This is a genomic window from Desulfobacterales bacterium (genome assembly GCA_028704555.1).
Classification (GTDB): domain Bacteria; phylum Desulfobacterota; class Desulfobacteria; order Desulfobacterales; family JAQWFD01; genus JAQWFD01.
Genome location: JAQWFD010000024.1, coordinates 1 through 57,671 on the forward strand (window position 1 = coordinate 1; position 57,671 = coordinate 57,671).

Consider the following 57,671-nt stretch of genomic DNA (forward strand, 5'->3'; position numbering starts at 1 on the left):
GCTGTTTGTTGTTAAATCCGGTGGCCAGACAGAGCAGATACCGTTTGAGCTGTCTGAATTTGACCGCTGTCTTGTCGAAGCCGGCGGCTGGGTGGAATTTGCGGACTCAAAATACTGAAGAAAAAAAGGATCGTTTCGCTTGAGGGGCGGCCTGACGGCCTCGAGGCTCGCCTCTTCGTCTGACCGAAATGCTCACAGCCGGTTGCGTAAGCCCCAACTGAACCGCCCCCGGAGCATCGATTCTTGATTTGCGTGGCATGATGGCCGTATACCAAAGTTGCTGATCGAAAGAAATTTATAATTGTTGCCTGCGTCCCTCATGCCAAAGGTGCCTAAAATTCGGCGTGATTCACGCGTTATAAGACCATGCTCCGAAGAAGTCGTCCGATAAATTTTATTTGTACCCCGAACTCCCTATCTTCTGCCCCTGGGGTTGCCTTGTATAGAAGATTGAGAAGCGCGTGATCCTGATCCGGAGGGTTTTTTCCCCGCCTTGTCGTTTCTGTTGCAGGATCGGGATTTTGCTGCCGGACCCGGGCTTTTGCCGGAACCTGACGGTTTCGCATTACGGGCCTGGGATTGCTGCTTTGAAGTATTTCTTTTGACGACCAGCTCTTTTATGGCCCTGTCCGCCTTTTTTTCGCTGGACGGGCTGTTGGGGCGAAAGAGGACAAAATCCGGAACGTCGCTATCCACTGTATAGCAGTCAACTTTTTCCACCGGTATTTTCTGCTTCAGCAGTGTTTCAATGGCCTTTAGATAAGGCTTTTCGTCGTCACTGACCAGGGAGACGGCAATACCGCTGACACCCGCGCGGCCGGTGCGGCCGATGCGGTGAACATAATCCTCTGGGATGGTCGGCATATCGTAATTGACCACATAGGGCAGGTTGCTGATGTCCAGGCCCCTTGCGGCCAGATCCGTTGCCACGAGGATGCGTATCTCACCGTTTTTGAACGCTTCAAGGGTACGTGTCCGGAAAGACTGGCTCTTGTTGCCATGCAGGGCAGTGGCATTGATACCTTGTTCGGCAAGTTTTTCCGTGAGCTTGTTTGCACCGTGTTTTGTTCGGGTAAAGACCAGTACCCGGGTCCAGCGGCCCTTGGTGATCAGGTGGATGAAAAGTGCTCGTTTATCTGATTTGTCCACCAGGTGGACCTTCTGGACAACCGACGCTGCCGCCGTATTGCTGGGTGTTACCTCGATATTTTCCGGATCTTGCAGCATTTTTCGGGCAAGCTCCCGGATCTGTTGGGTGTAGGTGGCCGAAAACAGCATGGTCCTGCGTTCAGCTGGAACGAGATCAAGAATTTTGGAAATCTCCTCATTAAATCCCAGATCCAGCATTCTGTCAGCCTCGTCGAAAACCAGAAACTCTATGCGGGAAAGATTCAGATGCCTCTGGCCGGCAAGATCCAGAAGGCGGCCCGGTGTGGCCACCAGAATATCGATGCCGCGCCTCAGCCGATCGATCTGTGGATCGATGCGGCCCCCCCCGTAAACCGCCGTGCATCGCATGGAGACTCTTCTTGCATAAGTCTTGATGCTTTCTCCCACCTGAAGCGCCAGCTCCCGCGTGGGGGTGAGGACAAGTGCGCGGGGGTGCCTTCCCTTGCCGTTTTGCCGACTCAAAATTTCAACCAGGGGGAGTGCAAATGCGTCTGTTTTCCCCGTCCCGGTCTGGGCGCGGGCAAGAATGTCCCGTCCATTGAGAATAACGGGAATGGCCCTGGTCTGTATGAGGGTGGGGGCGGTGTAGCCCTTGTCTTGAATGGCTTTAAGCAGTTCGACCCGAAGGCCAAGTTGATCAAATGACATATAATAATCCTGAGAGTTTTTTTAAATTTTACGGTTAACAAATCGGTTGCGAAACAGCCTATCCCGGCCCACGGATGCGGTCTGTTCAGATAAATTGTTGTCTGCCGGGCACAGATTGGTATATGTGCGAGGCAAGTTTGATGGCTTTGTAAAAAGTCAAACTCAGCCCTCATTTGCCATCTATGTAGAATAAAAATCCGGTCATTTCAGTATGTTCTGGGCTCACGCCTGCGCAAAAATGGCGGTGTGGGGGTGCCTTTTTACGAGTTCATCAAGTTTACCTGTTTTTTAAATGTGCATCAAGTTTCAAAAATAACTGGGGCATTCAGGGGGCGGGAATTCCGGCTCATCTATCTCGGCCGATTCGGGCGCTACATCCATAAATAAGTTTTTCGATTATCACCTCGGCGCGTATTTTTTCTCGAGCCGGGCGGCCACCAGGCTCATGCTGTAGCAGCAGATAAAATACAGCACCGCCACGGTGATGTAGATTTCAAACGGGTAGATCATCAGCCGGTTATTCAGGGTCTGGGCCACAGTCATCAGTTCGAACACGCCGATGATATAGGCCAGGGACGTGTCTTTGAAAATGGAGATAAATTGACCGACGATGGCAGGGATCATGATTTTAAGCGCCTGGGGCAGGATAACGTGGTGCATGGTCTGAAAATAGGACAGGCCTGCGGCCTGTGCCGCCTCGCTCTGCCCGAAGGGGATGGCACTTACGCCGGCGCGGACGATTTCTCCCAGGTAGGCCCCGCTGAAGAGGGTAAAAGCGATGGTCGCGCTCCAGAATACGTTGATTTGCATTCCGGTCACGATGGGTGAGAAAAAATAGACCCAGAAAATGACCATGATCAGGGGATTTCCCCGGATCAGTTCGATATACAGAATACAGGGCGTATTGAGCAGCGGGTTTTTGCTCATCCGTCCGAGGCCCACCACCAGACCGATAAAAAAACTGACGCTGATGGCGATCAGTGCCAGCGAAATACTGAGGCTCAGCCCGCCCATACCGTAGAGGATCTCGCCGGAAGCAGAACTCGGGAAGGTCCATGTTAAAAACAGCCGGATATGCCGGACGGCAATATCCCAGTTAAAGTGCAGAAGTCCTCTGGCAATCAGGGCGACAAGTCCGATCAATACCACCATAAAGGCGATTTTTCCAAGGACTGCCGACACTTTCAAGGCCTTGCCCAGGTATCGCTTTTTTCCGGAAAGGTAGATCCCTTCGGTTTCGTCGTGTCCGGTACTTTTTGAAAATCGGGCGGTAATCCGCTCGATCAGGCGCTCTGTGAAGGCGATCAGGCCGATCAGGGGTGCTGTCAGGGCTGCCAGGAACCGGTCAAACCGGTTCAGGCATCTGTCCGGGCCGATCTGCAGGTGGTGATTGATGCTGTTCATGATGCTACTGATGATCAGCGACAGGCTCAGGTAAATGACGGTGGCGGCGGTGGTGGCTTCAAAGCCGCGGAATGTGAAGGATTCGATCTGCTGGGACTGCCAGCACAGCTCAGCCACCCCGATGGTCATGGCCAGAGAGGAGTTTTTCATGTTGTTGAGAAATTCGCTGCCCAGCGGCGGTATGATGATGCGGAAGGCCTGGGGCAGGATGACATGGCGCAGGGTCTGGATCGCATTGAGCCCCGAGGATGCGGCCGCTTCGACATGTCCCCTGGGGATGGCCTGGATGCCGGCGCGGACGATCTCGGCAATAAAGGCGCTGGTATAAATCGACAGCCCGGTGGTGGCCGCAATCAGTTCAAAATTGTGATCATACAGAAATGTCCGCAGGGCTTCGGGCAGCACCATGGGAATGGCAAAATACCAGAAGAACAGCTGGACCAGGAGCGGGGTGTTCCGGAAAAACTCCACGTATACAGTCGCCGTATAATACAGGGGCTTGAAGCCGGACAGCCGGGCAATGCCGAACAGTGTCCCCAGGACCAGGGAGACCGCCGAGCTGATCAGGGAAATATAGATGGTCAGCCAGAGCCCCCGCAGAAGCCATAGCCCGAACACCTCATGGTAGGTGGGGTTTTCTTCGTAAATGATGGACCATTTGAAATCGTAGCCGAAATCGGCATGCGTGAAGATCAGGTAGACAACGATAAAAAGGCCGAAAACAACGGCGCACTGCTTCAGCAGATACCGCCATTTCTGGCCGGAGGTCATAAGCGTCGATGAAGGTGTCATAGGGCGTTACACAATAGTGAAAAATTAAAATGGTTCCGGTAGCCTGCAAAAAACCGGAGTTCAACGGGTTAACTTGATAGTATAAAAATTTCCATTTTTTGATAAATTTTATCAGCCGGTTACAGGCTTATGGACGCTACGCTTGAGGAGTGGGAGCTTTGCGACCTTGTTTGAGGGTGTTATAAGATAAAAGCGTTTTGCTTCTTATCTTTTGCCTCAAACGAAGTGCTCCTCAAGCGATAGCGCTCCTAAATCCGACCGCAAGGGCGCTATGCTCCGCGTGTTTTGCGTCTCTGCGGTGAATATTTTATGGCCACATCTCGATTTTTTCGGTCATCGGGAAATAATAGGCGGTATCCGGTCCGTACCATTTGTTGTATATTTTCATGTACGCGCCGTCTTTCCACATATCCTGAAGCGCAAAGTTGATGGCATCGCGCCAGGCACTGTCGTTTTCCGGCGTGCCGATGCCGTAAGGCTCGTCGCTGAAGAAGTCGCCGATCAGCTCATACTGTCCGGGTTCCTTGGCGGCATAGCCCAGCAGGATGGTGCTGTCGGTCGCCCAGCCAGCCACCTTGCCCTGCTTGAGGGCCAGAAAACAGGACGGCTCATCCTGGAAACTGATCACGTGTTTTTCCGCATCGGGGTCGCCGAGTTCCTTCAGCAGGTTGACGGCATTTTTTTCACTGGTGGTACCCTGCATTGAGGCGATGCGTTTTCCCACAAAATCCTCGTGCCTGGTGTAAAGGCCTTTTTTTGCCAGGATCTTTTCACCGTCAAAGAAATAGGTGATGGAAAAATCGATGGTCTTGTCGCGTTCCCGCTTGTGGGTCATGTTGGCGGTGCTCAGATCGATACGGCCGGAGGTCAGAAAAGAGATCCGGGTTTTGTTGTTGAGCTTGACGCGTTCGAGCTGCAGCTCTTTTCCCATATACTGGCTCAGACGTTTGACCACCTCTTCGGTAATGTCCACGTCAAAGCCGACCCACTCATTGTTTTCGTTGAAATAGGCCGCCGGGATGCTGTTGTACATCAGACCGGCCCGAACCAGGCCGGTTTTCATGACGTTGTCATACACGGGCCCGGCCTGGCAGGGAGCGGCAGATAGAACAAACAAAGCCGCAACGGCCAGAAAAGCAGAAAGCTTCATGTTGATTTTCATACTCAAATTCTCCTTTCGATGTTTGCGTTTATTTCACAGACGTTCTTGTTGATCAGATCCGTCCCGATATAGTGCATTAGAACAGAGCTTGCTAATGTGAAAGAATTTTACTGAGAAACATCCGGGTCCGTTCATTTTCAGGGTGTTTGAAAAATGATTCCGGATTCTGCTTTTCGATAATCTGGCCATCATCCATGAAGACAACGGTGTGGGCTACTTCGCGGGCAAACCCCATTTCATGGGTGACCACCACCATGGTCATGCCTTCTATGGCAAGTTTTCGCATGACATCGAGGACTTCGTTGATCATTTCCGGGTCAAGGGCTGAGGTGGGTTCATCAAAAAGCATGATTTTCGGCTTCATGGCAAGGCCTCTGGCAATGGCGACTCTCTGCTGCTGCCCTCCGGAAAGCTGCGAGGGGTAGTGATCGGCTTTGTCATGGATGCCGACTTTTTCAAGAAGTTCCATGGCCAGCGCTTTCGCGTCAGGTTTTGACATCTTTCGGACTTTGACCGGGGCGATGGTGATATTTTCAAGGGCTGTCATGTGGGGATAAAGGTTAAACTGCTGAAATACGAATCCGATTTCAGCGCGGAGTCGGGTGATGTTGGTCCGGGTGTCGTGAACCGGCATGTTGTCGACGACGATTTTTCCGGAGTTGATCGGCTCCAGTTTGTTGATGCACCGGATCAGGGTGCTTTTGCCCGATCCGCTGGGGCCGCAGATGACCGCCACTTCCCCTTGGTTTACATGGAAGTTGATATCGTTGAGAACGTGAAGTTTGCCGAACCATTTGTTGACGTTGATAAACTGAATCATGGGCCGCTGCTCCTGTTTGTTCGTTTCGTCTTCTGCTAAGACTTAATAGACGGTATGGCGAGCAATGTCAATTAGCTGAAAAGTAATGCCGAGATTATTTGTTCTGAAGATGACCCATCGGGGGCGAGCGGTCAGTCTTCCCGGTAAAACGGTTTGCCGAGTGAAGCCGGCGTGGCGCCTGCAGTTTTTTTCCCCATTGCCGTCGCTGTAAACAGAATAAAGAGGGTCATCAGGTAGGGCAGAAGCCGGAGGATATAGGCCGGAATCAGCTCGAGGCCGGTAGCCTGAAAATAAAACTGAAGGGCGTTGAGCCCGCCGAAGATTAACGCCCCGAGCAGTGCGCGAACAGGTTTCCAGCTGGAGAAAATGACCATGGCGATGGCAATCCAGCCCTGTCCCCCGGCCATGTTTTCCTTCCAGCCCGGCGTGTAAACCAGAGACAGGTAGGCACCGGCCAGGCCGGCCATCATTCCGCCGAAAACCGTACACCCGTACCGGTACGCTGTCACCGATACGCCGGCGGCATCCGTGGCCTTCGGGTCTTCGCCTGACGCCCGGATATTTAGACCGAACGATGTGTGCATCAGGACATATCCGGCCAGCGGCGCCAGAACAAGGGCCATGATGGCTATCGCGGTCTGATGGGATAGTATGGGGCCCAGTAAGGGAACAGCCGATATCCAGTCCGATGACAGGGTCTCGATTCGAATGCCCACCCGGCCGATAAAGGGCCTTCCGATAAAACTGCTCAGACCGGTTCCGAGAATCGTGACGGCCAGGCCGCTGATGACCTGATTGGCCTGCAGGTGAACGCAAAGGACGGCGTGGATCAGCGCCAGCAGTGCTCCGGCAGCCATGGCACCGGAAAAGGCCAGCAGGGGTGAGCCGGTTGTATAGCCGATGATGAATCCGGTCATGGCGCCGATCAGCATCATCCCTTCCACCCCGAGGTTCAGAACGCCGCTTCGTTCGGTAAAAATTTCTCCGATAGCGGCCAGCAGGACGGCGATGCTCGATTTCAATGCGATGGCGGCAATAAAGATCACATCACTCACGGGTTGCTCCTCAGCCATTTAATCCGGTATGCAGCAAAAAAATTTCCGGCCGCGATGGCCATCAGCATGGTCCCTTCCAGTATCTGGCTGATGGATGACGGCAGGTGAAGGGCCGACTGAAGCTGGTCCCCTCCGACGATCAGCCCCCCCAGGAATACGGCAATCACGGGAACGGCCAGGGGATTGAGGCGTGCCAGAAAGGCGATAATGATGCCGTCATAACCGTAACCGACGGCGACTCCCTGCTGCAGGCGCAGATGGATGCCGCAGACTTCGCTCATGCCGGCCAGCCCGGCCAAGCCCCCGCTGATCAGCAGGACCACAATCGTCTGCCGGGTGAATTTTATGTGGGCGTATCCGGCCGCCTTCGGGCTTTTGCCGATCACGTTGATCCGGTAGCCCCACGTGAGCCGGCTCAATGAGACATAAACGGCGGCAGCGGCGGCCAGCGCGATCAACAGTCCCAGGTGGATGCGGGTCTGGAAAAACCGCGGCAGCCAGGCGGTCGGGTCCAGCATGGCGGTACCCGGAAACCCCCGGCCCATGGGGTCCCGCCAGGGGCCGAAATACAGGTGCTCCATGATAATAACGGCAATGTAATTAAACATCAGCGTGGAGATGATCTCGTTGACGTTCCAGCAGGCTTTCATCAGGGCGGGAATCAGGGCCCAGAGCGCTCCGCCGGCAAAACCCGCACTGCACAGGATCGGTATCATGAGCGAATCGGGTATGCAGTCATGGAAGAACAGTGCAACGCCTGCCGCAAAAATTCCCCCGAAGACCAGCTGCCCCTCGCATCCGATATTCCACAGCGCCATCCGGGCGGCCAGGGCAACGGCAATCCCGGTAAACATCAGCGGAATGGCTTTGACCAGCACTTCCGAGAAGGCATACCAGTTTCCGAACGCCCCTTCCAGCATCACGGCGTATGCCCGGAAGGAACTAACCCCTGCGGCCTGAAAAATGACAGCACCAATCACCAGCGCCGGCAATGTGGATACCGCCAGTGTGCTTCCCCAAGTCTGCCGGGTATGAGATTTTTTTTCAATGCAAACCGATTTCACTTCCGACCGTCCCCCCTGCTTCCGGCCATGAGAAGACCGATTTGTGAAACCTCATCCGCGTTCCGGCTTGAAATAGTGTCCAGAATATTTCCCCGGTACATGATGGCAATCCGGTCCGCCAGGGTCAGAACTTCGCTCAGGTCCCCGGATACCAGAAGAATGCCGGCATGACGCCGCTGGCCCAGCAGGGCCTTCCAGACATCTTCCGTGGCGCCGATATCCAGACCCTGGGTCGGGTGCTCGGCGATAATCAGTTCAGGGTGCCGGTCGAGTTCGCGGGCTAGGATGAGCTTTTGCAGGTTGCCACCGGACAGCTGGCGGGCAAGGGTTGACGGTCCGGCAGGCGCATATATGGAAAACTGATCCATTGCCGTAATCGTGGAGTTTCGGGCTTTTTTGAAGGCCAGAAACGGACCCCGGCTGAATTCTTTGAGCCGGGTCAGCATGAAATTTTCGACCAGGCTGGCCTCGGATACGCTTCCGGCATGGTGACGGTCTTCAGGAATATAGGTCAGGCGCTGTTTGTCGGCCCTGAGCCATTCAGGTCCCGTATGGGATTTGCCGCCGAACGTGATTGATCCCCGGGTGAAAGGGATCCGACCGGTTAAGGCCGCCACCAGGGTTTCCTGCCCGTTTCCCGCCACCCCGGTGATTGCCATGATCTCTCCCTGCTTGATATCGAAAGTGATATCGTCAAAAGGCGTCGCATGATTCGTGCCGGTTGCGGAAAGATTCGTCACCTGGAAAACGCTTCGGCCGTATTCCAGGGGCCTCCGGTCAATGTTCAGAAAGACGTCCCGGCCGACCATCAACCGGGCCAGTTCGGCTTTGGATTCAATCTGTCCCACCGGCAGGTCGGCGATCATCTGTCCCCGTCGCATAATGGTGACTCGGTCGGCAATGCGAAGAACCTCCTCCAGTTTGTGGGATATGAAAATGATGGTATGATTGCTGGCCGACAGCTTTTTCAGGGTTTCGAAAAACCGGTCAATTTCCGGGGGGGAAAGGATGGCTGTGGGTTCGTCAAAAATCAGTATGGTCGCTTTCCGGTAAAGCAGCTTGAGGATTTCCACCCGCTGTCTCTCGCCCATGGACAGCTGCCAGATTTTTTTCCAGGGATCCACGTGAAGGCCAAACTGACGGGATAAGCGTTCAATGGTGTTGCAGGCCTGCTTGAGATTGAGGCGGTACTTGAGTCCGGTGGTTCCCAGAATGATATTTTCAACAACGGAAAGTGATTCTATCAGCATATAGCGCTGATAGACCATGCCGATGCCCTGCTCAAGAGACCGGGCCGGGGAGGAAAATTCAACGGGCCGGCCATAAAGCTCAATGGTGCCGGAGTCGGGCCGGTACCGGCCTGACAGAATGGACATGAGGGTGCTTTTGCCGGCACCGTTTTCTCCGAGCAGTGCGTGAATTTGGCCCGGGAAAACGTCAAGGTGAATATCCTGATTTGCCGTTACGGGGCCGAATCGTTTGGTGATGCCGGCAAGGGACAATACGGGGGAGGGGGTTGATCGGGGCATATCATCCATTGGTATCGGCTGCCCCCTGGAGCTGCTGTGGCTCGGGCAGTGTAGCCAGACTGATCACCGGTGCGGGCAGATCGGGCAGGGCCCCGCCTTCCTGTGCGACACAGAATATACCCAGCAGCTCAGGCGGCGTTCTGTCCGGATGGCTTTTGAGGGTTTCACGGATCAGCCGGGTCAGGCCATAGACAGTTCCGCCGGTGCTCACCACATCGTCAATCAGGATAATGCCCCGGCGCGCATTCAGTATCAGGTTGATATCCCGTTCATACAGCACAAGACATTTATCGCCGCTGGTAATGGAATCCATCTGCACCCGGATTACCTGCCTGCGGGCGGCTTCCATGTGGGGCTTGATGCGGTTGTAGGCTACGGCCACGGCATCAAGCCCCAGCAGATGGGCCACCACCTGGGTGAGCTGCAGGGCTTTTTCCACGGCGGTCAGGATAATAACGCCTTCAGGGGTGCCGATGGCGGACTTTATTTTTTGAGCCAGCAGGGCGCCAAAATCCTGATTCAGTCGGATCTGGCCCACCAGGTTCAATGAAGCAATCCGGATGGCGGGATCTGTTCCGTCAAGGATGACATAGGGAAGATCCACGCCATAGCTCAGTCCGGGAATCGTCAGCCGGTACTTGTCACCGGATTCGTATGATTCGGCAATATCGTTCACGGTGTTTCCTTCAGGTCTGTTCGGATCAGTCGGGTATTTTCCCGCTCACGCCTTTTACCAGCCATCGGAGGGTCAGAAGGTCCTGGTCCGTAGCTTTCTGGCCTTTTTCGATTCGCAGCTTTCCATCCTGATCGTAGAGCGGACCGGCAAAGATTGTATCGATGCCCTGTTCGAGACGTTTTTTCTCGGTCAGCACCTTTTCCCTGACTGCCTGCGGAACGGAAGCATGAAAATCCGTCAGCCGGATATTGTTTTTCTCGAATCCGCCCCAGTATTCCTGAGGCGCCCATGTTCCGTCAGCCACGCGCTGCACCGCATCGACAAAATAGGGACCCCAGTTCCATATGCTGGATACCAGGACGCAGTCCGCGCCGTATTTTGTCGCATCGGACCCATAGCCGATAGCCGGAACGCCTTTGGCGCACGCAGCGATGCTGCTGTCCGGAGTATCGGCCATCTGCCGGATCAGATCATGCTTTCGGCTGATCAGGGTTTCGGTCAGGGTGGTTTCGTTGATGGCATCGCGCCATGCTTTGAGCCATACCACCGTGTTGACCCTGTCAGGATCGAAGCGGTGTCCGGCTTCGGTCAGCCCTTTGATCAGGCCGATGGTAAAGGCGTTTATCCCGCGAATCGGTTCCGGGATCGGGTTGGTTGCAACCGTTCCCACATTTTTAAATCCCATCAGGCCGGCCATGTAGCCGGCGAGATATTCTCCCTGATACATCCGGGCAAAATAATTGCCCGTGTTGGGGCCGGTCTTGTAGCCGGAACAATGTTCAAATGCGATATCCGGAAAATCCCTGGCCACCATGAGGGTCGGATCCATATGCTCGAAGGTGGTGGCAAAAATGATGTCATATCCCTGCCGGGCATAGTTTCGGATGACGCGTTCGGCATCTGCCGCCAGAACTTTTTCCGTGTAGTTGATTTCCACCTGATCGCCCAGTTGCTGCTTCAGGTATTGGATGCCTTCGTAGCCGGCCGTGGTCCAGCCCATATCATCGGTTGTCCACAGCAGTGCAAATGCGGCTTTGACCTTCTTTTTTCCGTCTGCCAGGGCGCACGGACAAAGCGCTATGGCAGATGCGATAAAAAAAATCAGTGCAAGCAACAGTCGTTTTTTCATAAATACACCTATTGGCTATTGGATGGTTATAAAAAAGGTTGGGTTCACGGTGAACCGGGTTTATGGCTTTGTTGCAACGTCAGGGGGATATGCAGAAATTAACAGGGCTGAGCGGCATATCTCCCGTCGGGTAGATACGGCGTGAACAGGAGCCGTGTCAAGTCAAAATTTCTGGGTCATCATCCGGGGGGATCCGGAGCGCGATGTTGCATGCCAAATCGTTCAGAAATGAAAACCCGGTCCACGCGGAGGGCATTGAGCGATGACGATGAGCTCACATCACTCAGGTAGCTGGTGACCGTTTCCTTCCAGAATAGATCATATTCCGCTGGAATCCCCCATGTACAGTTGTCCGAATGCCAGTTCCGCGTTAACTGAAGCATTGCCCGGTTATAAACTGTTGCGTATCCCGCCCGCAGATGCCGTACATGAACCCCTCGATGGCCATGCCCGGTTCATTGTAATCCATAGGAACGGCCGTGAGCCAGAGCGCTGCGCAATGGCCTGGGGCGATGGGCGGCGGGGCGGCCGGAAAAACGGTCGCTGGCCGGGTAAACAGTAAAAAACGGATCAACAGCCAGGTGCTCCATGTGATGTTCATTACGGCGCTCCTTTCTTCTGATATCCGACGATGAGTGGGCGTACCCGGGTGGTGTGTGCTTTTTTGCGGGATTACCAACAGAATAGTTGCATCAAAACAGGGGTGTCAAGCGTGAAAGACGTTTGGGCCGTGGAAAGCTGTCCGGTACGGGATACGGCGCTGCGGGTTTGAAATGAAAACAGATGATCGAGAAAAAATCTTGACTTCTGTCTGAAAAGGGGTAATGGTGCCACCATTTTTTGTTGATCCAAAAATAGGTAACCAGAACCTTCGTCAGGAGGATTTCTAAGCTTAAGGCAGGGCATGAGTCCCTGCCTGTTATTTTTCAGGAGGTATAAGGTGTTTTTTGAAGCTATTTTTCAACCCCAGGAACAAGCGGAATACAATGATGAGGCTAAAGAACTGATAGGTAAACGCATTGCGCTTCAGGATGGCTGGATTTTGAAGGACGGACCCTATAAAGGTCAGCAGTGTTTTTATGTGCCGGGTACGCATGTCGGGGTAATCCCCCTGAGTCATCTGGAAGGAATAAAAGATATTCCATTTGTCAAATGGGAAGACCTGAGAGTCAAAGTGTGTGGCCTTATATCCTAATATCCCAAGGAAGATTTCAGAATTGAACTGCCTTGTCGCGTAACGCGACATCAGGATAATCTGATACCCAAAGACCCCTGAGGCAGAAGCATCAGGGGTCTTTGGGTATTCCTGCCCCCGGTCGCCATGGTTCAGAAAGTGCAAAAAATGTGTCCATCCGGAAACAGGGTATGCGTCTGTTAATTGTGTTTGAAAATAACAACCCGGAATCCGGTTTCATCGTTAATGATTCTATACGCATCACAGCCAAGTTCCCTGGCCATGTTTGGCAATGACGGGGTAAATAGGAGCGAACACCGTTATTGTGATTTTATTCATCATCAGGGCATTGCCTCGATCGAAGGGTGCATTTTTTATTTGAGTCCAATTTTTTTTGCATGGCTTACCCTGCTTTTTTACGTAATCCGCTGGTCTGTACTGCCAGGGTGCTTTTTCAGGCGCAGTCCTGGAAAGGCGTGGCAATGTCCATCACCGAACGGCATGTTATAAAATTGCCGGTAGAAGTCATCCGCCTCTTTTTGAAGATCAAAGTGGAAAATGTCCGGATGGATGATATTGGCCAGGCGCAAGAGTCCCAATATCCAATCCGGGTTGGTGGAGGAGCGGTAGGGATGCAGATGAAAGATTTTTTGAGTCCTTACCGCCGGCACGTCCAAGCCATTCCCCGTGCAATAGGTGATAAAGTCTTCCACGGGCCAAGCCGCGGCCCCTGAAATGACGATGATTTCCGGGGCCATCCGGCAGAACTGTTTTTTTGAAATGCTGATGCCGGGTCGGCTTTCCCTTTTGATCCGCCGGTTCGTTAATCGGCCGCCGGCAGTATCGATTAGCCGGGATTCCATTTTTTCCTCGAATACGGCGATGAGCGGGTGGCCTATGGAAGCGTACACCGGCGGTTTTTCAAGGCCTTCGACCTTGTACTCGATTTGGGCCACCCGGGATTCCACATATTGACGAAATGCGACGGCCTGGGATTCACGGCCGGTCAAGGCCGCAAGATAATCGACGATGTCAAAATAAGAATCGATCCTGTTCAGGCGGTCGTACAGCTCCTTGATGAAATCTTCCTTGAGTATCTGCACCATGACAGCATCAATGCGGTTCTTGTCCGTCATCCCGATTACCGCCAATATCGAACGAATCATGTTCAGTGCGTTGATTGTCCGGTAGCCGCCGAAATATCCGGTTTCCCTGACCCGGGCATCATGGATTTTTCCCTGAATGGGCAATTGAAATCCGCAGCTGCAGTGTCCTTCCGGCATATACCGGAAGAGGTTGGAGGACATGGGACCAAAAAATCCCCGTTCCATAATTTTTTTTCCGCAATCCGGACAACGACTGTTGAGGTAATCGGTCCCCGGAGAGTTGAAAAGATAGACATATTTAAGCTGTTTCCGCAATTGCCTGCAAACCGACTCGGCCTCCCGGATGCTCGGCTCCATGTCGATGGTAGCGTCCCCGAAGGGAATGAAGCGCATCACCTGAAAGGGGATATCCTTTGAAAGGGAGGCGATAAATTCAGCTGCCCTGCTGATTTCCCCTTCGCCGTGCTTCCGGTAGATCGCCGATACTTCGATGTAGACGCCTTGCTTGTAGAGCAACGCGAGATTTCGCCATATCGGTGCAACGTTTTTAATCCCGCAGATACGATAAGCTTCTTCTGAAGCCCCTTTCAGCCCCACATTTACGAAATCGAGAAGCGGGATAAGCCCGCCTAAAGCCGATTCCGTCAGATATCCGTTTGTTGAACAGCCTACAAGCAAGCCGTTTTCCCTGGCCATCCGGGCCAGCCGCTGAAAAGTAAAATACGCAACCGTCGGCTCGTTGAAGCAGAACATTACACCGATGCATGCTTCAGCCAGGGCTTTTTGGATGACCTGCTCGGACGTCATTTCCTGAAAGGCGCCTGCAATGGCGGAAAGATGATCCGTCAATATTTCAGAAACGCATCCGTTACATTTGAAATTACAGCCCACGGTGCATATCTGAAGGAATTTACCCTTTGGATGATAATGCACCATGGGCATGCATTCAATGGCGGTGTCGACCGCCGCAAGATACCTGTCGGGATACCGCTCCCGGATATCGGATCCGATTCGGGTATACATGCCGCATTCGCCGATCTCACCATCTTTGATATCGCATTTCATCTCACAGATAGTACATTTCATTTATTCGGTCCCCTTATTTTTTCCGGCTCATCTCGGATTAGCGTGAAAACCAAATTTATAAATTTAATTTTTGCAGTAAAATCAGTAACAAAAAAAATCTGTTCCCTTGAGTATGGGTAAATTCACACTAATCCGCGATGAGCCTTTTTCCCGTCCCGAAACCCTGACAGCAGCGGTTGCATTTGCCGTTGTTCTCTCCTGTATTAAAGGCAGGCTTCCCGTCCCCGGCTTTTTCCTACATCCGCAGGGAAATTCCTGCCAGCAAGTTAAATCCCGGCTCCGGTCCGTTTGTTTCATAATAGTCCTCATCCAGGATATTGGTGCCCTGAAGAAAGACTTCGGCGTCGATCCCCCCGATTTTTTTTAATTTCTGGGTCAATTTAGCATTGATCAGGAAATAGTCGGGCAATTTTGTCCATTCGTAATTATCGTTCTCCCAATACTGCCGTTTCGTATAGGATGCCTGCATGTTAAGCGTAAGTCCGAAGGCGCAACGGTAGGTCAGCGCCAGGTTAACCCGGTGCCGGGGCCGACCTTCCAGCTCACGGTCATTGTTCGATTTGTCCGCTGTGGTCAGATAGGTGTAGTTTAAATCCGTATGGAAGGCCCTGGAAAGTTGCATGCCGACAGTTGCCTCCGCGCCGTAAATGGTCGCTTCGTTGATGTTGATGTAGACGGATTCACCGTCGAGTTTCGTGGAGTCGATCAAATCGTCGACATTGTGATAAAAAAAGGCCGCCTTACCGGTAACATTCTCGGAAAAAATGTGGGAAGCACCCGCTTCATAGGCGAGCGCCTTTTCCGGATCCAGGTCTGGATTCCCCCCGCCGTAGGTGCTGTACAACTCCTTTAAGCTGGGGAATCTGCTTTTTTGACCGACGGATACGTGAAAACGGGTGGCATCCGTCATGTCAAAGGTCATCCCGACCTGGGGGTTCACGATGTCCATCTGGCCGGGCGCCGGCTGGTCGGATGTCTGGGTCGGCTCAAACGCATCGTAACTCAGGCCGAGCACCACGGAAAAACGGTTAAAAGGCCTGAATTCATCCTCAACGGCGAACGTATAGGTATGGGCAGCGTATTCTTCTTCAGGTGTCCATCCCACCGAGGCCGATCCCTTAAGGACATCCCAGCAGTCGTCACTGAGGTAATTTCCTTCCTTGTGGTTGTCCTTCATGTAGTTCAGGCCGAAGCGAAGGCTGTTCCGTTGCCCCATATTCATAAGGGCTTGAATCTCTCCGCCGATGGAGCTATCATCATAATAGCTTTCCTCAAACCACTTTTTTCCCCCTGTGGTATGTTCCGCATCCCAGCTTACATCCATAATCCCGTCGGAATGGTTTACGTAAAACAACCGGGTTTTCACCTTGAGCGCGTCGGTGAATTTGTGTTCCCCGACCAGATTGAGCTGCCATTGCCGCCAGTCGCTGTATGCCCAGTAGCGGTTATAAAAGGTGGGCATTCCCCGCTCATTGTCGACATAATCAAGCGACAGGTAGGCACTCGAATCGCCGCCCGGATCATAGCCGACTTTCAGGTCCAGGCTTTTTTTCGTATAATCGCTTAAATCCCTTTTGCCGCCATCTTCGTTATAGGACGTGCCAAGCCCCACATCGGGATCGGTTTCATCAAAATCCCCGGACAGCCTGTAACCATCGGATGCCTGGTATCCCCCCGACAGCCAATAGTTCAGATTTCCGGCACTTCCGCCGTGACTCAGAAAATAATTGGCAGTGCCGTAGTCCCCGAAGGAAGCGGTCAAGGATGTTTGGGGGGTGGTGCCTCCCTTTTTCGTAATAATATTGATGACGCCACCCATTGTATTGGAACCGTAAAGAACGGAACTTGCCCCTTTGGTGATTATAATTTTGGATATAATACCGGCCGGCAGCATGGAGAGATCTACCGTTCCAAAATAATTCTCCCGGGCCGGAACGCCGTCGATGAGAACCTTGACCTGCCTTTGGTCAAAGCCCCTGATGCTTACATGGGATTCTCCCTTACCCGCCATCTGCACCAAAACGCCCGGAAGAAATTCCAGCGCCTCCGCAACGGTTTGTGCGCCCTTGGCTGTAATCTCTTCCATGGTTACCTCCGTCACGGTTGTTGCTGAATCGACAGATCCCTTTTCTCCCGTCACGAAGACTTCTCCCAGATTAAACATGCTGTCACCGGATTGGTCTTCCGCCATGGCGCCGCTGACCACCATCATGCTGGACACCAATAAATAAAACATTTGCCGAAGTTGTACTTTCAATTTCATTCATCTCTCCTGTTCACATGCTGACTGATTGAAACGTGACCCCGATGTCACGTCGTTTTTCAATGGCACCAGACAGCCCTCGGACTCGTTCTATCGGGTTCCGGCCCCACCAAATTTTCCAAACCTCCGGATAACAAGTCATATCGACGGAGGATCGTCCTTCCTGCCGAATGCCGGTTGGCATGCATGATCCGAAAGCATAAGAAATGTCATTTCCTGTCATTCCGAAGATCAGTTTCAAATTGTGAAGCACTCGCGGGCGGCAGGTGGTGTAAGATCCGTTCGGCTTCGTTATCCGTAAGCTCATAGTGGTAAAACTTCGTGTAATAATCCGTTAATTCCTGCTTAACATCCAGATGCGAAAAAATTTCCGGGTGAAAAAGTTTTGCAAGGAACAGAATGCATAAGAAAGATTCGGTACTGAAGTGGCTCCAATAAAACAAGCCCTCGGGATTCATGAAAACTTTATTTTCCCTGACGGCCGTTATTCCCTGCCACCGGGGATCGTTTACGATCGAATCGATGGAGGGCAGTGTGCTTACCACAATGATATCCGGATTCCACAGAATCATCTGTTCCGTTGTCACTGTAACGAAATATGACGGATCGGCGTGAGTCTGCATGGTGCCGCCGGCGGCGTTCACAAGCCAGTACGCGGTGGAAAAGCGCGTCTGAGTTTTAGAAGGACCCTGGATCTGCCCGCACACAAAAAATACCTTGGGGCGATTGGCCGTCGGAATTCTCGACGTGACAGCAATCACCTTTTGTATTCTTTCATTCACGTATGCGCAGTATTCTTCCGCGATATTTTTTGCTTCTCCGCCCAGCAACTCCCCGTAAAACCGGATCTGTTCGTAATTGTCACCGATAAAGCCCTCCAGCGTGGATTGCCTCCGGCCGCCATCGTAAGGAACCACCACGGGAAGTCCGGCCGCGCTTAATTGTTCAATCTGTTTTGCAAACGGGTGGTATATAACAAGGTCCGTTTTCAGTTGAAGAAGTTGTTCCACATCGGGAGACACAAAGTTGTCCATGACCTGAATACGCTCTAACTCGGGGTTCAGTTTGTAATCCCACGGCAGAAGCACATTGGCGACGATGGCCACCCGATGGGCCGCACCGAAAGCGAACAGCTTTTCATAGCTGGGGCCGTGAATACAGGCGATCCTTTTCGGCGTTTCGGGAATACGGACTTGCCTGCCGGCCCTGTCGATGATTACGCGGGTGGCGGGCTTGATTTCGGAGGCTTCCGGATTATGCGGGCTTGTGGGCATGAGCAGGAAAATTTGCAGGGCCAGAAAAAAGATCCCGCGGTTCCGCCAATATCCGAAGCTGTGTTTTTCTCCGTTCGGAACAGCACTCTTATGCATGGCAGTTTGTCCTTTTTGAGTTGTATTCCCCAACGCGTTTAAGTGCTCCAACCACTGCGTTTGGTTCGAATCAGAAGATATCCGAAACAGGGCGCACCGATGATGGCCGTCAGGATACCCACGGGAATCTCCCCCCCCGGCAGCGTTCTTGCAAGGGTATCCATACACAGCATGAAAACGCCCCCTAACAGGGCCGAAAAAGGAATCAGCACGTCATGGTCCGCTCCCACGATCATTCTGGACATATGCGGGATGATCAGCCCCACCCATCCGATGTTGCCGCATGAGGCGGTGGCAGCGGCCACCATCAGGGTGGCCGTCAGGATATGCCAGGCCCGCCGGCCGGATACGTCGACCCCCAGGGACATGGCTTCTTCATCGCCCAGCGCCATGGGGTTGAGTCCCCAGCGGAACAGATAGCTCAACAGCAGCCCGACAAGGATCAGCGCTCCCCCCCTGGATGCATCCCCCCAGGAAACGCTGTTGAAACTTCCCATGGTCCAGAAAACGATAGCCGGGAGTTGACCATAGGGATCCGCCTTGCACTTGATATATGAAAGTCCCGCCACAAAAAGTGCGGAGACGATGACACCGGCCAGTACCAGGGTGGTAACCGAATTATCTCCCCGTTTTCCGATTTGACAGGCAATGCTTACTGCAATCAGGCCGCAAACAAAGGCCGAAGCTTCGAGCATCATAGCGGAAGCACCGAACAAAAGCGCCAGCGCGGCTCCGAAGTTGGCACCTGAAGTAACGCCCAATATGGCCGGCGAGACCAGCGGATTTTTGAAGAGGCTCTGGAATGCAACACCTGCGACCGATAGTGCGGCCCCCGTCATAATGGACATCAGAATTCGGGGCAGACGAACGGACCAGAGCACCAGTGCCGATTGCGCGGGGAGGCTTTCTGCGCCTTCCAGCCCGATGAGGGAGAAAAATAATCTGCCGTCGGTGGGAAAATCTATCGGATATTTTCCCGTTGAAACGGCAAGCAGAATCGTGCCGCACAGAGCAATGGATGTCAGCAAAAAAATAATCTTGTTTTTTTTCACGGTTTTTTCTTTATCCGCCATTCCAATTAATTTTCAATGATAGAGATTTTTATTGCGGAGCTTGGGTTTAATACCCCGCCCTTTGGGGCGTTTCGATATATTTTGCTGTGCGTAGCCTCGGAGTCCCGCCCGTTGCCGGCGTACGACATGGCGCGATCCGGGGAAAAGATGTCGGGGCCATGAAGCGTTAAGAAGCGCAAACTGTTTGAGGCTTGCCGAGTTTTTGCGCTTTAGCTTCATGGGCCCGGCATCCCCCGGATCGTGCTGGAGAAGCCGGCAACGGGTGGGACGGACCCCGTGACATTGTGGCCGCAGTTATGATCAAGCCCTATTTTGATACCCCGCTGCTTGCGGCGGGGCAGTTCGTTTTTTAATACTGATTTTATCAGTATGTTGCAGGCTGAGCGCTCTGCGCTTGAGGGCCCAAAGCTTTGCTTTCTTGAGGATGTTATAAGATAAAAGCCTCTTGCCTAAAACGAAGTGCTCCTCCAGTGATAGCGCTCTTCAGTCCGTCCGCAGGGCGCTAATTTAAAGTCGATTTGCCTCCGTCCGCCAGCGGCACGACGAAGCATTTTCCATGGCAACCGTTTTCGATGGACACCTTCATCCCATACATGGACTCGAGCGTGCGTTCTTCAAACACATCCTCTGTCCTTCCCTTTCGATGCACCCGGCCCTGTTTCAACATCACCATCCGGCTGCAGTATCTTGCCGCCAGATTCGGATCATGTAGGGTAATAACTGTCGTCAGATTTTTAGCCCCGGTAATCGCCTGAACCATACCCAGAATGATATGCTGATTCTTGAAATCCAGGTGAGAGGTCGGTTCGTCCAGTAAAAGAAGGCAAGGGTTTTGAAAAAGCGCCCTGGCGAGCAGCACCATCTGTTTTTCTCCGCCACTCAGTTCAGTGAACGAACGGTTTTTCAGATGTTCCAGCCCCAGTTCCGCCAATGCCGCTTCCGCATCCTGGTAATCCTTTCGGGACGGCCTCCCGAAAAACCCAAATCGAGCTACCCGAGCCATAACGACCATCTGAAGAGAGGTAAAAGAAAATGCCACGGTTGCACATTGGGGAACCACGGCTATCTGGCCTGCAATGGCTTTTCTTGAAAACTCTCCCACCGCTTTTCCGCCAATGGAAACCTGTCCTTTTTTCGTTTTTAAAATACCGCTGATGCATTTGAGCAAAGTCGTCTTGCCAGACGCATTCGGTCCTAAAAGTCCGCAAATCGTACCCGCATCCACGGAAAAATCGATATCCTTCAAGACCTGATTGGTCGTGTAATCAAAACTGAGATCACGAACCGAAAGCATTTCCATACGCAAAATTTCCTTTTCAAATTTATCGCCAATATATGACCCTTATAAACGTCAAATATTTTTAGCGGGACAATCGTAAGCAGTCATTGGCCACCAAAACATATCTTTTTTAAATATAAAGAAAATAGACGGTTAATAAAAAAAATTACTGCTAAAACAGCTGCTAACTTTTGCTTGTCCTTATATTATATGTATGCTATAAACGTCAAACATTTTTTTAACAGGACAATTGCAAGTAGTCATTTGATGTCATTAACTTAAGTAAAAATGGATCACCCATACTGTTATCCAGACGAAGGTCGGAGTTCACAGCTGCCTGAAAAGATGTGTTTTCCGACTTCGAGGGATGGCGCAAAGTGCTTCGAAGCATGAGCAAAGGGGTTTGTCCGTTATGATGAAATTATATGAAAGGCTGGGATTTTGTGACGGGGGTGTCATTACACTGGTCGGGGCCGGGGGAAAGACCTCGCTGATGTTCCGGCTTGCCCGTGAATTGGCTGAGGCCGGCGAGACGGTGCTCAGCACGACTACAACCAAAATTGGTAAACCGGAAACCGACACGTCGGAAGCGGTGATCATCTCGTCTTCGGTGCAAACAGTTCTGGATGAGGCCCGCAAGCGGCTGCCGGACCATCTCCATCTGACGGCGGCATGGGGTTGTCTCGGCGATCAGAACAAACTGACCGGATTTTCCGGGCCTGAAATTGATCAGATACATAAGAGCGGACTGTTTCGGTGGATACTTGTGGAAGGGGACGGGGCCGCGCGTCGGTCCCTGAAAGCGCCGGCACCGTATGAGCCCGTGATACCGGATTGTACGCGATGGCTGGTCACCCTGGTCGGGCTGGATGCCGTCGGAAAGGCACTGTCGGACCGGACGGTGTTTCGTTCCCGGCTGTATGCACAGATTACGGGGCTTTCGCAGGGAGATGCCGTTACCGAAGCATCGATTGCCCGGGCGATCGTGCACGATCAGGGATTGATGAAGGGCTGCCCGTCAACTGCCGTACGGTATGTGTTTTTTAATAAGGCCGAGGATGCAGCGCTGCATCAAAGCGGTCAAAAAATTTCTGATATTCTGCTGGAGCAGGGTGCCCAAAAAATTGATGCGGTTTTTATCGGAGCCGTTCAGGGAGATCCTCATCAGGTTGAATGCCGGCAAATTTGCAGAAATTGCGTATGAATCGATTCGGATCAATGTTCGCTGCTTGATGGGGGATGATGCTCTGTCCGGTGCAGGCCGGGCAGCCGGAATCCCCGGAGAAGGCTTCGGATCCTGCCCTCGTGCTGTCCATGAAAATTAACTTTTCGGCCGCCTTCACCTGTGGCGCGGTATAAGGGGTGCATGAAGAATATGAAATCAGGGACGGAAAAGCTGAGCAGCTTCATATTCATGATGCGCATTTAATAGAGGTGAAAGTATGATCGGAAAAGCACTGGAATGGATTGAAAACGGCAGAAACGTGGCTCTGGCTACAGTCATTGCCGCCCGGGGGTCATCGCCGCGTCCGGTGGGCAGCCAGCTGGTGATCGATGAAAAGGCCGTGTTTGAAGGATCGGTGTCCGGTGGCTGTATCGAAGGCGCTGTGGTTGCCGAGGCGCTGGAGGTCATCAGCGATGGGAAATCACGGCGGGTGTTTTTTTGCGTCACCCAAAACCAGGCGTGGGAAGTGGGGCTGGCCTGCGGCGGTGAAATCGAGCTTTTTGTGGAAAAAGTGACGTGGCAATCGGATTTGAAGCGGCTGGTCGACTTGCGGGCGGCCAATCGCCCGGTGTGTCTGATTACGGATCTTGCCGGCGGGGAAAAAACGTTAATCCCGCTGGATGTATCCGAAGCCGTAAATGCGTTGGATCCAGAGATTCGGCGTGTTATTGAAAAAATGCAGTATGCTGAGCGGAATATGATCGTCGAGGCGGGCAGCCGCAAGGTTTTTCTGCATGGATTTTATCCGTCTTCAAAGCTGATTATCATCGGAGCGGTTCATATCGCAAAGCACCTGTATCAATTCGCGCGAACCGTCGGGTATCAGGTGTTCATTATTGATCCCCGTGAAGCCTTTGCCAATACCGTACGTTTTCCGGATGTACCGATTCATGTCGAGTGGCCGGATGAGGCCATGGAACAAATGAAACTCCATCAACGGACGGCGGTTGTTACCCTTTCGCATGATCCCAAGATCGATGATCCGGCCTTGGTGACGGCCTTGCGTTCAACCGCGTTTTATATCGGGGCGCTCGGCAGCCGGAAAACCCATGCGGAGCGCTTGCAGCGGCTCCGTCTGGCCGGTTTCTCCGACGAGGTTCTGGAACGGATTCACGGTCCTGTCGGCCTGGATATCGGTGCTGTCACTCCGGAAGAAATAGCGATTGCCGTCATGGGCCAAATTACGGCCATCCGGCGAAACGGATGTAGAGGATAGCGGCTATGCTGTTGTATATACACCGCCGGCTTCTCACGCGACGTAATGTCGTAATTAAATTTATCATACGTAAAGCACGGCAATCCGCCATCGCAAGAGGGCTATATAAGCAGCGGTTTGTCAATGAAACGGGGAAAGCATATGCATTTTGACGAGGATCAGTTGGTCGCCCAATTCAGCATATGTATCAACAGGAATTACGGTAAAATGAATAAAAACTTGTATGACGATTCGATGTTGCAGTGGGCCGGGCGCAACGACCATTCGGGTTCCATCGATCATCCGGACCGGCAGGCGACAAAATCCAATCCTTTGTGCGGTGACCGGGTGACCGTTCAACTGATAATGGAAAATGATGTGATCAAGCAGATATATTATCAGTTGATGCCCGGTTGAAAACGCTCAGCGATGCGTTTGAACGTTTTCTGAAATCATCTCCCGATCAAATCATGGCAAATGCTGTTTATCAGGCATTCTCACCGGTACGTCACCACAGAAGTCGGCATAGTTGCATTTTGCTGCCTTACGAGACAGTGCTCAGAGCGTTTTCCGACAGGAATGCTTGATGGGTAGTTGTTTGGACCCGTATCTCCCCGGACAATTTTACCTCACGTAACGTCCGCAAAATGTATTTTCTGTGAGACCACTTTTTCGTTTTGTTCGGGCTGGATGAAAGCCGAGGGGCGCTTGCTGGTAAGCCTTCGGCTTTTCTGCTTTCGATGGCACGGGCGGGGGAAAATGTATTGACAGAAATTCAAACAGCGTTTAAAAGTGGATTAAAAAAACGTATGTTTGAAACGGTGTTTGATTCAGTGGGTAAAACCTGTCACGGAGGTAAAATGACCGATACGAAAACCAGGATCCTGGATGCAGCCGAAACGCTCATGCTTCAACACGGCGCTGACAGAACCTCTTTGCGGATGATAACGACCCGTGCCGATGTCAATCTGGCAGCGATTAATTATCATTTCGGATCAAAAGAAAATCTTGTGGATGCGGTGCTTGCCCGGTATATCGGTCCAATCATCGATTCGCAGCTGGCGCTGCTGGAGAAGGCGGAAGCTGCTGCAGGGAAAAACGGCCCCCCGTTGAATGATATTATCCGAGGGTATCTGATCCCGCTTATCGCGTTTGTCGAGCGCAATCCCCATCATTGTGAGGTGTTTACCAAAATCCTAAGGCCGCTTAAAGATGTGGATCGGTTTCAAAACTGGGTGGCAGAGCTGCAAAAACCTCTCACAGCGCGATTTGGCGAGGCCTTGCTCCGGGTGCTGCCGGATGTTCCACGTGAAACCGTTCTGGTTCGGATGGCGTTGATGATGAGTACGGCCAGCGTATTTTTTCACGCTTGGCAGTTGGAAGACGTTGAACGGGTATACAGCATTTCAGTCAGTAAAGAAAAACTGCTTCAACACACGGTGGCGTTTATTTCTGCCGGTTTTCAGGGTAATGCGGTATGTCCGGGATGAAATTGATTATGGATAAGGAGATAAATACAGCAATGGGACGCAGAAAAAAATGGAACAAAATGAAAATAATAACAGTATGGGTAAGCTGTGTGGCGATGCTCATGTTTGTTGCAGTAGCGGTTGCCGAAGAAAAACCGGCAGGCCAGCCTCCGGCAAAAGTCGTCATGGCGCAGGTTCATGAACAGATGGTGGCGGAAAATACGCCGATTGTCGGCGCCCTGAGTTTTGACAAGGTGAGCAATCTGTCATCGGAGGTCTCCGGCCAGGTACGGACCGTTCGATTCCGGGAAGGGGATCGGGTGAAAAAAGAGGATATTCTGATTCTGCTGGATACCGATTTTATTGACCGGGACATCAGGCTTGCCGAGATCCGGATCGAACAGATCAATGTCCAGTTTGAAAAGGTTGAAAAAGACTTGAATCGTTACAAGACCCTTTTTCAGCAGGAGGCCGCCAGTGAGAAGGATTATGATGACCTTGAATTTACCCGGAGGGATCTGATCCAGCAGCGGCATATGCTTAAACGGCAGCTGGACATCCAGCAGCTGAAAAAAGAAAAAAGTGTGATTCGGGCGCCGTTTGACGGCATCGTGCTTCAAAAGCACGCAGAGGTCGGAGACTGGGTGTCCCCGGGGGTGCAGATCTGCAGTATCGGCTCGTTACATGATCTGCTCGTCAAGGTTCCGATTGGCGAAGATTTGCTGGGCTATTCAAAGAAAGGCACCTTAGTGGATGTGACGCTGCATGCATTGAATAAAACCGTTTCCGGTATCGTGGTCGGTATTGTGCCCATTGCCGATCCCAAAACCAAAAACATCATGCTGAAAATTCAGCTTCCTCAACTCGATATCGCGGTTGAAAATATGTCGGCCACCGTTCAAGTCCCTGTCAGTGCGGAAAAACAGCTTAAAATGATTCCCAGAGACGCCCTGGTGAAATTTCAGGGCAAGGATTTCGTGTATACGGTCAAAGACGGTAAAGCTGTGATTGTCCCGGTTCATATCGTATCGTTTGTCGGTCAGTTCGTCGGGGTGGACAGCCCCGACGTGGCAGACGGGATGAGTGTGGTGGTGGATGGAAATCAGCGGCTGCGGCCGGATCAACCGGTCGAGGCGGTTTCGGGCAATGCATCCGAAAAGAGTCGATAAAACCGCGAAACTGTGAATTGAACATAGTGATCAGGAAGAATGTCCCATGAATTTTATAAAATTTGCGATTAAAAAACCGGTCACCATCGCCGTCGGAATCATTCTCATCGTTCTGTTCGGTCTGATCGGTCTGAACAAACTTCCGGTGCAGCTGGCGCCGGATACCCAGATGCCTCAGATCGAGATCTACACCATCTGGAGCGGCGCCTCGCCCAGTGAGATCGAGAGCGAGGTGGTCAATGAACAGGAAGAGAAGCTCAAAAGCCTTCAGAATCTCCAGAAAATGGAAAGTTCGTCTTATAACGATTATGCAAAGATAACCCTCACCTTTGGCCTGGAGACGGACATCAACACGGCCATGCTCCGCGTATCCAATAAACTGGATGAAGTCTGGAGTTATCCGGACAATGTCCAGAAGCCTATTCTGAGCAGCTCCGGAGCATCCAGCAAACCTATCATCTGGCTGCAGTTGAAAATGAAATCCGGAGACCCGAAGGAGATCGTCAAGTACCAGACCTATTTTGAAAACGAGATCCAGCAGTATATCGAGCGGGTGGACGGCGTGGCATCCCTGATGGTGTTCGGCGGGACAGCCCAGCAGCTGGAGATCGTTCTGGACCCGGATAAGATGGCCCGGCACAACATTACCATCAATGAGGTGATGGCCAAGGTGACGGCTGCCAATCAGGATACATCTGCCGGAACCCTGGGTATTGACCAGAAAAATTACCGGATTCGAACGTCCACCAAATTTCAGAATGAAAAAGATCCGCTGGATGTGGTAATGTTTGATGACGGCTATAAGCGGATTTACCTGCGGGATATTGCTTCCAGCCGCATCGGGTATGAACCCCAGTTCGTTTCCGTGATGGACGATGGCACCGAAGGCCTCGTCATTGCCGTTAAACGACAGCAGGGCGCCAATGTGCTGGAAATCATCGACAATGTCCGGGTGGTGGTGGACCGGCTCAATACCGAGGTGCTGCCGGAAAAGAACCTGGAGATCAAGTGGAATTATGATGAAGCGCCCTATATCCTGAAATCCATTCAGATCGTCAAACAAAATGTGCTGATCGGCGGGATTCTAGCCGTGGTTGTGCTGCTGATGTTTCTTCGGAGCTTTCGGTCCACGCTGACTACGGCGTTGGCCATTCCGGTATCGGCCGTTGGCACATTTATTTTTTTGTGGCTGTTTCATCGCAATCTGAACGTGGTCAGCCTGGCCGGTATCTCTTTTGCCGTGGGGATGCTGGTGGACAATTCCATTGTGGTGCTGGAAAATATCGACCGACACCGAAAAAAGGGCAAACCCATATTTAATGCCGTCAGTGATGGCGCCACAGAGGTATTCGGCGCCGTAGTGGCCTCAACGCTGACCACCGTGGCCGTGTTTCTGCCCGTGGTATTCATACAGCAGGAGGCCGGGCAACTGTTCCGGGATATTGCCATTGCGATCACCGCCTCTATTCTCATCAGCCTTGTGGTATCGGTAACTCTGATTCCGACGGCCATGAATCTGCTGTATAAGAATGCCCGTGTAAAATCGGAAGCGCAGGGGGGGGGGATCATCAACGCAATCGGGGGCTTTTTTGTCCGCCTGATTATGGCGGTCTCAGGTGGTTTTCAGAAGAACGCCTTTACCCGGCTGGCATGCGTGATCGGTTTTACCGCGTTTTCCCTGGCAGCTTCCTGGTACCTCATGCCCAAGGCCGAATACCTGCCGCAGGGCAACCAGAATATTGTCATGAACATTCTGGTGCCGCCGCCCGGCTACAGTTCGGAAAAGCGCCATGAAGTCGGAGAATATGTCTACAGCCAGGTCAAGCCATATATCGAGCAGGACGGTCTGGACGGAATTCCCCAGCTCAAGAATATATTTTACGTATCCGCGGATATGATATCCATGTTCGGCGTCATATGCACGGATGAACATGAAACCGAGGCCAAAAAAATCATACCGCTGATGAACCGGATCATTCAATCCATACCCGGCATGTTCGGCATCAGCGTTCAGCCCGGTATTTTTGAATCCGATATAGGCAAAGGCCGGTCCGTGGATGTCAATATTTCCGGAGAAGATCTGAACCAGATCGTGGGCGGCGCACGGGAATTGTTCGGCGCACTCGGTCAGGCCGTTCCCGGGAGCCAGATTCGTCCGGTGCCGTCGCTGGAAATTTCTTATCCCGAATGCAACATCGTTCCGGACCGGCGGAAATTGTCCACCAGCGGCCTGAACGAATCGGAGCTGGGTGAGTACGTGGACGTGTTGATGAATGGAAGAAAGATCGATGAATACCGGCCCGATGGGGGGTATCAGATCGATCTGGTGGTCCGGGGAGAAGAAACCGATTTTAAAACGCCTGAAGACATTCTCAACTGCAGTATCGTCAACCATTACGGCCAGCTCATCCGGATCGGCGATGTGGCCCGGATCGACTATATCCAGGGAATGACCCAGATCGACCGGCTGGAGAAAAAACGAAACGTCCGCCTGGAGGTTACCCCGCCTGCAGATATGCCGCTTCAGAGGGCCATGGAAACCATCGACGGTATCGTCAACCAGATGGAAAAAGACGGAAAACTTGGCGGGCTCGATGTACAACTGGGCGGAAATGCCGACAAACTGGTGGAAACCCGTCTGGCCCTGCAGTGGAATCTGCTGCTGGCCCTGGCTATCACGTATTTGTTGATGTCGGCGCTGTTTGAAAATTTTTTCTACCCTCTGATCATCATGTTTTCCGTCCCTCTGGCCGCTGCCGGCGGATTTATCGGCCTGATGCTGGTCAATCGGTTCGTTGGGCCTCAATCCCTGGATGTGCTGACGATGCTCGGCTTTATTATCCTGATCGGAACGGTGGTCAACAACGCCATTTTGATTGTTTACCAGTCGCTGAACAATGTCCGGTATGAAGGCATGGAGGGTATGGCTGCCATCACCGAGTCGGTGCGGACCCGAATCCGTCCGATTTTCATGAGCGCCAGTACGAGTATCTTGGGGATGCTGCCTCTGGCGTTGTCCACCGGCCCGGGCAGTGAGATGTACCGGGGGATCGGAAGCGTTCTTCTGGGTGGACTGGCGCTGTCCACCGTGTTCACGCTCTTTGTCATACCGGCGCTGCTGGCGTTTGTTATCGGATTTGAAACGAGACAGCGGACGCCGGCCGCATGAAGATCCGAATACCGAATCCATAAAAGCTGGAGAGGAAATAATGATAATGAAAAAGTGGTGTGTCCTGATGATTGCGTTTGTGTTGAGTGTGCCTTCCGCTTACGGAATCACGCTGGAAGAGCTCCAGCGCTCGGCAGTAAGTAATCGGGATATCGTCAAAAGATATCAGGCCGATGTTGAACAGCGGGGCCAGCAGATCCGGGAGGTGAAAGGTGAATTTCTTCCATCGTTCGATGCCGGTTATACGTTCAACCGGCTTGATGATGACGGCCTGTATGAATACAAGGAAAATGATGCGGCCTTCGGCACGGTCTCCTGGAACGTGTTTGCCGGTTTCAAGGATAAATATAACCTGAAGGCAACTGAAACGCTGCAGGAAATTGACCGCCTTTCGCTCAGTGCCCTGAAACAGGATATCCAACGGGTCGTTGCCCTGAACTATCTGACGGTTTACCGCGCTCGGGCGAATCTGAAAGTTACCGAGGACGCGGTAAATCTGTACCGGGACCGTTACCGGGATGTTCAGCTGAAATACGAGGTGGGCATCCTGAAAAAAAACGATCTGCTCAAGCTCAAGGTGGAACTGGACAATGCGGTTCAGGATGCCAGGCGCGCCGGGGCAGAGGTCAGCAAGAGTTTAAATGACCTGAGCCGGCAAACCGGGGTTGTCGTTTCTCTGGAAAAACTGGATTTTGGCTGCTTTGATGCGCTGCCGGCAAAGGCGGGTTATCCGGAGTATGAAGCGCAGCTGATGGCCCGGAGGAGCGAGATCAAGGCGCTGGTGAAGGCCAAAGAAGCGGCCGGCTATCAGGTGATGGCGACGAAATCGTCACTGTATCCGCGGGCAGATCTGTCGGTCAGCTACGGGAACAACCATTATGATGACTATTTTTACGGCAGTTCAGATCTTAACGAAGCTGAGGTCCGGTTTCAGGGCACGGTATCCATTAACCTGTTTGACGGGATGAAGAAATACGCCCGGATCAGCCAGGCCCGGATCGAAGAGAAAAAAGCCGGATATGATCTGACCGAGCTGGAAGATGACCTGAAAACCCGCCTGAAAAATGCACTGCTGGATTTGGATGTGGCCGTTGACAATCTGGAAGTGGCGCAAAGCAGCCAGCTCGAGGCTGAAGAAAACCTCCGTGTGACGGATCTGTCTTTCAAACAGGGGCTCAGCACCTCTACGGATATTCTGGATGCCATATTTTTTCTGTCCAGAGCCCGGTTTAATATCATCGATGCCTACACGCAGGTGTTCGGCAGCTATTTTGAACTCCAGCGGCTCGTTGAAGGGTTCGAGCAGTATGAATCATAGTGTTTGAAGGCGAAGGGGCGTTAGCGCTTCCTGCCACAATGAACACCCCGGGAGTGTCGCACTCCCGGGGTGTTCTTGCTTCTTGCCTATTTCCTTAAACGAAGAGCTCCTCAAGCGACAGCGCTCCTCAGTCCGCCCGCAGGGCGTTACCCTTAATCGATGACCTTTCCTCTCAGGGCCTTGAGCCGCCCCCGGCCGGTTTTCTGATCGAGACGTCTTTGCCGGGAGCCACGGGACGGGCGGGTTGGCCTGCGGGGTACGCGCGTTTCGGTAACGCCGATAATTAACTCCCGGAGCCTTTTTATGGCATCTTCCCGGTTTTTTTCCAGACTGCGGTACTGCTGCGCTTTGATGACGATTTCTCCCTCCCGGGTGATGCGATGATCCCGGAGCTTCAGCAGCCGTTCTCTGTATACATCGGGCAGCGATGACGCATGGATGTTAAAGCGCAGGTGGACGGCGGAGGAAACCTTGTTTACATTCTGTCCCCCCGCGCCCTGAGCCCGAATTGCATTGATTTCAATTTCGCTGACGGGTATGGATATCGTGGCAGTAATTTTCAGCATGTTCTGTATGTCGCTTCGGTAGCTTCAGTTGACGTTTGGTTGTCTGTTTCAGTCTTTTCATCCGTTCAAGTCGTGCCGATGCGTCTCTTCATCCTGCAGACAGTATTCGACAATGCGTTTGCAGTGAACCGCCGTTGTCTTTAAGAAGGGTATCCCGGATCTGTTTTTTGTGAGTATCTCTTTTCGACCAGTTCCAGGAGTGTGTTTAAATTCGCGCTGTAAACAATAATTTCCGGATCATTCAGTCCGGAGCCAGTGGATTTGAATTCGGAAATGATCTGCCTGTAATAATCACCCGTGGCTTCTGGACCCATGCCTCCGATAATTCCGATCGTTTTCATAATGTCTGATCCGTGAAATATGTTAATGCCGTGTGGCCCGTATCCATTTACACGAACTTGGAGTCGTTATTTTTTGAGTTCGGCGATAAATTTATTGGAAGATTCAATGGCCGCGTTCATCTGTTTGAGCAGGGCGTCAATTTTTCCCTGCAGTGATGAAAATTCGGTCTTCAGTGAGCCGATTGCCTGGGCATTGAGGTTGTGTTTCAAAAACAGGACATTGTCTCGGAAAATGTTCAGCACCGGTTCCATGCTTTTTTCAGCCCGATGCATACTGGCGAGCATTTTCCTGTATTGGGATCGGGTCGCATCCAGCTGCTGTTTGCTGGATCGGCGCAGCTCCGCGTTCTGGTAAAGACCCAGCTCGTCCTCCCATTCCTCAAACAGGTCATCGGCAACCGATTCGACCTTGTCAATCCTCGAGGATACTTCCTGAGCGGCCGCTTCACTGTCTTCATACCCGGCGTTCAGTTTTTCATAGGCCTTTTTCAGATCGGTATCTTTCAGTTGAACCACCGAACCAAACTGTTCCAGCGCTGACTTGAACTGTTCCTGTGCATCGGTCTGGGAATCTCTGGCGTCTTCCACCCGGTCGACCAGGATATCCCGTTTATGAATCCCCACCTTTTCCATGGCGCCATAATAGGCTTTGGAGCAAGCGCCAAGCAGAGAACCCGTCAGGACCGAAAGGATGATTACCTGAAAAACAATAACATGTTGTTTTTTAAGCATAAAGTCACCCGTTATCTCTCAGACAAGGGTTAGTGGTGAAGTGAACCTGATTTTTCCGGAACGCTTCTTTAAATTATATCGCACCCGTCCAAATATCAAGAAAAACGCTGATGATCAGGGCGCGATCAGCCTCGATAAAGAGCGGTGAGACCTTTCAGAAAGTGTCTGAGGAATTGATCCCCGCAGAGTTTATAGTGTTTATGCCCCGGCCTTCTGAATAAAGCGGTCAGTTCCGATTTGGATATATCAATATTGGCCAGATTCAAAATGCCGAGCATATCCTCCTCTTTCAATTCCAGGGCAATCCTGATTTTCTTCAGTATGACATTGTTGGTCAGCGGCAGGACGGGATTTTCCGTCTGGTCGGGCCTGGTTTCTTTTCGGCCCCGTTTATGAACAATGAATCCATCCAGAAAAAGGTTCATAAGCGTATCGCTGCATTCCACGAAGCCGGTTTCGTCCTCAGTTTTTAGCAGAGCGGCAAGGTCCGAGCGGTCAATTTCGTGCCCGGAGAGTTTAAAAATTTCAATCATTGTTGAGTCGCTGATATCCAGAGCGTAACGGAACCGTCGTAATATATCGTTGTTTATCATGATTTACTCCTGATGATGGTCAATGGGCTGATTCAGCCCTGTTCGGAGATTCTGTCACATATTGGTTTTGGGGAAAGTGATACAATGGATTGTTTCCAGGGTGAGCAGGCCCTTCGGAATCATTGTGTTAAGCGTTGGCAGCAGGCTGGCGATTCGTTCCGAAGTGTCCACGATTTCGATCACAATCGGCAGGTCCTCCGACAGGCGAAGGAGCTTGGCCGTGCGCAGCTGCTTGTCGGCCCCGAATCCCATGATGCCGCGCAGGACAGTGGCACCACTTATTCCGTGCTGCTGGGCCTCTTCGACAATAGCCTCGTATAAGAGACGACGCCCGAATTTGTCACTCTCGCCAATAAATATTCGAAGCAGCTGTGTTTCCGTTGGGTGATGCATGGTTGACCCCCTTATAATCCTGACTTAAATGGTTCTGCCGATCGCCTGGCCGAGTACAAAAAATCCGACCCCGGCCACAATCTGAAATACGATATTGCCCAAACCTGCCAGAAGCTCCGCACCGGCCAGTAGCTGACCGGTCTCGGATGCAAATGTGGAAAATGTGGTAAAGGCGCCCATGAATCCGGTCAGGATGATGGTGCGCATTTCGGAACTGATGGCCCATCGTTCGCCCGCGATGGAAAGTACGATGCCGAAAAGAAAGCAGCCGAAGATGTTGACAACAGCCGTTCCCCAGGGAAACCCCCGGCCCAGCCACCGATAGACAGATCCGGATAACCAGTACCGGGCCAGAGTACCGCAGGCGCCGGCAATGCCAATCCCAATCAATTTTTCTAACATGATTTACCTCGTTGTCGTAAATACTGAATCCCATTGTTGCAAAAGGCGAGAATGCTCTGTCTTCAAGCTAACATTCTTCAGTATCAGGAAAGCCGTTTTATGACAAGTCCAAGGGATTGTTTTGCAGCCCTCGGCCGGTCCGCCGCAAGCGTCCGGGTCGAAAATTCTGCAGTGAATCTTCCCGTTTCGAAAGATTACCTGCCGGGCAGTTGCCCTCGTGTCGAGAGCTCTCCGGGAAGCAGTGACGCATAGATGAAATTATTCAGCGGGACGTCGACGCGGGCTGAGCGTGCCAGACGGACCACCGCTCCATTTTGGGCCTCCAGTTCGGAGGGGCGCTGTTTCATGATATCCCGCTGCATGGATGCGGTGCCCTGGACGGGCAGGGCATCAAAGAATCCCATGGAGCGTTCGATAAGGTTTTTATGGATCGGAATGTCGAGCGCACGAGCGAGTTGGTAAATTTCTGTCAGGGATGTTTCCAGCAACCCCCGGGTTTCCGGGAGCGATCGGATGACACCGATCGGTGCACGGGTGATGGCGCCCACGCCGCTGAAGGTACAGATGAACAAAAATTTTTTCCACATGGCCGCCCGTATGCTGTCCGGGATGGCTGCCTTGATGCCCGCCTGCTCGAGTATTCGAAGTATGTCCCGGGTTCTTTGGGTCGGGGTATTGTCCAGCTCTCCTATGGCGATATATGGTTCAATCCCTAAGTGGCGGATATGGCCCGGCCCGGCAATCATGCTCATAATGTTACACAATCCTCCCAGCACATGGCTTTCCCCCAGGATTTGCGCCAGTTGATCCGGAGCTTCCACGCCGTTGAGAAGGGGCAGCACGATTGTGTCCGGTCCGATCATCGGGCGCATGGCATTGCCGACCTCCGTGAGCTGCCAGGATTTGACCGCCACGATGACCAGATCCACGATGCCCGTTTCGCTGGGGTTATCGGTACACTGAACCGAACTCAGTTGAAAATCTCCCTGGATACTGTTGATTTTCAGTCCCCCGGATTTCATGGCCTGAAGATGTTGCCCCCGTGCCATGAATATCACGTCGTGACCGGCCCGGGCCAGGCGTGCCCCGAAATAGCCGCCGACTCCGCCGGCTGCAAATACGACTGTCTTCATTTAAACCTCCTGGATGAATTAAAGTTAATTTGATGGTTGTTTTTCTGCTTTCGGGAAGACGGGTTTATTTGTCGTCGTTCCGGCCAGGTCTATCCGGCTCTGATTCTGTAATATCGGGTAAAATGTCCTTGAAGGCCACGCCATAAATATCCCAGATTGTAACGAATAATGCCGCAATTATGGGGCCGGTGATGATCCCCACCATGCCGAACATGAAAATACCCCCCAATGTTCCCAGAAAAATCATCAGTTCATGCATTTGAGTGTCTTTGCCGACAAGCACCGGGCGAAGTAAATTATCCATGCTGCCCACGATGATTGCGCAAAACAGGGCCAGCCCGATGGCCTTGGCAACGTGCCCCGTGGCCGCCAGGATAATTGCGGCAGGCACCCAGACAATTGCCGATCCGATGTTGGGTATAATCGACAGGACAGCCATGATCGCTCCCCAGAAGACCGCGCTGGGGATGCCGGCTGCAGCAAAGGCCAGTCCGGCCAGAGCACCCTGCAGGATACCGATGACCGCGGTTCCTTTAAGCGTGGCCCGGGTGACGGACGTGAATCTGTCCAGAATGCGCTGCTCGTCACGATCTTCCAGCGGCAGATAGTAAAGAATTTTGAAAATTAATTTATCTCCGTCCAGCAGGAAAAAATACATCGCATAAAGCATTACAAACAGCATGAACAGGAAGTTAACCGTTCCGAGTGTAACCGATGAGAGGCGGTTGATCAGAAACGTGCTGACATGTCCCACCATCTCACCGGCTTTCGTGAGGATTTGATTCCGGTAGGGCTCGACCCGGTCGATAAACGGCACGGTTTTTAAAAAATTGGAGATGTTGTCCGGTTCGGAAAGTTGATGCTCTACCCATGGCCTGGCTGTTTCACCCACCTTGATGGCCTGAGAAGTGACGATGCCCAGCAATCCGGTGAGCGGAATCAGAACCACAAATACAATGAGCAGGATGCAGGCAGCGGCGGCCCATCGGCGCCGTCCCCTGAACCCTTTGACAAAACGGCGGTACAGGGGCAGGGAAAGCGCGGAAAAAATACCGGCTAAAAAGATGGCCATCAAAAACTGACTGATCATCGACAGGAAAAGGGCTGATATGAACAATACCAGCAGAAGCAATACCCATTTGTGAACCGTTATTTTATCCATCTGACGGTTATCCTTTATAGGTGGGGGAAGTTCCCTCATCGAGATTATAACGACTGAATCGAGGGGCCGGCCCCCGCTTCCGGATCTTGTTCCTGGAGTGGATGATCAGGAAATTTTTCTCCATTTGTTAGCCATTCGGATAAACTTGGGCATCGGCACCGCAAAAGTCAGAACACCTTTTGGAACAAAGGGCCGGGCCGATAAATATGCTTTTCAATTCCATATCCATGCGCCATTTCCTTTCATTGAACGATCCGGTCGTTCCATTCCTTTACAATGACCAGCGCGGCCGCCATTTTGTCCTTAATGCCTTATCCCTCAAACTCTGTCAAAAAAAACAAGAAAATTATGCTGTCATTTTCATCCGTTTTTCAGTGGATGCAGCTAAAAACGCATTCAATATGTTCATCAACTTGACCCTCTTGACCGTCAACTGATATCTGTTTTGTTTTGGAAGCTTTTGAATGCTTCCATGCGTTTGAGACAATCGAAGATGCCGGCTGATTTCTGCAGATAATTGTTTGTCTGTACGGCCCGATCCAAAAGGCGTATTCGGCAATTTTTGATGCAGCATTTTATTTGTCAGTCCTGAAATTCTGAAATTCCAATCAATGGGAGCAATTCACGATCCTTACCGGTCGGATCCAGCGCGCGCAATCGACGCCCCTCTTGTGTTCGCTGTCATGTTATTATATCATCAATAAGTTGGGATTGGTTTTATCATCGGCCATTGCGTCATCTCCGCGTTTAATCCGCGTCATCCCCGAGAAGTGGCCGATCAATATATCGCAATACTCGTGTACTTGTCCCGGTCATGTGAGCATGGCGCAGCAAAGAGTCCATAATTGAATTCAACCCTTGGGAGAATCGAAAATTAAATCGGTCGCCCATCCGCTTTGCCACATTGTCCAATAGATAGTAAAACCGTTAAGCAGCTTGGCAAATCGGACATCCTTCCCTCGTTCAAGGCAACGACGCAACCATTCACGACCGTTTAAACATATTTAGATATGATATGGAAATCAAGTCTGTAAACGTATATTCATAAACCCGAAATCATTATGGCCCAAGAAAAAATATAAGTGTTTGCAACGGGGGTTGATAATTATGATCAAGTCCATAATTTTGAAGTTGAGAATATCCGGTTTTCTTACAATAATGGGCGCGAAACGAAGAACCCGGCTCCAGACAGGACCATACTCTGATAAGTTCATTTTCAATTTGTTCAGTTTGTTGTCGTTCATGAGCCAGCTTCTCTTTTCGAATACGCCATATAGAAATAGGGATAATGCCTTGCCCACAATTGCCTTTTGTAAATTGATTCACGGTTTCAACTAACGACGAGGTCTGTTCCATCATCCATTTGTTGTAATTTTTATTGAGAATGCCATTCGTTTGGCAAAAGCTCATCGCATCCTTTGGCTTTGGATGCCATCAAAGGAAAAATAAAACCTTTGAAAACAATACGATTAAATTCGGGAATCCTGCCCTTGACGAGATCTGAAAATCTTTCTATAAGTTTATGCATGAGTTACCTCTTTTGTGGTTTGATGGCCGTGGGTTGCTCCATCTTTCATACACAGGGGCTGGCTCAATGTCACTTCAATCTTTTTGTGTTGAGGGCGTAGCCCGTCCTTAGGGCTCATTCAAAAATAACTTTCCATTTTAAGCGCCGATGCATCCTGTCTGGCTGCGTTACGAAAGCTCGGAATATGCTTGATATTCCTGCACTTTCGTGCATTGCCAGACAGGCGCTTCAACACTTAAAATTGCGAACTTATTTCTGAGCGAACCCTTAGCTTTTCGACAGGCCGTTTTTTAAATTGATTTTTACTCATGTTGGCTTTCAGACTCGTAAAGTGCTATGATAATCTGGATATAAAAAATGTGGTAATAAACGCAAGCGGCCTGGACGGGCCTGCCCCAAATTCAGGTGGCGGGCATTCCGGGTGCAAGTGGTAAAGCCCCCCCATGGCCCATTGAGGGGAAAGAATAAAACAAAAATTGTTACAGCGGCATGAGATTTAAAGTAGCTGGTTTCGTACACTAAAAAGGAGGAATATTATGGCAGCATTACCGGAAAAAGTGAGTAAGGCGTGGGAAAATCGTGAAGGTCCGGTTGTTTTATCAACTGTGGATGAAAATGGAATTCCAAATTCGATTTACGCATCCTGCGTTTCAAAATTCAATGACGATACTATAGTCGTTGCGAATAATTATTTTTCTAAAACACTGGATAATATACTTTCAGGCAGCAAAGGATCGATCCTTTTTATAACAAAAGAAGGAAAGTCCTATCAGATTAAGGGCAGAATTGAATACCACAAAGAAGGTGCTGTCTTTGAGGATATGAAAAAATGGAATCCTGAAAAGCATCCGGGGCATGCGGCAGCAGCATTGAGAGTGGAGGCGGTCTATATGGGAGCAGAGAAGCTTTTATAGATGTAAGGATCCATTTAAATTCGAAACGAAAAAAAGAAGGAGGTTTTAGTGAAACATTTAAAAAAAACGGTAATCCTGACCCGAAGTTTCGTGTTGCTGGCGGCATGTTTCATGATGATTTCGATTCCCGGCGCGGCGTTTTCCGCTGAGAAGATCACCATTTTCCATGCAGGCAGCCTGACGGTTCCTTTTCAGAAAATGGAAAAAGATTTTGAGGCAATGCATCCCGGGATCGATGTGCAGCGGGTGCCGGGCGGAAGTGTAAAAATCGCCCGCATGATCAGCGAACTCAACAAACCGGCGGATATCATGGCATCGGCCGATTATACCGTGATTGACCGCATGTTGATTCCGAATTTTGCGGACTGGAACATCCGGTTTGCCACCAATCAAATGGTGCTGTGCTATACTGACAAGAGCAAATATGCCGGAGAGATTAATGTTGACAATTGGTACGACATTTTGAACCGCAAAGACGTCAGCTGGGGCCATTCCGATCCCAATCTGGACCCCTGCGGCTACCGAAGTCTGATGGTGCTGCAGCTGGCGGAAAAATACTACAACAAACCCGGCCTTTACGCCGCCCTGGATGCCGGCCGGCCCAAGACAAATATTCGACCCAAATCCGTGGAACTTATTTCCCTGTTAAATACCGGTAACATGGACTATGCGTGGGAATATCTGTCCGTTGCGGTTCAGCAGGGGCTGAAATATCTGCTGCTTCCGGATCAGATCAATCTGGGCAACTATCAATTCGATGATTATTACAAACAGGCTCAGGTGAAAATTACCGGAGCTAAACCCGGTGACTGGACGACCAAAACGGGTAGCTCCATCACCTACGGGGTGGCCATGGTGAAAAATTGTCCCAATCCCGATGGCGCAACCCTGTTTATGGAATATCTGCTTGATCCCAACGGCGGGTTGAAAATTCTCAAAGACATGGGCCAGCCGCCGTTTGTGCCCAGTCGCGTGAATTCTTCTCAGGTCATTCAGGCCATGCCCGCATCTTTGGCTGCTAAAGTCGAAGTCAAAAATTAAATCCTTTCTCACTCATCATAATCTATGATACGTCCTTTTCTTTCTCCCCGCCATCGGGGAGAAAGAAAAGAGGAGTTTTCAGTGGTAAAAGAAAAACGATTTGATCCGTTCACGGTACTGATGTTTTCCTGTACGTTGATGATCATCGCCTTTATCGTGCTTCCGTTGTTCGAGATGGTGATCCAGCCGACGTTTGAAGATATGAAGGCCGCAGCAACGGATTCGGACGTGGTAAGATCCATCTGGCTGAGTATTTATACTGCCCTGTCGGCGGCGTTGATATCGTTTGTGCTTGGAACGCCTTTTGCGTATGTCCTGGCGCGAAAAAAATTCATCGGCAAGAAACTGCTTGAAAGCATTATTGACCTGCCGATCATGATTCCCCATCCAATCGTTGGCATCGCCATCCTGAGCATCGCCGGAAAGAACTACTGGATTGGCCGGATGATGCAGCAGATCGGCATCCAGATAATGGGGACTGTTACCGGCATTATCGTGGTTTTGACGTTTGTCGGGGTGCCTTTTTATGTCAATACGGTGCGAAACGGATTTGAAGCCATACCCGAACGACTGGAGAACGTGTCCCGCAGTCTGGGCGCATCTCAGGCCTCCACATTTATCCGTATTACTTTTCCTCTTGCATGGAGAAGCATGGTGGTCGGCTTTATCATGTGCACCGCCCGAGCGGTCAGCGAGTTCGGTGCCGTGGTGATTATCGCCTATCACCCGATGATTGCACCGGTCATGATTTATGAGCGGTTTACCGCATATGGGTTGAAATATTCACAGCCGGTTGCGGTATGGCTGATCGGGGTCTGTCTGCTCCTGTTTTTGCTGCTGAGAGTTGTTTCGACACCCAAAGATCAGAATAAGGGCCTCGGCAGAAATTAATTGGACCAGGGTTGCGCAGGATTTTTGTTCGTCTTCAAGGCGTGTCAGCGAGTGCATGCTGGTTGCATGTGCTCTTTGATACAACGCAGAAGACGGATAAAAAGACAATCAAAACGGTTCAATTTATTTTTGCCGCGGCCCTAAGAATCTGGAAAACAAATGATCCAAATCGAACATCTGAACGTACATTTTCCCGGATTTTCCCTTCAGGATATCAACCTGAGCGTTGACAGGGGAGAGTTTTTTGCATTGATCGGTCCGACAGGGGCTGGTAAAACGCTGGTGCTCGAATCCATCGTCGGGCTGGTTCCCGTGGCCGGTGGGCGTATTTTGATCGATAACCGGGACATTACCCGATTAGCACCGGAAAAAAGGAAAGTCGGGATTGTCTATCAGGATCATGCATTATTTCCGCATTTGACGGTACATGAGAATATCCTGTTCGGACTTCGCTATCATTCGCTCGACGGTAAAAAGGCCAAAAAACGGGTGGATATGATTATCCAGCAGTTGAGGCTTGAGTGTATTCTGAAGCGTTCGGTCGTTAATCTGAGCGGAGGCGAAAAACAGCGAACCGCGCTGGCCAGGGCTTTAGCGGTCGATCCGGCCATACTGCTGCTGGATGAGCCGATGTCGGCGCTGGACCCGAATTTCAGGGAAGATATCCGTCAGATTCTCAAGGACCTTCATTCAGAGATGGGAATGACGCTTTTGATGGTCACCCATGATTTTTCGGAAGCGCACTTTCTGGCACAGCGGGTCGGGGTGATGAATAAAGGCAGAATCGAACAGATCGGATCGGTTTCCGATGTGTTCAATCGGCCCGCTACTGAGGGTACCGCGCGTTTCGTCGGAATGAAAAATATTTTTCCAGCCAAAATTTCCGGAGACAAGGCCGATGTCAAAGGGTTGGTCGTTTGCATACCAGCGGGGAAGGGGGATAGTTCGTATATTGCCGTTCGGCCTGAAGATGTTCGGTTATCCTGTAATGCCTTTCCGTGCGGCACGCCCAATTGCTTTGAAGGCCGGGTGGACACTGTGATGATGCAGGGCTTTTATTGTGAAATTCGTGTAGTGTGCTCGGAAGTTTCTTTTTCCGCGTTCCTTTCGTCTTCCGAATGGCTGCGCATGAATCTTAAGAAAAGCGATCCGGTCTATATGGCATTTGATCCGTCGATGGTACATGTGTTTTGATAATGTGTGTAACACGCGCCTTTTTGCGTCCTTTCTCCTTTCTGGCATCAGAGTCTTAGAACTTGGATTAAAAATAAGACCACAGAATACGCGGGAAAAGATAAAAAATTCAGTATGTTCAATGGTTGATGAACAAAGAGGCGTTTTTTTGCAATGCCCGATCCCCTGCGTGAGAGCAACGGACAACGTAATTTACCCATCTTTTTTTGGGTGGAGGAATAGAAACCCGCAGTTTTGACCCCGTATTTTCCCCCCGAATTCATTGCTGCTCTGGATGTTAACCGATACTTTCTAAAAACGGTTTGAGAGAATACATCCCGGAAAGCCCTTTCACGGGCGTTGGCTCCTTTTCAACCGTTTTTTCATCAATCACCCGCGCCCTTCCCTTATCCGGCCGATTAACCCTACAACGATACTTAAAAATTAATATGCTGTTTTTAATTCAATTAAATACCATAGGCTTATTAACCTGGCAACTGTTTACGCAAAATACTTATTCACGAAGACCTTTATAAAATAAGTCTTTTTGGAAAAGGCATTGGTATATTTGATTGCCGGTTTAATAATGGCAGAATCCCTTGAAATTAAAGGCCTCTGAAAAATAAGTCGCGTTGTAGGGTTAAGCGCAGCAGCTTGATACCCATATCGCTGGTATCTGCGGATTCTTTCCTTCTCGTTAGTTACGTTGAACTCTTTCATGCCAAAACAGGTGGACAAAAAATCATCCTTATTATCGGTTTCGATCTGGTAACCCAGAGAGAACCAACGGTATCGTTCCCGACGTTTTACCCTTCCTGCACTCAAAGGATTCAAATCGATGTACGCCAGGCAGTTCTCCAAGGTTTCCCCCTTATCCACGATAGCACTTTTAAACCTGTCTCCCCAAAAAATAGCCCCTGTGGTTATGCCGTTTATTGTAACACCGGGCAAATCCGACCCTGATCTCCCGGACAAATTCCGAAAGTTTACTATATTTTGCCCGAAAAGTCGGAAGCTGGCCCTTTGACGAAAGTTTCTTATTTGGCAACTAAATCATATAAAAAATTATAAAAAAATTAATTTATTATATATAATAATAGTGCCTTAAATTATCTAAAAAGATTTTTGTTGACAAAAATTTTAAGCTTATATAGTTTCCAAATAAGAAACTTATTTAAAAAGACATGACATCTTTAAACTCGTTAAGAAAAATTTTATTTTAGTGATTCATGTGCCTTCGAATGTGTCAGTAGCCGTCGATCCTAAGGCATTAATACCGGTTGAGGTATAACGGTTTTCGTTCAAAAATCATGTGTTTCAGAGTAATGCGATGCGGTTGGGATGAAAGGGCATAGGTCTTATGACTGAAATAAATTCTAAAATTAAAGAAATCAGGAAAAAAAAAGGATTGTCCCTTCAAAATCTTTCTGAACGCTGCGGATACAGTAAGGGATATCTTTCCAAAATCGAACGTTCGAAGGATGCACCAAGAATTGCAGTTTTACAGGCAATATCAAACGCACTTGAAGTTCCGATTACAGAACTTTTTAAATCCGGTCCAAAGAAAAATCAGACGAATAAAAATCTTGATTTGATAAGAAAACAAGATTGGACAAAGCATGAGGTACTCTCGTCTTTGTCAGGTTACTATTATGAGCCGTTGGTCAATGATTCAACAAATAAGTTTATGACGCCCTTTTTTTTGAGAATCCGAAAAGGGCAAACCACTGTTTTTTCCCATGACAGCGAAGAATTTATTTTTGTGTTAAAGGGGCCGGTGGAATTTAATTATGAAGGGAAAACATACCAAATGGAAACCGGAGACAGTTGTTACTTTGATTCAAGACTCAATCACAGCTTTACCAATAATATGGATAAAGAAGCTGAACTTCTTTTTATTAAATACGACTATCGACGGTTTTAGAGTTTTGGCTTGATCATAACTTCGGCTATATTCCCGCACATGTAACTGCGGACAACGCGTCCGAAGATATGATCGAACTTTAGAATTTTATAGAGTAAGTTGCTCAACGATCGATGCGATGCCAATACATCGAAGGATAACGATTAGATAATCCAAGGAGGCAAAGCTTATGACAATTGCACGATTTTTTCGGGAACCATCTACGATAAAGTTTGGCCTGAAAGCCGCCATGGACGCCGGCCCCGAAGCCAAACGTTCCGGGGCCACCAGAGCCCTGTTGGTAACGGATGAGGTTCTGATTAACAACGGCACCACCGGACCGGTATTAGAATCTTTAAAAACGGCCGGTCTCGATCCTGTCGTGTTCAGCGGCGTGAACTCGGAACCAACTTTGAGCCATGTTCAGGCGGGCCTTGAAATGTTGAAAGCCGGTAAGTGCGATGTGCTGGTGGCGTGTGGCGGCGGAAGTTCGATTGATACTGCCAAGGCTATAAGTATTATGGCAACCAACCCGGGTGCCATTCAGGAATATATGGGAATTGATAAAGTCGTCAATTCGGGTTTGCCGCTGATCGCAATACCCACTACCGCGGGTACAGGCAGTGAGGTGACCATGGTGACGATTATTACGGACACCGACCGGGATGTAAAAATGCTGATCGGGAGTCCGGAACTCATGCCCACCTCAGCACTGGTTGATCCCCTGATGACCATGAAAATGCCCCGGCACCTTACTGCCGCTACCGGACTGGATGCGCTGACACATGCCATAGAGGCCTATGTTTCTGTTAAATCACAGCCCATGAGCGATATCATGGCGCTTTCTGCCGTCGAGCTGCTGGGAAGGTATTTGCCACAGGCCTGGTCAAATCCCGATAATATTGAAGCTCGGTCAATGACTCTTTTGGGGGCCATGCAGGCAGGTATCGCATTTTCTAATTCTTCCGTTGCGTTGGTGCACGGCATGTCGAGGCCCATTGGTGCATATTTTCATGTGGCTCACGGTGTGTCCAATGCAGCCCTGCTAGGGATTGTGATGGATTTTTCGTTGATGGGCGCGACAAATCGTTATGCGGTTATCGCCGAAAAACTTGGCGTTGCGATGAATGGTCTGTCTGCGTTGGACGCGGCGAGAGCCGGTGCCGATCGGGTAAAAGAGATGATTCAGATGCTTAAAGTCCCGAGCTTGTCTGCTTTGGGGGTAACAAAGGCCATGCTGGATAAATTGGTTTCCACTATGGCAGACGATGCAATTGCCAGCGGTAGCCCGGGCAACAATCCGCGCAAGGCGACAAAAGAGGAAATTATCCAATTGTATTATGATGCGTTATAGCGTCCATCGGTATTAAAAAAACGGCAGATAAAAGGGTCAAGGGATGACATTAAGGCGCCGTGAATATTGTGCAGTATTTAATTTTTAAGGATTTTGATTTTAACCCTGATGATCCATTGCTTTTATATTAGATAGTTCAGTCTGGTACGGTTTAATCTGTTTAGTTCGGAAATTAGCGTAGCTATTTAATTTGTTGCGGCGTAGAAATTTGTTTTTGGAACAAGAAATAAAAAAAATCGGTTAACATATTCTATTAAAGCCCAAAGGAGGTAAAATATGTCACAACCTGTTTTAAAGAATTTTGTCAATGGCGAATGGATTCTTTCCAAATCAAAAAATATTGGTGATGTCTGGTGCCCGGCTACTGGGGAAAAAATTGCAACCGTTCCCTACAGTACCGGGGACGAAGTAGACCAGGCCGTCAAAGCCGCTAAAGAAGCCTTCTGGGAATGGCGTTGTACCCCGCCTCTGACTCGGGCCCGATATCTGTTCAGGCTGAAAGAAGCATTTGAAGACAGCTTTGAGGATATTGCCCGGATCATGACACGGGAGCAAGGCAAAGCAATCGACGAATCTCGCGGAGAAGTCCGCCGGATGATCGAAAATGTTGAACATGCTACCGGCGTTACGACAATGATGACCGGCTATTGTCTGGAAGATATCGCAAAGAATATCGACTGCACAGCCGAACCCCAACCCGTGGGGGTGTTTGGTTGTATCGCGCCCTATAATTTTCCGGCCATGGTGCCGTGGTGGTTTCTTCCCTATGCTGTTGTTTCGGGAAATACCTATGTATTGAAACCCTCCGAACAGGTTCCGATGACTCAGACGAAGATTTTTGAAATTTTGGGGGAGATCGGATTTCCGGAAGGAGTTGTCAATATGGTCCATGGCTCGCGTGATGTCGTCAACGCCATGCTTGACAACCCCGATATTGAAGGTATCTCTTTTGTCGGCTCGACCCCAACGGCAAAGTATATTTATCAACGTTGCGGTGAGACCGGAAAACGTGTTCAGGCGTTGGGCGGAGCCAAAAACATCGTTGCCGTTATGCCCGACGCTGACTTGGACAAAGCCTTACCTTCATTGATCACGTCGTTTTTCGGCTGTTCAGGTCAACGATGTCTTTCCGGATCCATTTTGATGCCGGTAGGGGGCATCGCCGACACCGTTGTAGAGAAATTTAAATCAGCCGCTGAAAAGCTGATTATCGGCGACGGCTTGAACGAAAACACCGGCATGGGACCGGTTGTCAGCCAAAAGCACAAAGAGCGTGTTCTCGGCTATATCGAAAAAGGCATTAAAGAAGGTGCCGATCTGATCCTGGATGGACGAAACTGCACAGTAAGCGATTACCCCGGTGGATTTTTCGTCGGTCCCACCATTTTTGATAATGTTACACCCGATATGACCATCGCCCGTGAGGAAATCTTCGGTCCGGTCATCAGTATCGTTCGTGCCAAAAATCTCGATGAAGTTATTGACGTTGTCAATACCCGTGGTTATGCTAACGCAGCTTGCGTTTACACCTCCAGTGGCCCCGTAGCCCGGGAATTTAAGTATAAAGTAAAACCGGCGATGGTGGGTATCAATATCGGCATCGCGGCTCCTATGAGCTTTTTCCCATTTGGCGGTGCCGGTGAATCCATGTTTGGCGATATTAAAGGCCATGGCCGAGAGATTTTTCAGTTTTTCACGAATAAAAAAGTCGTTATTCGACGCTGGTTATAAGAGCGTTTTAACAAAGGGGCGTTGCCGGAAACGACCGACGCCCCTTTTCAGGGAGTGACTATGCCGCTTATAAATTTTGGAGGAGTTTTATCATTCGCGATGGAGCTGGAAGACCAAAGCAAAGCATTTTACGCACAGGTCCTTCAGAATCCGGCCTGCGCCGATATTAAAGATATGATGGAGCAGTTTAACGCAGATGCTGGTAAAAATACAAAATTATTGCAGTTGACGCGTCGGGAAAACGTTTCCGAAATGATTCTGGAAGCCATTGATAATTTTGGCCGGGCTCCTTTTCAGGTAAAATGCGATGGCGGAAACAGCAGAAATAGATCGGAGACGCTGGCGATTGCCAAAAAATTGGAAAAAACATGCGAAAGCTATTACCGACAAGCCGCAATTAAAATGGGAGGACTGCCGGAAGTAGCCAGGGCGCTTAAATTTGCCGGGAAAAGAAGAACGGATCATTGTCTGGCACTGAACGAGGTGTGAAAGGCGAATAAAAAAGACCGCATCATTTTATTTAAAATCGTAAAGCAGGAGTGAAGTCTTCTCCACAGCTGACTTTCCGAGAATTGCAGAAAAATTTATTGGTTTTTTTACATAACCCAATTGGCAACAGTCTAACACACACTATTCGTATAGTATTTTTGCCTAAAGCTGTCTCCGAGCCTGCCAGCCTAATAAGGGTGGTCCTCAAGGAAGGCAGGCCGGCAGGGTTTTGTTGGAAACGGCGGAACCTCCCTTTCGGAAAGGAGATTTTTTTGACTTTACGCAGCATTTATTTGAGGGAAGGAGAAGGGCCATGTCAAATGTGATAGGTGGATATTGGCAGAAAATCGCTGTAATTGATTTGACCACGGGAAAAGTGGATTACATGAGTCCGAGTGAAGATGATCTTCAAAACTTCATCGGTGGCAGTGGCTTGGGCGCTAAACTGCTTTATGAAAATCTTGAAGCCGGCATCGATCCACTGGGGCCGGAAAATATTCTGATCTGCATGACCGGCCCCTTTGTCGGTACTAAATTGCCTGAGTCTGGTCGTTGGGAACTCATTACCAAGAGTCCTTTGACCGGGATTTACCTGGAATCCGACTGCGGTGGCAAGTGGGGACCTGCCCTGAAAAGCTGCGGTCTTGATGGCGTAATGGTTAAGGGTAAGGCCAAAGAGCCGGTCTATATTACCATTGAAGATGAAGATATTCAGATTAAAAAAGCTGATCACCTATGGAACAAAGGCACATTTGAAACCGATAAGCTGATCAAGAAAGAAATGGGGACAGTCTCTCAGGTTATCTCCATCGGCCAGGCCGGAGAAAAATTGGTGAAACTGGCCTGCATCATGACCGGTGGCCGTGATGGCCGAGCAGCCGGCCGTGGTGGCGGAGGCGCTGTTATGGGCTCCAAGAATCTGAAAGCGATCGCGGTCAAAGGCAGCAAAAAGGTTTCGATCGTTAATCAGAACGTCTTTGACGATTTTCTTTCCGATAGTCGCGTTAAGATGAAAGAAGTTCACGATGGCCTGCTTGGCGTTTACGGCACATCCTGCGGAGTGGAAGCTTTCAATCAATGCGGTGACCTTCCGATCAAGAACTGGCTTTGGGGTACTTGGGACAAGGCTAAAATGGTTTCCGGCCAGCACCTTGCCGAAACTATCCTGAAGAAACGCTATTACTGCGCTGACTGTCTTATCGGTTGCGGCCGTACCGTAGAGATTCCCAACGGCAAATTCAAAATGGAAAGCGGTAGCGGCCCTGAGTATGAAACGCTTGGTATGCTCGGCTCCAATTGCCTGATCGACGATGTCGAAGCCATCGCTAAAGCCAACGAATACTGCAACGATTACGGCATAGATACCATTTCGGCCGGTTCGGCTGTCAGTTTTCTTATGGAGGCCTGGGAGCACGGCATGATTACCAGTGAAGATACCGGTGGTCTCGAGATGACCTGGGGCAACGGCGAGGCCATGGTTGAAATGATAAAGAAAATCGCTCTGCGTCAGGACATCGGTGATGATTGTTCCCAGGGTATTCTGGCGGCCGTCAAACGTGTTGGTCCGGTTAGTGAAGAGTTTGCGATCCATACCAAAGGGATGGACTTCCCTGCCCATGACCCCCGAGGTCGTGGCGGTCTGGCGGTTGCCTACGCGACCTCCAATCGTGGAGCCTGCCATATGCAGGCCTACAACCAGGATTTTGAAGGCGAAGGCTGTAGCAATATCGCCGATCTTGGCTATGATGCGCCCATGCCGCCCTACACCAATGAAGGCAAAGGTAAGTTCGTTGCTGACCAACAGAATTTTATGAGCATGATGGACTCGTTGAAGATCTGTAAGTTCTCGGTCTTCGGCGGCATGACAGTCGGTCCCATGACTCAGTGCCTCAACCATATCACCGGATGGCATTTCACCAATGCCCAGTGGGTGAAATGCGGTGAGCGGATTTTTAACCTGAAGCGTCTGTTCAACACTCGCGAAGGGGTCAGCCGTAAAGATGATACTCTGCCGGTAAGGATACTGACCAGTCCTCGTCAGGGTGGTGCCGGTGATTTTGTTCCTGACCTGGGCTATCAGCTTCGTGACTATTACCGCGCCCGCGGATGGGATGAATGGGGTGTTCCCACGCCGGAGACCCTCAAACGACTGGGTCTGGATGCCTATGAATACCATAAAGGCCCTCGCACTACAGCTGCCCAGCGGTAATTTGCCTTAGGTAAACCCCCGGCTTTGCCGGGCGACTCATTAAATTTTTGACATTTACGGGAGTAAATGGAAGCCCCTCCAGATGTGAAGCGCTCAGCGTCACAAAGGAGGGGCTATTTGCACATGCTCATATCAATGGTAGATGTCAAGCAAGTTGTCGTCTAAACAATAACAAAATTATCGGTTATGCCCGCAAAAAAATTCCAGGCCCTCCGACGAGTTTTTGAAGACCCATTCTCGGCCCTGAGAATTTTTTGTTCCTTCTTTGACAAAATGGTCTTTATCGGTATGACCTTATCCACTTGTGCCGTCTTTTCACCATCTTCGGTTGTCTTTTCTGAGTTGTTTCTATTGGTTAACGCTACCTCACCGATATGGCGCCAATTTCTTGTTTTGATGAGTGGATTCACGCTAATTGATGGACAACAATTCACTTTAAATGAGGGTTACTGCTCTGCCAGTGCCATCCGTCAGGGCCGATAAAATACGTACGGATTCAAAAAAAAAAATAGCTGTTTACGACGGTTCGCAGTTGCTTACCGGTCAAACCCGTTTCGCGTATTCATTGGAGAATAAAAAGAGATCGGGTTTTTCATAATGCCTGATCCGATCGCATCAATTTTCCGGTTTCTGTTGTTCACATCAGGCCAGTCTGAATTGTTTTATCTTTCGCCAGAGGGTGGATCGGCTGATGCCCAGTTCTCTTGCCGCGCAAGCTCGGTTGCCGTTATGCTTGTGGAGGATTTCTTGCGTAAGGCGGGCTTCCGAATGCTGCAGAGCTCCTTTATTGGGGGAAAAATTGTTGGGTATCCGGCTGTGGTGAAGAAAATCCATCGGCAGTTGGGATAGTTGAATTTCATCTCCCGGGCAGAGTACGCAGGCATGTTCCAGGATGTTTTCCAGTTCCCGGATATTGCCGGGATAGTTATACTTCATCAGGTGGGTCATGACATCATTGGATACCCGTTTGACGGGGCTGTTGCTTTTCTCGCTTATTTTTTGAATAAATGTTTCCACCAGAAGTGGAATGTCCTCCTTGCGATCCTTGAGATCCGGCAACACGAGTTTGATGATGTTGAGTCGATAATACAGGTCTTTTCGAAATTTCCCTTCCATCACAAGGGCTTCCATGTTTCTGTTGCTGGCGGCAATGATGCGGGCATTGGTTTGAGACGGTCGCGTGGCACCCACCGGGTAAAATTCTTTTTCTTCGATAACCTTTAACAGTTTTACCTGGAAGGCGTGAGACATGTCGCCCACTTCATCCAGGAAAAGAGTTCCGCCGTTTGCGATGCTGAAGAGGCCGGGTTTGTCGGTTTTTGCATCCGTAAACGCCCCTTTGGCATAACCGAAAAGTTCGGATTCCAGAAGCGTTTCCGGTATGGCCCCGCAGTTGAGTTTTATAAGGTTTTTATTTTTTTGTGGGCTCAAATTATGAATGGCCTTGGCCATTAATCCTTTACCCGTGCCGCTGGCACCCTCTATCAATATGGTTGTTTCACTGGAGGCAACCCTGGGCAGGATTTCAAACAGGTTTTGCATGATCGGATTTTTGCTGACAATATCATCCAGACAATAATTTTTGGTGACCATTTTCCGGGAGACTTTCAGTTTTGTCAGATTTCTGAAAATGGCAACGAGCGCTATGATGTTGCCGCAGTCATCCCGGAGCGCCGAGGTCGATATGCTGACAGGCCTTTTTTTCCCGGATTCGCAGATGATTTTTGTTTCAAAGTCATAGACGGGCTCCCCGGTTTTGAAGGTGTAATCAAGCGGGCAGTTTGCAGAACAGTCGGTTGATGTAAACAGATCAAAACAGTGCCTGCCATAAATTTTTTCGAAAGAAAGTCCGGTGATGGTTTGCGAAGCTTGATTCATGTAAGTGATGCAGTGATCCTGAGTGTTTACGATAAATACGCCTGCTCGGATGTTTTCAAGGATCTCCCGGCAGGGTAGCTTTAGTTCAAAGGCAGGCAGAGAAGGTTCTTGACGGTTATGGCTCAAAACGGTGTTCCCTTAATCGTGATGTCAGCATTTAATGATGGCATTGGTTGAGAGGCAACGAAAGGCCTCGGAAAAAAACGAGAAACTTCAGAACGTCAGGTTGTGTATAATTACAGTTTTTTAGATAAAATTTCAAGAATTTAGTGCGTTATCTCGTTTCAGCCGCTTGAATTTGTCTTTGGATAAATCGGTGCCAGGTGATTTTTATTTGATTTTAGTTCGCAAATAACCATTTGAAAATATTGACTAATTCTGAAAAAGACAAATATATATTCATATGCTTACCGGGTGAAGGTGAATGTAGCGCGTGTGTGATGAAATTGTTTCAAATTGAAACAATTTGGATGAAACCACCTGAATGGTTGTGCTTTTATCGCTTTGGCGTTGTGATATCCGCCTCTGGGATGATGCGGAATCATAAAACAGGCGGAAATTTTTCAATGGGGGAAGCCTGTTTAAGGAAAAACGTTTCAAAATCAAACGCTTCTCATGAACCGATCCGTGTTTCACCCAAGATCAAAGGAATTTACGGGTCTATTTCAGTCAAGTTTAGGCAATACTATCGTTGCTGGTTTTTTTCGGTGCAGTTCTGCGTAATTATTTCAGACCGGACTGACGATTAAAAAAAGGAATATAAAAACGGTGAGATACAGCGGATGCTGTCGTTTTGGCTTGAAGAATGCTTTTATGAATATCAATAATTGTAGTTGAATTGATTAGAATTATGGCTTTTGTTCAAAAAAAATTTAAAATGGGCATAAAGTTTGCATTTATAAAACATAAAAAAGTTCGAAATCGATATATGGCTGTTGGTAGATAGGTAGAGAGAATCGGTTTTTGACAGCTGTATCCACCCAAAGGAAACAGAACATTGTAAAGCAGGCTTTTGGGCTGAATCGATGATAGCACAGGATTTTTAAAATGGATTACGCTTTAAGGAGGAACGTTACTTATGGACAACATGAATTCACCACACGATCAATTGATTACCAGGCGAAAAGCATTGACCTTGGGGGCTGCTGCTATTGGCACGGCGGTCGCCGGGGGGCTGGTCCGTACGGCAGCCGGCATCATTCCTTCGGCGAATGCCGCAAAAAATGAGGCGTCATGGCCGCTTCCTTATGTGAAGCTGGATCCGGAAAAAGCCCTGCCGATTGCGTACAATACATACTTCAAATACGGCTGAGGGTCAGCTGCAGCCGATGGGATCATCGGCCAGTTGATCGAAATGAAGGGCTTTCCGTATACGCAGTATCCGCCCATAATATATAATTTTGCCGGGGGTGGATGCGCCGGCTGGGGGACTGCATGCGGTACCCTGATTGCCGCAGGCGCCATGATCAATCTTTTTACTCAGCCCAAAGAGTGCAGCAAGATTTTTAATGAGCTGATCGGCTGGTATTGCGATATGCCGTTTCCGTCAAAGGGCCTGGACAAATTTGCCAAGTTTCCCGGGCAGGTCCAGACCGTCAGCAATTCACCCCTGTGCCACGTGTCCGTTGCCAAATGGTGCACTGAATCGGGCAAGATGCTGACCACTCCCGAGCGCTTGGATCGTTGTGCAAAAATAGCCGCTGAAGTAGCGGCAAAGACGATTGAGTTGCTGAATGCCCATGCAGACGGCACCTTCAAACCTGTGTATGCGCTACCGGCCGAAACACAGAAATGCCTGTCATGTCACGGCGTTAAAAAATCGGCCAATTATCAGCACGGAAAAATGTATTGCGGCGAGTGCCACGAACCCCATGATTTATAAAAATAGAAACGGAGATTTGATACGTCGTTTCCGTTGATTAACTTAAACGGTCTGTCCGAATGCTTCAGGTTTTCGACAGACCGTTTTTTAATTGATTTTGGCTCATGTTGGCTTTCAGGCGCTCGTAACGTGCTGTGACAGTTTGGATGTCAACGAAAGCCTGGATCCTGAGAAGGACAATGCTGTATCGGCACGAGATTCAAATCCGGTAACTTTAGTGTCTTATCCCTCAAACTCTGTCAAAAAAACAAAAATTTTCCCGTTATAGTTACCGCCCGCTTCGCTCGAGACGCGAAGAACGCAGAGCCTCGAAACGGTGGTTTTGGTCTCTGCGAGCTCTGTGTCTCGAGAGAGCGAAGCGAACGGGCGGTAGAAAAATAAAGAGTTTTTTGTAACGGCAATTCCATGGAAATTGGGTTGCGGGCACGGACCGCATTAGTATCCTGCAAAGGATAAATGGGGCTTGATCATAACTGCGGCCACCATATTACCGGAAAAAGTGAGTAAGGCATGGGAAGATTGGGAAGGCCTCATTGAATCCCACAAAGAAGGCGCTGCCTTTGAGGATATGAAAGCATGGAATCCGGAAAAGCTTCCGGGGCATGCAGCAGCATTGAAAGTGGAAGCGGTCTATGCGGGAGCAGGGAAGCTTCTGTAGATATAAGGGCCTCAGTAAAAACAAATTCCATTGCCTTGCTTATTTTTGCTGAGGCACTTACTTGTTTTGTAGTTATGCTCAAGCTCCTGTTATCATATTGATCGGGTATCGTTGCCTCCTTGTATAAGTACTAAACTGTCTTTTTTTGTTTTAGATAAAGCTGCCATATATTCACATTTAATGCGTAATAAAAAAAAGACCCTTTTATCCGCTATCGGTGACAACGTTTCGAAATTTCCCTGGCCTTTGGAAAGCATCACATCTGCAGAAGTAAACAATTTTTGAAACACTTCTGTCGTTTCGGGAAGAATGGTTCCCGGATAAACACTGCCACTGGAAATGGTCGTAACCAGACGATCAAGTCCTACCGCCTTGGCATCTTCCAGCGTGGCATCATTGATGATAGGCTTATCGCGAAGTGCCGCTACGATCTGAAGGCGTGGGTACTCCCGCTGCAACTCTTTTATGAACAGCGTGTCAAAAACTATTTCTCCACAATTATCACAGAGGTAGAGAAGTGTTGAAGCCCTGCCCAGTGCTTTTTTAAACGGTTCAATATCATAGTGAGTAAAGGGCGTTTTATCAAGAGACTGAAGCTCTTTGTTCAGATCGATAGAAGCATGATTTTTTGCTCCAAAATCTATAATATTTCCCGCTGCCGCTATCTGAATCCCAGTTTCAAGTGGTGATTTACTATTATCTATTTTCTTTTGAAATTTTTCTGCATAGGACAAAGATAAGGAGTTGGATTTTTTTTTCACCTCTGCATAAATGTCAAATCCGGGAGATTCACTTCGTTCTTGAATAATTGCGTCTGCCACGCGACGAACAATATGCTGGACTAAGAGATGCGTTCCTTTAGCCTTTTCCAGTTCTATCCTGGCTACCGCAACAATGCGATGGGTCTGCTCTTCAGTAAGTTCAGCAAATCGTGCCGCCGAGCGTGCCTGGTTGATGACGCAGGCATAACAATCCGGAACAATACCCGTAAAATATTTGTTTTCTATAGTAGTGCTCATTTTTTACCATTTCCAATGACAGCATAACATCTGTTAACCTCTTGAACCGGCCATCCGGCAATCAGTTGAATAAATTTGGAGATTTTATCATCACCCATGCCTTTCATAGCATACTTTACCGGGTCGGACAAATCTGGCCTTTTTCTGTTTTCATATGCTGCAAAACAGGTAGTGCCCATAAAAACCGCAACGTACCTGAATGCATGCAGCTTTTGGTGAACGTGGTTTAAAAATGGAACCACTGAACAGTCGCGGTCGGAACACACAGAAAAAAGGGGTTTGATCATAACTTCGGCCACGTTGTCGCGGACTTCCTCCCGCCCATTGCCGGCTTCTCCAGCACGATCCGGGGGATGACGGATCGCGCAATGTCATACGCCGCGAACGGGCGGGACTCCGCGAATACACTTCGGAACTATCGTTATTGGCCATTCCGGAGCATTGTGAGCTCCCTTTTTCGAAGGAGGGGCAAAGCGAAGCGTGCCCATCAATTACATAGGGTGCCTGTGACGGTCGTTGAACCTGACCGAATATCCGGTCACTATTCTGGTCGGCTATTTTTGCCGTTTTTTTTGTTGATGGCGGGAAATTGATTTTTTTCGCTGAGATGAGCGATGCGCCACGTTAAACTCCGATTCATACCCCACAGTGAACTGGCTATATGGTTTATTGCGGATACTTAAGAAATGGGTATTTTTTTTATCAAAGGGACAAATAGGTATGACACAAGGATCAAATCCAAACTTCTGATAAAAGTTGGGATCACCTAAAACGAAAATGGTCTGCTCCTTAATGACAGCCTGCCTCAAGGCAAAGCGAAGCAGCTCTGAGCCTATTCCCTGCTTTTGGAACTCGGGTGCCACAGCCAATGGCGCCAGATGCAAGCCACAGACATTATCGCCGTTATAGGCATTCGAAAAAGCGATATAGGCGATTATCGTATTGGTATGAATACACACCCATTCATGCACTGCTTTATCATTCTGATGGAATTTTTCAACTAATTGCACTTCATATGTGCTATCAGGGAATGCCTGCCGCAACAAGGCGGAAACCTTGTCATAATTTTCAGCGGTGAGTTTGCGTATTTTCATTGTTTTATATTCAATCGTTAATGGTTAGTTATCAACAAGGTGGGCCCGTGGTTATTCCGGCGATGAACGTCTCAAGGATGCGCCTACCGCTTCGTGGTAAGTACCAAGATAGATTTTTATGCATATGCACACGATATATATTGATGATATTATTGCCATATTAAAAACATTCTAATTCATGATTAATGCTTTTTGCGGTAGTGAGAGCATAATTTGCCTGATCTTTTTTTCTTTTATTCACTATGCAAGATGTGACACCAGACTCGCCCTGATAATTTTAAGGCGACAAGTTCACCCGCCGGGACCCAACGAGGCTGATCCTACAGGCACGTTTATCTCAAAAATAGCTATGAAAAAAAGTCACGTGGGTTCCCTGTTGAGTGTGCAACTATTTGTTCGCTTTAGCGATAAACATCACCACGATGTCCAATTTTTATTACCCAAATGGTGAGCGCATCGTCTTGGATCGAATAAATAATACGATACCGTCCCTGTCGTAGACGATAACATTCTTGTCCAGAAAGCTTTTCACATCCTGGAAGGCGTGGGTTTATACTCAATGATTGAATTTGTTTTAGAATCCTTTTCAGGTCCTTATCCGCGATTGATTGAAAATCTTTCCAGACAGACTTTTTAAATAATATTTTATATTCGTCCATCTTTTTTCAACTTTTTGATCATCTGTTCATAGCTGATTAGGGGCTCGCTGGCTCTTTCTTCAAAAACAGCAAGGTCCTCTGCATCTTCAGCAAGGGCTTTTCTAACAGCGTCATTAATGATTTCTGACATTGATCGGGATGTTTCAAGGGCTTTGAGTCTGAGCGCCTGGTGTAAGGCCGGGTCTAAATAAATGGTCGAACGTTTTGATAAAGTTGTCATAAAGAACCTCCTGATATATAGTGATAATTATCATAACGTTGTGGTGCTATGATGTCAATGCTGGAAGCGAACGTTAAGCCTACTGGTTTTGAGAACGCACAACGTAATTTTCGGCAATGAATCCTTTGTTCTAACTCGTCGAGGTGAGCCTATTGCAGCCATTGTTTCTATTAAAGAGCTTGAATTGCTGCAAGATTTAGAAAACAGAATTGACATAGAAGATGCGTGGAAAGCTAAGAATGAACCGGGTGAACCGATTCCCCGGGAAAAATTGAAAAAGGAACTTGAGCTTTGACATATAGGATAGTGGTCAGGGTCTCTGCGGCAAAAGCGCTCAAAAAAATCGACGACCTCTCTTAAAACCTCGCGAATCCGGATGCAACCAAAATGAAGGGAAATAATCCTTTCCACAAAATTCGAGTTGGAGATTATCGGATTTTATATGAGATTCAAGATGATGTTCTATTGATTCTGATTCTTAAAATCGGACACCGGAAAGATATCTACAGAAACATCACCTGAAGAATAATATACCTATTCTCATTTGTTTGTTATTCAGGGCTTGACCATAACTGCGGCCATATTTTGCTGTGCGTAGACTAGAAGTCCCGCCCGTTGCCGGCGTACGACATGGCGCGATCCGGGGAAAAGATGTCGGGGCCATGAAGCGTTAAGAAGCGCAAACTGTTTGAGGCTTGCCGAGTTTTTGCGCTTTAGCTTCATGGGCCCGGCACCCCCCGGATCGTGCTGGAGAAGCCGGCAACGGGCGGGACGGACCCCGTGACATTGTGGCCGCAGTTATGATCAAGTCCGTTATTCAACAACGGATAGCGCTTTGTGCATGAACGTCCTCTCTGAACGCGTTAAGAAAACAATAAACAAAAGTAGTGCCATAGCAGAAGTATTAAAAGAGTAACTCGCTGTAATTATAGTGAGTATTTTTTCTCAGCTGAAAAGATCAGCTAAAGTTATTTAGATATTCAAGGATGTCCCCAACATTTTCCAAAGCGATTTATTTTCTTCGAAACCCATTCTAAATACACCGTATATTCAAATATTGTGGTTATTATTTTTGGCTAACACGAAAATCACGGGCGCAGGCTGTTTTGCGTCCGGTGCATTTTGGGGTTCGGCAAAGCCGCTGTCATGTATTTTTCCAATTCTGTCAAGAATGAAGACCTGGCCTTGCTATTTTTGTGAGCAAAAACTATGTCTTATGACATCGGTGGGTAATATGCCATATTTGTCCCGGCATGTAATGCCTTTTTGCTCTCGCCATGGCTATATCGTTATTTTTGACTCCAAAAAGCTCAAAATAGCCCCGTTTTTAGGGGTGTAATTTAACCTTATCTCTATATTTT

At 49.6% G+C, this 57,671-nt stretch carries 52 protein-coding genes and 1 riboswitch; of the genes, 22 read left to right on the top strand and 30 right to left on the bottom strand.

Annotated features, from left to right (window positions below):
* Positions 1-414: 414 nt before the first annotated feature.
* From PHQ97_10085 to PHQ97_10130, 10 genes are all read right to left on the bottom strand, one after another.
* Positions 415-1,818, bottom strand: coding sequence for a DEAD/DEAH box helicase (locus PHQ97_10085; protein ID MDD4393080.1), 1,404 nt, complete (start codon positions 1,816-1,818; stop codon positions 415-417).
* A 399-nt stretch (positions 1,819-2,217) separates the two neighbouring features.
* Positions 2,218-4,014: an amino acid ABC transporter permease gene (locus PHQ97_10090; protein MDD4393081.1), complete on the bottom strand. Its 1,797-nt coding sequence runs from the start codon at positions 4,012-4,014 to the stop codon at positions 2,218-2,220.
* Positions 4,015-4,321: 307 nt separating this feature from the next.
* Positions 4,322-5,176, bottom strand: a complete 855-nt coding sequence (locus tag PHQ97_10095; GenBank protein MDD4393082.1) for a transporter substrate-binding domain-containing protein — start codon at positions 5,174-5,176, stop codon at positions 4,322-4,324.
* Between the two features lie 91 nt (positions 5,177-5,267).
* A complete protein-coding gene (locus tag PHQ97_10100; GenBank protein MDD4393083.1) occupies positions 5,268-5,996 on the bottom strand; it encodes an amino acid ABC transporter ATP-binding protein in 729 nt (242 codons plus the stop codon).
* A 131-nt stretch (positions 5,997-6,127) separates the two neighbouring features.
* Positions 6,128-7,051, bottom strand: a complete 924-nt coding sequence (locus PHQ97_10105) for an ABC transporter permease (GenBank protein MDD4393084.1) — start codon at positions 7,049-7,051, stop codon at positions 6,128-6,130.
* Entirely contained in the window at positions 7,048-8,115 is a 1,068-nt protein-coding gene (locus PHQ97_10110) for an ABC transporter permease (protein MDD4393085.1), read from the bottom strand. Before PHQ97_10110 ends, PHQ97_10105 begins: the two co-directional genes overlap by 4 nt.
* A complete protein-coding gene (locus PHQ97_10115; protein MDD4393086.1) occupies positions 8,112-9,653 on the bottom strand; it encodes an ABC transporter ATP-binding protein in 1,542 nt (513 codons plus the stop codon). Before PHQ97_10115 ends, PHQ97_10110 begins: the two co-directional genes overlap by 4 nt.
* Positions 9,646-10,320: a hypothetical protein gene (locus tag PHQ97_10120; protein MDD4393087.1), complete on the bottom strand. Its 675-nt coding sequence runs from the start codon at positions 10,318-10,320 to the stop codon at positions 9,646-9,648. Before PHQ97_10120 ends, PHQ97_10115 begins: the two co-directional genes overlap by 8 nt.
* A gap of 25 nt (positions 10,321-10,345) precedes the next feature.
* Positions 10,346-11,449 (bottom strand): BMP family ABC transporter substrate-binding protein, encoded by a 1,104-nt coding sequence (locus PHQ97_10125; GenBank protein ID MDD4393088.1) that lies wholly within the window; start codon positions 11,447-11,449, stop codon positions 10,346-10,348.
* Between the two features lie 370 nt (positions 11,450-11,819).
* Complete coding sequence (locus tag PHQ97_10130) at positions 11,820-12,050, bottom strand: hypothetical protein (GenBank protein MDD4393089.1); 231 nt, start codon at positions 12,048-12,050, stop codon at positions 11,820-11,822.
* Positions 12,051-12,389: 339 nt separating this feature from the next.
* On the opposite strand from PHQ97_10130, the gene PHQ97_10135 reads away from it, so the two are divergent.
* Positions 12,390-12,644 carry a hypothetical protein gene (locus PHQ97_10135; protein ID MDD4393090.1) on the top strand — a complete coding sequence of 85 codons (255 nt, stop codon included), beginning with the start codon at positions 12,390-12,392 and terminating at the stop codon, positions 12,642-12,644.
* Between the two features lie 395 nt (positions 12,645-13,039).
* Here the strand turns inward: PHQ97_10135 and PHQ97_10140 are convergent, their stop codons facing one another.
* The 5 genes from PHQ97_10140 to PHQ97_10160 all read right to left on the bottom strand — a co-directional run bounded on the left by PHQ97_10140 (position 13,040) and on the right by PHQ97_10160 (position 20,821).
* Positions 13,040-14,815: a radical SAM protein gene (locus PHQ97_10140; GenBank protein MDD4393091.1), complete on the bottom strand. Its 1,776-nt coding sequence runs from the start codon at positions 14,813-14,815 to the stop codon at positions 13,040-13,042.
* A gap of 235 nt (positions 14,816-15,050) precedes the next feature.
* On the bottom strand, positions 15,051-17,078 hold the full coding sequence (locus PHQ97_10145; GenBank protein MDD4393092.1) for a TonB-dependent receptor: 2,028 nt from the start codon (positions 17,076-17,078) through the stop codon (positions 15,051-15,053).
* A 209-nt stretch (positions 17,079-17,287) separates the two neighbouring features.
* Complete coding sequence (locus PHQ97_10150; GenBank protein ID MDD4393093.1) at positions 17,288-18,448, bottom strand: ABC transporter substrate-binding protein; 1,161 nt, start codon at positions 18,446-18,448, stop codon at positions 17,288-17,290.
* Between the two features lie 38 nt (positions 18,449-18,486).
* Positions 18,487-19,500 carry an iron ABC transporter permease gene (locus PHQ97_10155; GenBank protein MDD4393094.1) on the bottom strand — a complete coding sequence of 338 codons (1,014 nt, stop codon included), beginning with the start codon at positions 19,498-19,500 and terminating at the stop codon, positions 18,487-18,489.
* A gap of 523 nt (positions 19,501-20,023) precedes the next feature.
* Complete coding sequence (locus tag PHQ97_10160) at positions 20,024-20,821, bottom strand: ABC transporter ATP-binding protein (GenBank protein MDD4393095.1); 798 nt, start codon at positions 20,819-20,821, stop codon at positions 20,024-20,026.
* A 391-nt stretch (positions 20,822-21,212) separates the two neighbouring features.
* Here PHQ97_10160 and yqeC point away from each other — a divergent pair, with 391 nt between their 5' ends.
* The 7 genes from yqeC to PHQ97_10195 all read left to right on the top strand — a co-directional run bounded on the left by yqeC (position 21,213) and on the right by PHQ97_10195 (position 30,345).
* Positions 21,213-22,004: a selenium cofactor biosynthesis protein YqeC gene (gene yqeC, locus PHQ97_10165; GenBank protein ID MDD4393096.1), complete on the top strand. Its 792-nt coding sequence runs from the start codon at positions 21,213-21,215 to the stop codon at positions 22,002-22,004.
* Positions 22,005-22,242: 238 nt separating this feature from the next.
* Complete coding sequence (locus tag PHQ97_10170) at positions 22,243-23,241, top strand: XdhC family protein (protein MDD4393097.1); 999 nt, start codon at positions 22,243-22,245, stop codon at positions 23,239-23,241.
* Positions 23,242-23,448: 207 nt separating this feature from the next.
* Positions 23,449-23,637: an iron-sulfur cluster assembly scaffold protein gene (locus PHQ97_10175; protein ID MDD4393098.1), complete on the top strand. Its 189-nt coding sequence runs from the start codon at positions 23,449-23,451 to the stop codon at positions 23,635-23,637.
* Between the two features lie 443 nt (positions 23,638-24,080).
* On the top strand, positions 24,081-24,710 hold the full coding sequence (locus PHQ97_10180) for a TetR/AcrR family transcriptional regulator (protein ID MDD4393099.1): 630 nt from the start codon (positions 24,081-24,083) through the stop codon (positions 24,708-24,710).
* A 59-nt stretch (positions 24,711-24,769) separates the two neighbouring features.
* Positions 24,770-25,858 carry an efflux RND transporter periplasmic adaptor subunit gene (locus PHQ97_10185; protein ID MDD4393100.1) on the top strand — a complete coding sequence of 363 codons (1,089 nt, stop codon included), beginning with the start codon at positions 24,770-24,772 and terminating at the stop codon, positions 25,856-25,858.
* A 46-nt stretch (positions 25,859-25,904) separates the two neighbouring features.
* Positions 25,905-29,027, top strand: coding sequence for an efflux RND transporter permease subunit (locus tag PHQ97_10190; GenBank protein MDD4393101.1), 3,123 nt, complete (start codon positions 25,905-25,907; stop codon positions 29,025-29,027).
* A 40-nt stretch (positions 29,028-29,067) separates the two neighbouring features.
* Positions 29,068-30,345, top strand: a complete 1,278-nt coding sequence (locus PHQ97_10195; protein ID MDD4393102.1) for a TolC family protein — start codon at positions 29,068-29,070, stop codon at positions 30,343-30,345.
* A 152-nt stretch (positions 30,346-30,497) separates the two neighbouring features.
* On the opposite strand, the gene arfB is transcribed toward PHQ97_10195, so the two are convergent.
* The 9 genes from arfB to PHQ97_10240 all read right to left on the bottom strand — a co-directional run bounded on the left by arfB (position 30,498) and on the right by PHQ97_10240 (position 37,077).
* Positions 30,498-30,911, bottom strand: a complete 414-nt coding sequence (arfB, locus tag PHQ97_10200; protein ID MDD4393103.1) for an alternative ribosome rescue aminoacyl-tRNA hydrolase ArfB — start codon at positions 30,909-30,911, stop codon at positions 30,498-30,500.
* 140 nt (positions 30,912-31,051) lie between these two features.
* On the bottom strand, positions 31,052-31,252 hold the full coding sequence (locus tag PHQ97_10205) for a hypothetical protein (GenBank protein ID MDD4393104.1): 201 nt from the start codon (positions 31,250-31,252) through the stop codon (positions 31,052-31,054).
* A gap of 66 nt (positions 31,253-31,318) precedes the next feature.
* Entirely contained in the window at positions 31,319-31,984 is a 666-nt protein-coding gene (locus tag PHQ97_10210) for a DUF2959 domain-containing protein (GenBank protein ID MDD4393105.1), read from the bottom strand.
* A 125-nt stretch (positions 31,985-32,109) separates the two neighbouring features.
* On the bottom strand, positions 32,110-32,577 hold the full coding sequence (locus PHQ97_10215) for a DUF1456 family protein (protein ID MDD4393106.1): 468 nt from the start codon (positions 32,575-32,577) through the stop codon (positions 32,110-32,112).
* A 54-nt stretch (positions 32,578-32,631) separates the two neighbouring features.
* The gene (locus tag PHQ97_10220; protein ID MDD4393107.1) at positions 32,632-32,970 is read right to left on the bottom strand and encodes a DUF190 domain-containing protein; all 339 of its coding nucleotides are present in this window, start codon (positions 32,968-32,970) and stop codon (positions 32,632-32,634) included.
* A gap of 24 nt (positions 32,971-32,994) precedes the next feature.
* Positions 32,995-33,372 (bottom strand): CrcB family protein, encoded by a 378-nt coding sequence (locus tag PHQ97_10225; GenBank protein ID MDD4393108.1) that lies wholly within the window; start codon positions 33,370-33,372, stop codon positions 32,995-32,997.
* Between the two features lie 194 nt (positions 33,373-33,566).
* Positions 33,567-34,505 (bottom strand): 2-dehydropantoate 2-reductase, encoded by a 939-nt coding sequence (locus PHQ97_10230; protein ID MDD4393109.1) that lies wholly within the window; start codon positions 34,503-34,505, stop codon positions 33,567-33,569.
* A 64-nt stretch (positions 34,506-34,569) separates the two neighbouring features.
* Positions 34,570-35,667, bottom strand: coding sequence for an AI-2E family transporter (locus PHQ97_10235; protein MDD4393110.1), 1,098 nt, complete (start codon positions 35,665-35,667; stop codon positions 34,570-34,572).
* Positions 35,668-36,726: 1,059 nt separating this feature from the next.
* Positions 36,727-37,077, bottom strand: a complete 351-nt coding sequence (locus PHQ97_10240; GenBank protein MDD4393111.1) for a hypothetical protein — start codon at positions 37,075-37,077, stop codon at positions 36,727-36,729.
* A 654-nt stretch (positions 37,078-37,731) separates the two neighbouring features.
* Here PHQ97_10240 and PHQ97_10245 point away from each other — a divergent pair.
* From PHQ97_10245 to PHQ97_10260, 4 genes are all read left to right on the top strand, one after another.
* The gene (locus PHQ97_10245) at positions 37,732-38,109 is read left to right on the top strand and encodes a pyridoxamine 5'-phosphate oxidase family protein (GenBank protein MDD4393112.1); all 378 of its coding nucleotides are present in this window, start codon (positions 37,732-37,734) and stop codon (positions 38,107-38,109) included.
* Between the two features lie 48 nt (positions 38,110-38,157).
* Positions 38,158-39,150, top strand: coding sequence for a tungstate ABC transporter substrate-binding protein WtpA (wtpA, locus tag PHQ97_10250; GenBank protein MDD4393113.1), 993 nt, complete (start codon positions 38,158-38,160; stop codon positions 39,148-39,150).
* A 120-nt stretch (positions 39,151-39,270) separates the two neighbouring features.
* Positions 39,271-40,041, top strand: coding sequence for an ABC transporter permease (locus PHQ97_10255; GenBank protein ID MDD4393114.1), 771 nt, complete (start codon positions 39,271-39,273; stop codon positions 40,039-40,041).
* A 159-nt stretch (positions 40,042-40,200) separates the two neighbouring features.
* Positions 40,201-41,235 (top strand): ABC transporter ATP-binding protein, encoded by a 1,035-nt coding sequence (locus PHQ97_10260; protein ID MDD4393115.1) that lies wholly within the window; start codon positions 40,201-40,203, stop codon positions 41,233-41,235.
* Positions 41,236-41,715: 480 nt separating this feature from the next.
* Here the strand turns inward: PHQ97_10260 and PHQ97_10265 are convergent, their stop codons facing one another.
* Entirely contained in the window at positions 41,716-42,165 is a 450-nt protein-coding gene (locus PHQ97_10265; GenBank protein MDD4393116.1) for a hypothetical protein, read from the bottom strand.
* 409 nt (positions 42,166-42,574) lie between these two features.
* Between PHQ97_10265 and PHQ97_10270 the strand changes: the two genes are divergently transcribed.
* The 5 genes from PHQ97_10270 to PHQ97_10290 all read left to right on the top strand — a co-directional run bounded on the left by PHQ97_10270 (position 42,575) and on the right by PHQ97_10290 (position 48,900).
* Positions 42,575-43,138 (top strand): XRE family transcriptional regulator, encoded by a 564-nt coding sequence (locus PHQ97_10270; GenBank protein MDD4393117.1) that lies wholly within the window; start codon positions 42,575-42,577, stop codon positions 43,136-43,138.
* Positions 43,139-43,307: 169 nt separating this feature from the next.
* Positions 43,308-44,471 carry an iron-containing alcohol dehydrogenase gene (locus PHQ97_10275; protein ID MDD4393118.1) on the top strand — a complete coding sequence of 388 codons (1,164 nt, stop codon included), beginning with the start codon at positions 43,308-43,310 and terminating at the stop codon, positions 44,469-44,471.
* A 276-nt stretch (positions 44,472-44,747) separates the two neighbouring features.
* On the top strand, positions 44,748-46,202 hold the full coding sequence (locus PHQ97_10280; GenBank protein ID MDD4393119.1) for a CoA-acylating methylmalonate-semialdehyde dehydrogenase: 1,455 nt from the start codon (positions 44,748-44,750) through the stop codon (positions 46,200-46,202).
* A 60-nt stretch (positions 46,203-46,262) separates the two neighbouring features.
* A complete protein-coding gene (locus tag PHQ97_10285; protein ID MDD4393120.1) occupies positions 46,263-46,691 on the top strand; it encodes a hypothetical protein in 429 nt (142 codons plus the stop codon).
* A 160-nt stretch (positions 46,692-46,851) separates the two neighbouring features.
* Positions 46,852-46,973, top strand: a riboswitch (molybdenum cofactor riboswitch).
* A gap of 31 nt (positions 46,974-47,004) precedes the next feature.
* Positions 47,005-48,900 carry an aldehyde ferredoxin oxidoreductase family protein gene (locus PHQ97_10290; GenBank protein MDD4393121.1) on the top strand — a complete coding sequence of 632 codons (1,896 nt, stop codon included), beginning with the start codon at positions 47,005-47,007 and terminating at the stop codon, positions 48,898-48,900.
* 642 nt (positions 48,901-49,542) lie between these two features.
* Here PHQ97_10290 and PHQ97_10295 read toward each other — a convergent pair.
* On the bottom strand, positions 49,543-50,904 hold the full coding sequence (locus PHQ97_10295) for a sigma 54-interacting transcriptional regulator (GenBank protein MDD4393122.1): 1,362 nt from the start codon (positions 50,902-50,904) through the stop codon (positions 49,543-49,545).
* Between the two features lie 952 nt (positions 50,905-51,856).
* On the opposite strand from PHQ97_10295, the gene PHQ97_10300 reads away from it, so the two are divergent.
* The 3 genes from PHQ97_10300 (at position 51,857) to PHQ97_10310 (ending at position 53,318) form a co-directional block, all read left to right on the top strand.
* On the top strand, positions 51,857-52,090 hold the full coding sequence (locus tag PHQ97_10300) for a hypothetical protein (GenBank protein MDD4393123.1): 234 nt from the start codon (positions 51,857-51,859) through the stop codon (positions 52,088-52,090).
* 42 nt (positions 52,091-52,132) lie between these two features.
* Positions 52,133-52,660, top strand: coding sequence for a C-GCAxxG-C-C family protein (locus PHQ97_10305; GenBank protein ID MDD4393124.1), 528 nt, complete (start codon positions 52,133-52,135; stop codon positions 52,658-52,660).
* 463 nt (positions 52,661-53,123) lie between these two features.
* Positions 53,124-53,318: a hypothetical protein gene (locus tag PHQ97_10310; GenBank protein MDD4393125.1), complete on the top strand. Its 195-nt coding sequence runs from the start codon at positions 53,124-53,126 to the stop codon at positions 53,316-53,318.
* A gap of 92 nt (positions 53,319-53,410) precedes the next feature.
* On the opposite strand, the gene PHQ97_10315 is transcribed toward PHQ97_10310, so the two are convergent.
* From PHQ97_10315 to PHQ97_10330, 4 genes are all read right to left on the bottom strand, one after another.
* Complete coding sequence (locus PHQ97_10315) at positions 53,411-54,337, bottom strand: ARMT1-like domain-containing protein (protein ID MDD4393126.1); 927 nt, start codon at positions 54,335-54,337, stop codon at positions 53,411-53,413.
* Between the two features lie 554 nt (positions 54,338-54,891).
* Entirely contained in the window at positions 54,892-55,431 is a 540-nt protein-coding gene (locus PHQ97_10320; GenBank protein MDD4393127.1) for an N-acetyltransferase, read from the bottom strand.
* A 401-nt stretch (positions 55,432-55,832) separates the two neighbouring features.
* Positions 55,833-56,090, bottom strand: coding sequence for a type II toxin-antitoxin system RelE/ParE family toxin (locus PHQ97_10325; protein ID MDD4393128.1), 258 nt, complete (start codon positions 56,088-56,090; stop codon positions 55,833-55,835).
* On the bottom strand, positions 56,077-56,310 hold the full coding sequence (locus PHQ97_10330; protein ID MDD4393129.1) for a CopG family transcriptional regulator: 234 nt from the start codon (positions 56,308-56,310) through the stop codon (positions 56,077-56,079). The genes PHQ97_10325 and PHQ97_10330 overlap by 14 nt, the downstream gene beginning before the upstream one ends.
* A gap of 88 nt (positions 56,311-56,398) precedes the next feature.
* On the opposite strand from PHQ97_10330, the gene PHQ97_10335 reads away from it, so the two are divergent.
* A complete protein-coding gene (locus PHQ97_10335; GenBank protein MDD4393130.1) occupies positions 56,399-56,605 on the top strand; it encodes a type II toxin-antitoxin system Phd/YefM family antitoxin in 207 nt (68 codons plus the stop codon).
* 92 nt (positions 56,606-56,697) lie between these two features.
* Positions 56,698-56,832, top strand: coding sequence for a type II toxin-antitoxin system RelE/ParE family toxin (locus PHQ97_10340; protein ID MDD4393131.1), 135 nt, complete (start codon positions 56,698-56,700; stop codon positions 56,830-56,832).
* Positions 56,833-57,671 lie beyond the last annotated feature (839 nt).

What these genes read in the sequence shown, in the direction of transcription:
- PHQ97_10170 (MDD4393097.1), top strand. Translation starts at nt 22,243, where the DNA reads ATGATCGGAAAAGCACTGGAATGGATTGAAAACGGCAGAAACGTGGCT.
- PHQ97_10190 (MDD4393101.1), top strand. Translation starts at nt 25,905, where the DNA reads ATGAATTTTATAAAATTTGCGATTAAAAAACCGGTCACCATCGCCGTC.
- PHQ97_10245 (MDD4393112.1), top strand. Translation starts at nt 37,732, where the DNA reads ATGGCAGCATTACCGGAAAAAGTGAGTAAGGCGTGGGAAAATCGTGAA.
- PHQ97_10300 (MDD4393123.1), top strand. Translation starts at nt 51,857, where the DNA reads ATGGACAACATGAATTCACCACACGATCAATTGATTACCAGGCGAAAA.
- PHQ97_10160 (MDD4393095.1), bottom strand. Translation starts at nt 20,821, where the DNA reads ATGGAAATGCTTTCGGTTCGTGATCTCAGTTTTGATTACACGACCAAT.
- yqeC (MDD4393096.1), top strand. Translation starts at nt 21,213, where the DNA reads ATGATGAAATTATATGAAAGGCTGGGATTTTGTGACGGGGGTGTCATT.
- PHQ97_10255 (MDD4393114.1), top strand. Translation starts at nt 39,271, where the DNA reads ATGTTTTCCTGTACGTTGATGATCATCGCCTTTATCGTGCTTCCGTTG.
- PHQ97_10205 (MDD4393104.1), bottom strand. Translation starts at nt 31,252, where the DNA reads ATGAAAACGATCGGAATTATCGGAGGCATGGGTCCAGAAGCCACGGGT.
- PHQ97_10185 (MDD4393100.1), top strand. Translation starts at nt 24,770, where the DNA reads ATGAAAATAATAACAGTATGGGTAAGCTGTGTGGCGATGCTCATGTTT.
- PHQ97_10330 (MDD4393129.1), bottom strand. Translation starts at nt 56,310, where the DNA reads ATGACAACTTTATCAAAACGTTCGACCATTTATTTAGACCCGGCCTTA.
- PHQ97_10270 (MDD4393117.1), top strand. Translation starts at nt 42,575, where the DNA reads ATGACTGAAATAAATTCTAAAATTAAAGAAATCAGGAAAAAAAAAGGA.
- PHQ97_10280 (MDD4393119.1), top strand. Translation starts at nt 44,748, where the DNA reads ATGTCACAACCTGTTTTAAAGAATTTTGTCAATGGCGAATGGATTCTT.
- PHQ97_10145 (MDD4393092.1), bottom strand. Translation starts at nt 17,078, where the DNA reads ATGAAATTGAAAGTACAACTTCGGCAAATGTTTTATTTATTGGTGTCC.
- PHQ97_10195 (MDD4393102.1), top strand. Translation starts at nt 29,068, where the DNA reads ATGATAATGAAAAAGTGGTGTGTCCTGATGATTGCGTTTGTGTTGAGT.
- PHQ97_10150 (MDD4393093.1), bottom strand. Translation starts at nt 18,448, where the DNA reads ATGCATAAGAGTGCTGTTCCGAACGGAGAAAAACACAGCTTCGGATAT.
- PHQ97_10095 (MDD4393082.1), bottom strand. Translation starts at nt 5,176, where the DNA reads ATGAAAATCAACATGAAGCTTTCTGCTTTTCTGGCCGTTGCGGCTTTG.
- PHQ97_10290 (MDD4393121.1), top strand. Translation starts at nt 47,005, where the DNA reads ATGTCAAATGTGATAGGTGGATATTGGCAGAAAATCGCTGTAATTGAT.
- arfB (MDD4393103.1), bottom strand. Translation starts at nt 30,911, where the DNA reads ATGCTGAAAATTACTGCCACGATATCCATACCCGTCAGCGAAATTGAA.
- PHQ97_10315 (MDD4393126.1), bottom strand. Translation starts at nt 54,337, where the DNA reads ATGAGCACTACTATAGAAAACAAATATTTTACGGGTATTGTTCCGGAT.
- PHQ97_10325 (MDD4393128.1), bottom strand. Translation starts at nt 56,090, where the DNA reads ATGGACGAATATAAAATATTATTTAAAAAGTCTGTCTGGAAAGATTTT.
- PHQ97_10090 (MDD4393081.1), bottom strand. Translation starts at nt 4,014, where the DNA reads ATGACACCTTCATCGACGCTTATGACCTCCGGCCAGAAATGGCGGTAT.
- PHQ97_10140 (MDD4393091.1), bottom strand. Translation starts at nt 14,815, where the DNA reads ATGAAATGTACTATCTGTGAGATGAAATGCGATATCAAAGATGGTGAG.
- PHQ97_10175 (MDD4393098.1), top strand. Translation starts at nt 23,449, where the DNA reads ATGAATAAAAACTTGTATGACGATTCGATGTTGCAGTGGGCCGGGCGC.
- PHQ97_10240 (MDD4393111.1), bottom strand. Translation starts at nt 37,077, where the DNA reads ATGAGCTTTTGCCAAACGAATGGCATTCTCAATAAAAATTACAACAAA.
- PHQ97_10285 (MDD4393120.1), top strand. Translation starts at nt 46,263, where the DNA reads ATGCCGCTTATAAATTTTGGAGGAGTTTTATCATTCGCGATGGAGCTG.
- PHQ97_10260 (MDD4393115.1), top strand. Translation starts at nt 40,201, where the DNA reads ATGATCCAAATCGAACATCTGAACGTACATTTTCCCGGATTTTCCCTT.
- PHQ97_10275 (MDD4393118.1), top strand. Translation starts at nt 43,308, where the DNA reads ATGACAATTGCACGATTTTTTCGGGAACCATCTACGATAAAGTTTGGC.
- PHQ97_10340 (MDD4393131.1), top strand. Translation starts at nt 56,698, where the DNA reads ATGAAGGGAAATAATCCTTTCCACAAAATTCGAGTTGGAGATTATCGG.
- PHQ97_10130 (MDD4393089.1), bottom strand. Translation starts at nt 12,050, where the DNA reads ATGAACATCACATGGAGCACCTGGCTGTTGATCCGTTTTTTACTGTTT.
- PHQ97_10225 (MDD4393108.1), bottom strand. Translation starts at nt 33,372, where the DNA reads ATGTTAGAAAAATTGATTGGGATTGGCATTGCCGGCGCCTGCGGTACT.
- PHQ97_10115 (MDD4393086.1), bottom strand. Translation starts at nt 9,653, where the DNA reads ATGGATGATATGCCCCGATCAACCCCCTCCCCCGTATTGTCCCTTGCC.
- PHQ97_10220 (MDD4393107.1), bottom strand. Translation starts at nt 32,970, where the DNA reads ATGCATCACCCAACGGAAACACAGCTGCTTCGAATATTTATTGGCGAG.
- PHQ97_10235 (MDD4393110.1), bottom strand. Translation starts at nt 35,667, where the DNA reads ATGGATAAAATAACGGTTCACAAATGGGTATTGCTTCTGCTGGTATTG.
- PHQ97_10085 (MDD4393080.1), bottom strand. Translation starts at nt 1,818, where the DNA reads ATGTCATTTGATCAACTTGGCCTTCGGGTCGAACTGCTTAAAGCCATT.
- PHQ97_10210 (MDD4393105.1), bottom strand. Translation starts at nt 31,984, where the DNA reads ATGCTTAAAAAACAACATGTTATTGTTTTTCAGGTAATCATCCTTTCG.
- PHQ97_10305 (MDD4393124.1), top strand. Translation starts at nt 52,133, where the DNA reads ATGAAGGGCTTTCCGTATACGCAGTATCCGCCCATAATATATAATTTT.
- PHQ97_10215 (MDD4393106.1), bottom strand. Translation starts at nt 32,577, where the DNA reads ATGATAAACAACGATATATTACGACGGTTCCGTTACGCTCTGGATATC.
- PHQ97_10100 (MDD4393083.1), bottom strand. Translation starts at nt 5,996, where the DNA reads ATGATTCAGTTTATCAACGTCAACAAATGGTTCGGCAAACTTCACGTT.
- PHQ97_10230 (MDD4393109.1), bottom strand. Translation starts at nt 34,505, where the DNA reads ATGAAGACAGTCGTATTTGCAGCCGGCGGAGTCGGCGGCTATTTCGGG.
- PHQ97_10180 (MDD4393099.1), top strand. Translation starts at nt 24,081, where the DNA reads ATGACCGATACGAAAACCAGGATCCTGGATGCAGCCGAAACGCTCATG.
- PHQ97_10320 (MDD4393127.1), bottom strand. Translation starts at nt 55,431, where the DNA reads ATGAAAATACGCAAACTCACCGCTGAAAATTATGACAAGGTTTCCGCC.
- PHQ97_10125 (MDD4393088.1), bottom strand. Translation starts at nt 11,449, where the DNA reads ATGAAAAAACGACTGTTGCTTGCACTGATTTTTTTTATCGCATCTGCC.